This window comes from Paenibacillus apiarius, from assembly GCF_017052585.1.
Classification (GTDB): domain Bacteria; phylum Bacillota; class Bacilli; order Paenibacillales; family Paenibacillaceae; genus Paenibacillus_B; species Paenibacillus_B apiarius.
Window position 1 is genome coordinate 173,014 of sequence record NZ_JAFFHZ010000001.1, and the last position, 57,671, is coordinate 230,684.

50 protein-coding genes and 1 other annotated feature (2 of these 51 only partly in view) are annotated in these 57,671 nt (G+C 51.2%); of the genes, 19 read left to right on the top strand and 31 right to left on the bottom strand.

Annotation, left to right across the window (positions count from 1 at the left end):
* The 3 genes from JSQ80_RS00825 to JSQ80_RS00835 form a co-directional block, all read right to left on the bottom strand.
* Window positions 1-479, bottom strand: the 5' end (the start) of a protein-coding gene (locus JSQ80_RS00825; RefSeq protein ID WP_206097426.1) for an extracellular solute-binding protein. The gene continues 895 nt to the left of window position 1, outside the view; 479 of the gene's 1,374 nt are visible here — the first part of the coding sequence; it begins with the start codon at window positions 477-479; its stop codon lies off the left edge, out of view.
* Window positions 480-685: 206 nt separating this feature from the next.
* Window positions 686-2,383 (bottom strand): response regulator transcription factor, encoded by a 1,698-nt coding sequence (locus JSQ80_RS00830; RefSeq protein ID WP_206093984.1) that lies wholly within the window; start codon window positions 2,381-2,383, stop codon window positions 686-688.
* Window positions 2,361-4,199: a cache domain-containing sensor histidine kinase gene (locus JSQ80_RS00835; RefSeq protein ID WP_206093985.1), complete on the bottom strand. Its 1,839-nt coding sequence runs from the start codon at window positions 4,197-4,199 to the stop codon at window positions 2,361-2,363. The genes JSQ80_RS00830 and JSQ80_RS00835 overlap by 23 nt, the downstream gene beginning before the upstream one ends.
* A 153-nt stretch (window positions 4,200-4,352) precedes the next feature.
* Here JSQ80_RS00835 and JSQ80_RS00840 point away from each other — a divergent pair, with 153 nt between their 5' ends.
* The 4 genes from JSQ80_RS00840 to JSQ80_RS00855 all read left to right on the top strand — a co-directional run bounded on the left by JSQ80_RS00840 (window position 4,353) and on the right by JSQ80_RS00855 (window position 8,439).
* Window positions 4,353-4,994, top strand: a complete 642-nt coding sequence (locus JSQ80_RS00840) for a helix-turn-helix transcriptional regulator (protein WP_087433671.1) — start codon at window positions 4,353-4,355, stop codon at window positions 4,992-4,994.
* 45 nt (window positions 4,995-5,039) lie between these two features.
* Entirely contained in the window at window positions 5,040-6,182 is a 1,143-nt protein-coding gene (locus tag JSQ80_RS00845; RefSeq protein WP_206097427.1) for an alanine racemase, read from the top strand.
* A gap of 22 nt (window positions 6,183-6,204) precedes the next feature.
* A complete protein-coding gene (locus JSQ80_RS00850) occupies window positions 6,205-7,839 on the top strand; it encodes an N-acyl-D-amino-acid deacylase family protein (protein WP_206093986.1) in 1,635 nt (544 codons plus the stop codon).
* A 114-nt stretch (window positions 7,840-7,953) separates the two neighbouring features.
* On the top strand, window positions 7,954-8,439 hold the full coding sequence (locus JSQ80_RS00855) for a RidA family protein (protein WP_206093987.1): 486 nt from the start codon (window positions 7,954-7,956) through the stop codon (window positions 8,437-8,439).
* Between the two features lie 98 nt (window positions 8,440-8,537).
* Here JSQ80_RS00855 and JSQ80_RS00860 read toward each other — a convergent pair whose 3' ends face one another.
* A complete protein-coding gene (locus tag JSQ80_RS00860) occupies window positions 8,538-10,157 on the bottom strand; it encodes an extracellular solute-binding protein (protein WP_206097428.1) in 1,620 nt (539 codons plus the stop codon).
* A 97-nt stretch (window positions 10,158-10,254) separates the two neighbouring features.
* Entirely contained in the window at window positions 10,255-11,169 is a 915-nt protein-coding gene (locus tag JSQ80_RS00865) for an AraC family transcriptional regulator (RefSeq protein WP_336245694.1), read from the bottom strand.
* Window positions 11,170-11,516: 347 nt separating this feature from the next.
* On the opposite strand from JSQ80_RS00865, the gene nhaC (JSQ80_RS00870) reads away from it, so the two are divergent.
* The 3 genes from nhaC (JSQ80_RS00870) to JSQ80_RS00880 all read left to right on the top strand — a co-directional run bounded on the left by nhaC (JSQ80_RS00870) (window position 11,517) and on the right by JSQ80_RS00880 (window position 15,528).
* On the top strand, window positions 11,517-12,923 hold the full coding sequence (gene nhaC, locus JSQ80_RS00870) for a Na+/H+ antiporter NhaC (protein WP_206093988.1): 1,407 nt from the start codon (window positions 11,517-11,519) through the stop codon (window positions 12,921-12,923).
* Between the two features lie 62 nt (window positions 12,924-12,985).
* Window positions 12,986-13,182 (top strand) — a binding site (T-box leader).
* 62 nt (window positions 13,183-13,244) lie between these two features.
* Window positions 13,245-14,660, top strand: coding sequence for a Na+/H+ antiporter NhaC (gene nhaC / locus JSQ80_RS00875; RefSeq protein WP_206093989.1), 1,416 nt, complete (start codon window positions 13,245-13,247; stop codon window positions 14,658-14,660).
* Window position 14,661: 1 nt separating this feature from the next.
* Window positions 14,662-15,528, top strand: a complete 867-nt coding sequence (locus tag JSQ80_RS00880; RefSeq protein ID WP_206093990.1) for an MBL fold metallo-hydrolase — start codon at window positions 14,662-14,664, stop codon at window positions 15,526-15,528.
* Between the two features lie 103 nt (window positions 15,529-15,631).
* On the opposite strand, the gene JSQ80_RS00885 is transcribed toward JSQ80_RS00880, so the two are convergent.
* Window positions 15,632-17,086: an IS1182 family transposase gene (locus JSQ80_RS00885; RefSeq protein ID WP_418888885.1), complete on the bottom strand. Its 1,455-nt coding sequence runs from the start codon at window positions 17,084-17,086 to the stop codon at window positions 15,632-15,634.
* 557 nt (window positions 17,087-17,643) lie between these two features.
* Between JSQ80_RS00885 and JSQ80_RS00890 the strand changes: the two genes are divergently transcribed.
* From JSQ80_RS00890 to JSQ80_RS00915, 6 genes are all read left to right on the top strand, one after another.
* Complete coding sequence (locus JSQ80_RS00890) at window positions 17,644-18,000, top strand: hypothetical protein (protein WP_087433663.1); 357 nt, start codon at window positions 17,644-17,646, stop codon at window positions 17,998-18,000.
* Window positions 18,001-18,076: 76 nt separating this feature from the next.
* Window positions 18,077-18,244 carry a hypothetical protein gene (locus JSQ80_RS00895; RefSeq protein WP_176392822.1) on the top strand — a complete coding sequence of 56 codons (168 nt, stop codon included), beginning with the start codon at window positions 18,077-18,079 and terminating at the stop codon, window positions 18,242-18,244.
* A gap of 246 nt (window positions 18,245-18,490) precedes the next feature.
* Window positions 18,491-19,324, top strand: coding sequence for a 5-dehydro-4-deoxy-D-glucuronate isomerase (gene kduI / locus JSQ80_RS00900; RefSeq protein ID WP_206093991.1), 834 nt, complete (start codon window positions 18,491-18,493; stop codon window positions 19,322-19,324).
* Between the two features lies 1 nt (window position 19,325).
* Entirely contained in the window at window positions 19,326-20,078 is a 753-nt protein-coding gene (locus JSQ80_RS00905; protein WP_206093992.1) for a DeoR/GlpR family DNA-binding transcription regulator, read from the top strand.
* Between the two features lie 26 nt (window positions 20,079-20,104).
* Complete coding sequence (gene kduD, locus JSQ80_RS00910; protein ID WP_240463437.1) at window positions 20,105-20,863, top strand: 2-dehydro-3-deoxy-D-gluconate 5-dehydrogenase KduD; 759 nt, start codon at window positions 20,105-20,107, stop codon at window positions 20,861-20,863.
* Between the two features lie 30 nt (window positions 20,864-20,893).
* Window positions 20,894-22,027, top strand: coding sequence for a glycoside hydrolase family 88 protein (locus JSQ80_RS00915; protein WP_206093993.1), 1,134 nt, complete (start codon window positions 20,894-20,896; stop codon window positions 22,025-22,027).
* Between the two features lie 105 nt (window positions 22,028-22,132).
* On the opposite strand, the gene JSQ80_RS00920 is transcribed toward JSQ80_RS00915, so the two are convergent.
* Entirely contained in the window at window positions 22,133-23,005 is an 873-nt protein-coding gene (locus JSQ80_RS00920) for an AraC family transcriptional regulator (RefSeq protein ID WP_087433658.1), read from the bottom strand.
* Window positions 23,006-23,184: 179 nt separating this feature from the next.
* Between JSQ80_RS00920 and melA the strand changes: the two genes are divergently transcribed.
* Complete coding sequence (gene melA / locus JSQ80_RS00925) at window positions 23,185-24,483, top strand: alpha-glucosidase/alpha-galactosidase (RefSeq protein ID WP_206093994.1); 1,299 nt, start codon at window positions 23,185-23,187, stop codon at window positions 24,481-24,483.
* 252 nt (window positions 24,484-24,735) lie between these two features.
* Here the strand turns inward: melA and JSQ80_RS00930 are convergent, their stop codons facing one another.
* Window positions 24,736-25,458, bottom strand: coding sequence for a TerC family protein (locus tag JSQ80_RS00930; RefSeq protein WP_087433656.1), 723 nt, complete (start codon window positions 25,456-25,458; stop codon window positions 24,736-24,738).
* A gap of 371 nt (window positions 25,459-25,829) precedes the next feature.
* Between JSQ80_RS00930 and msrA the strand changes: the two genes are divergently transcribed.
* Window positions 25,830-26,804, top strand: a complete 975-nt coding sequence (msrA, locus tag JSQ80_RS00935; protein ID WP_206093995.1) for a peptide-methionine (S)-S-oxide reductase MsrA — start codon at window positions 25,830-25,832, stop codon at window positions 26,802-26,804.
* A 144-nt stretch (window positions 26,805-26,948) separates the two neighbouring features.
* Here msrA and JSQ80_RS00940 read toward each other — a convergent pair whose 3' ends face one another.
* The 3 genes from JSQ80_RS00940 to JSQ80_RS00950 form a co-directional block, all read right to left on the bottom strand.
* Entirely contained in the window at window positions 26,949-27,980 is a 1,032-nt protein-coding gene (locus JSQ80_RS00940) for an NADP-dependent oxidoreductase (RefSeq protein WP_206093996.1), read from the bottom strand.
* 133 nt (window positions 27,981-28,113) lie between these two features.
* Window positions 28,114-29,136 carry a Gfo/Idh/MocA family oxidoreductase gene (locus tag JSQ80_RS00945; RefSeq protein ID WP_206093997.1) on the bottom strand — a complete coding sequence of 341 codons (1,023 nt, stop codon included), beginning with the start codon at window positions 29,134-29,136 and terminating at the stop codon, window positions 28,114-28,116.
* A gap of 371 nt (window positions 29,137-29,507) precedes the next feature.
* Entirely contained in the window at window positions 29,508-30,071 is a 564-nt protein-coding gene (locus tag JSQ80_RS00950) for a hypothetical protein (protein ID WP_206093998.1), read from the bottom strand.
* Window positions 30,072-30,292: 221 nt separating this feature from the next.
* Between JSQ80_RS00950 and JSQ80_RS00955 the strand changes: the two genes are divergently transcribed.
* Complete coding sequence (locus JSQ80_RS00955; RefSeq protein WP_206093999.1) at window positions 30,293-31,141, top strand: DegV family protein; 849 nt, start codon at window positions 30,293-30,295, stop codon at window positions 31,139-31,141.
* A gap of 146 nt (window positions 31,142-31,287) precedes the next feature.
* On the opposite strand, the gene lepB is transcribed toward JSQ80_RS00955, so the two are convergent.
* The 8 genes from lepB to JSQ80_RS00995 all read right to left on the bottom strand — a co-directional run bounded on the left by lepB (window position 31,288) and on the right by JSQ80_RS00995 (window position 41,342).
* Window positions 31,288-31,791, bottom strand: a complete 504-nt coding sequence (lepB, locus tag JSQ80_RS00960; RefSeq protein WP_206094000.1) for a signal peptidase I — start codon at window positions 31,789-31,791, stop codon at window positions 31,288-31,290.
* Between the two features lie 55 nt (window positions 31,792-31,846).
* The gene (locus tag JSQ80_RS00965) at window positions 31,847-32,449 is read right to left on the bottom strand and encodes a hypothetical protein (protein ID WP_087433649.1); all 603 of its coding nucleotides are present in this window, start codon (window positions 32,447-32,449) and stop codon (window positions 31,847-31,849) included.
* Between the two features lie 72 nt (window positions 32,450-32,521).
* Window positions 32,522-34,276: a cache domain-containing sensor histidine kinase gene (locus tag JSQ80_RS00970; protein ID WP_206094001.1), complete on the bottom strand. Its 1,755-nt coding sequence runs from the start codon at window positions 34,274-34,276 to the stop codon at window positions 32,522-32,524.
* Between the two features lie 13 nt (window positions 34,277-34,289).
* A complete protein-coding gene (locus JSQ80_RS00975; protein WP_206094002.1) occupies window positions 34,290-35,873 on the bottom strand; it encodes a response regulator in 1,584 nt (527 codons plus the stop codon).
* Window positions 35,874-36,069: 196 nt separating this feature from the next.
* A complete protein-coding gene (locus JSQ80_RS00980; RefSeq protein WP_206094003.1) occupies window positions 36,070-37,743 on the bottom strand; it encodes an extracellular solute-binding protein in 1,674 nt (557 codons plus the stop codon).
* Between the two features lie 83 nt (window positions 37,744-37,826).
* A complete protein-coding gene (locus tag JSQ80_RS00985; RefSeq protein WP_206094004.1) occupies window positions 37,827-38,723 on the bottom strand; it encodes an ABC transporter permease subunit in 897 nt (298 codons plus the stop codon).
* 30 nt (window positions 38,724-38,753) lie between these two features.
* Window positions 38,754-39,731, bottom strand: a complete 978-nt coding sequence (locus tag JSQ80_RS00990) for an ABC transporter permease (protein ID WP_087433644.1) — start codon at window positions 39,729-39,731, stop codon at window positions 38,754-38,756.
* A 378-nt stretch (window positions 39,732-40,109) separates the two neighbouring features.
* Window positions 40,110-41,342, bottom strand: a complete 1,233-nt coding sequence (locus tag JSQ80_RS00995) for a metallophosphoesterase (RefSeq protein WP_206094005.1) — start codon at window positions 41,340-41,342, stop codon at window positions 40,110-40,112.
* A 197-nt stretch (window positions 41,343-41,539) separates the two neighbouring features.
* Between JSQ80_RS00995 and JSQ80_RS01000 the strand changes: the two genes are divergently transcribed.
* Window positions 41,540-42,352: a DeoR/GlpR family DNA-binding transcription regulator gene (locus JSQ80_RS01000; RefSeq protein ID WP_254912185.1), complete on the top strand. Its 813-nt coding sequence runs from the start codon at window positions 41,540-41,542 to the stop codon at window positions 42,350-42,352.
* Window positions 42,353-42,520: 168 nt separating this feature from the next.
* Here JSQ80_RS01000 and JSQ80_RS01005 read toward each other — a convergent pair whose 3' ends face one another.
* The 4 genes from JSQ80_RS01005 to JSQ80_RS01020 form a co-directional block, all read right to left on the bottom strand.
* Window positions 42,521-44,413 (bottom strand): FtsX-like permease family protein, encoded by a 1,893-nt coding sequence (locus JSQ80_RS01005; RefSeq protein ID WP_206094006.1) that lies wholly within the window; start codon window positions 44,411-44,413, stop codon window positions 42,521-42,523.
* A complete protein-coding gene (locus tag JSQ80_RS01010; RefSeq protein ID WP_087433640.1) occupies window positions 44,388-45,152 on the bottom strand; it encodes an ABC transporter ATP-binding protein in 765 nt (254 codons plus the stop codon). The genes JSQ80_RS01005 and JSQ80_RS01010 overlap by 26 nt, the downstream gene beginning before the upstream one ends.
* Before the next feature lie 220 nt (window positions 45,153-45,372).
* Window positions 45,373-45,720: a hypothetical protein gene (locus JSQ80_RS01015; protein WP_240463439.1), complete on the bottom strand. Its 348-nt coding sequence runs from the start codon at window positions 45,718-45,720 to the stop codon at window positions 45,373-45,375.
* Window positions 45,717-46,574: a VanW family protein gene (locus JSQ80_RS01020; protein ID WP_206094007.1), complete on the bottom strand. Its 858-nt coding sequence runs from the start codon at window positions 46,572-46,574 to the stop codon at window positions 45,717-45,719. The genes JSQ80_RS01015 and JSQ80_RS01020 overlap by 4 nt, the downstream gene beginning before the upstream one ends.
* Window positions 46,575-46,770: 196 nt before the next feature.
* On the opposite strand from JSQ80_RS01020, the gene JSQ80_RS01025 reads away from it, so the two are divergent.
* Entirely contained in the window at window positions 46,771-48,954 is a 2,184-nt protein-coding gene (locus JSQ80_RS01025; RefSeq protein ID WP_206094008.1) for a UvrD-helicase domain-containing protein, read from the top strand.
* 127 nt (window positions 48,955-49,081) lie between these two features.
* On the opposite strand, the gene JSQ80_RS01030 is transcribed toward JSQ80_RS01025, so the two are convergent.
* The 8 genes from JSQ80_RS01030 to JSQ80_RS01065 form a co-directional block, all read right to left on the bottom strand.
* On the bottom strand, window positions 49,082-49,741 hold the full coding sequence (locus tag JSQ80_RS01030; RefSeq protein WP_206094009.1) for a hypothetical protein: 660 nt from the start codon (window positions 49,739-49,741) through the stop codon (window positions 49,082-49,084).
* A 166-nt stretch (window positions 49,742-49,907) separates the two neighbouring features.
* Window positions 49,908-51,161 carry a sensor histidine kinase gene (locus tag JSQ80_RS01035; RefSeq protein ID WP_087433637.1) on the bottom strand — a complete coding sequence of 418 codons (1,254 nt, stop codon included), beginning with the start codon at window positions 51,159-51,161 and terminating at the stop codon, window positions 49,908-49,910.
* Between the two features lie 49 nt (window positions 51,162-51,210).
* Entirely contained in the window at window positions 51,211-52,857 is a 1,647-nt protein-coding gene (locus JSQ80_RS01040; RefSeq protein WP_206094010.1) for a hydroxysqualene dehydroxylase, read from the bottom strand.
* 271 nt (window positions 52,858-53,128) lie between these two features.
* Window positions 53,129-53,863 (bottom strand): ABC transporter permease, encoded by a 735-nt coding sequence (locus JSQ80_RS01045; protein WP_206094011.1) that lies wholly within the window; start codon window positions 53,861-53,863, stop codon window positions 53,129-53,131.
* Window positions 53,860-54,621, bottom strand: a complete 762-nt coding sequence (locus JSQ80_RS01050) for a fluoroquinolone export ABC transporter permease subunit (protein ID WP_206094012.1) — start codon at window positions 54,619-54,621, stop codon at window positions 53,860-53,862. The genes JSQ80_RS01045 and JSQ80_RS01050 overlap by 4 nt, the downstream gene beginning before the upstream one ends.
* Window positions 54,618-55,472 (bottom strand): ABC transporter ATP-binding protein, encoded by an 855-nt coding sequence (locus tag JSQ80_RS01055; protein WP_206094013.1) that lies wholly within the window; start codon window positions 55,470-55,472, stop codon window positions 54,618-54,620. The genes JSQ80_RS01050 and JSQ80_RS01055 overlap by 4 nt, the downstream gene beginning before the upstream one ends.
* The gene (locus tag JSQ80_RS01060) at window positions 55,469-56,095 is read right to left on the bottom strand and encodes a TetR/AcrR family transcriptional regulator (RefSeq protein ID WP_240463441.1); all 627 of its coding nucleotides are present in this window, start codon (window positions 56,093-56,095) and stop codon (window positions 55,469-55,471) included. Before JSQ80_RS01060 ends, JSQ80_RS01055 begins: the two co-directional genes overlap by 4 nt.
* Window positions 56,096-56,324: 229 nt before the next feature.
* Window positions 56,325-57,119: a lipid II flippase Amj family protein gene (locus tag JSQ80_RS01065; protein WP_087433631.1), complete on the bottom strand. Its 795-nt coding sequence runs from the start codon at window positions 57,117-57,119 to the stop codon at window positions 56,325-56,327.
* A gap of 164 nt (window positions 57,120-57,283) precedes the next feature.
* Between JSQ80_RS01065 and JSQ80_RS01070 the strand changes: the two genes are divergently transcribed.
* A protein-coding gene (locus JSQ80_RS01070; RefSeq protein WP_206094014.1) for a copper amine oxidase N-terminal domain-containing protein crosses the window boundary here: on the top strand, window positions 57,284-57,671 show its 5' portion. It continues 110 nt past the right edge of the window; only the first 388 of its 498 coding nucleotides appear in the window; the start codon lies at window positions 57,284-57,286; its stop codon lies beyond the right edge, outside the window.

A 57,671-nucleotide genomic window follows, 5' to 3' on the forward strand; every position in this document is an offset into this window, starting at 1 on the left:
AAATCATCAAACGATCCCGGGAGAAAACTGCTTTTCCAATCCGGCTTGCCGTCAAGCAGCTCATTGATCGGCTGAATCAGGCCGCCGCCGTGAAATTCTTTTGTCATCGTGCCCGGCCACATGAGGAATACGTCAGGCATCTCGTTGGCTGCCGCCACCGTCTTCAAGCGCGTCTTATAGCCATCCGGCGGGATCGCTTGAATGTCCAAAGCAACGTGCGGATGACTCTGCTTGAATTGTTCGATAATGTCGCGCATCGCCTGGGCGCGCAGATCGTCTCCCGTAAAGTTATGCCATAAAGACAGCTTTACGGACTCGCCGCTGTCCTTCCCTCCGCCTGGATTAGCCGGCGCATTCGCATCCGAGCCGCCCGCCGATCCATCCTTGCCTGACGCCGTGGTGCCCGTTCCGCCTGCACATGCGGTAAAAATAGAAGCGACAAGCAGGAACACGAGCACAGAAATCCACCGTTTGCGCATCATAACCCTCCTGATCATTCAGTTCATCTTCACCGGATCTGTTCCGCTGTCGTCAGCGCGGGTATCTCGTCATCTCGTTCCGGTGTATATATCCATTATAAGTAAGCGTTTTAATTAAGCGTTAGGGAAAAAATCAAGCTGCAATGGGGAATGTTTTCAGCTCAGACAGGTTGTTCTCACGGCTCCCTTTTGATTGCGCGCTTGTGTCACCATTTGTCCCGGTATTCGGATGGCGTGCAGCCGATATGCTTTTTAAACAGCTGTGAAAAGTATTTGAAATCCTCGTAACCGACTAGCTGAGCCACCGCCGACACTTTGACGGAGCCGTCTTGAAAGTAGCGGCAAGCTCGGGCCATACGGACTTGGGTCACATATTCAATGTAATTGATGCCCGTTTCCTGCTTGAACCTGTCGCTCAGATGGTTCGGATGGACCCCCACGACTTGCGCCACATGCTGCAGCGTCAGACTGCCGTCCGCTTTCTCGCGAATGTAATTCATCGCTCGCGTCACGACAGACGAAGAGGAGTCCGCAATGACATCGCGACAATATTGCATCGCTTCCTGCAGCGCAATGAACAGAGTGCGCTCCCACTGCTCCGGCAAAGCCGTACGCGGTGAAGCTAGAGCAGGCACGGGCAGGCACGTGGCCGCGCAGTCGGCTCCGGCGCTGGGGCCGGGCGTTAGCCGGAAGAGGCCGTCCTGCGCATGCATGGATGCGCTGCTTGACGCGCATTCCATCTCGCCCGCCTGTGCGCAGCGTCCGCTATCCGCCGCCTGCAAGCCGCCCCCACGGGCAGCCGCGGAAGCTTCGGCGCACCGCTCCAGCCAGCGCCGCGCCGCGATGAGCAGCGATTGGCCGTACGACTGAATCGAGTCCGGCGTCGAGTCCGGCTCGCCAATAAGCTGCCGGACCTGTTCATGCACGAAATGGCGCAGCTGTTCGGGCTGACCTGATTTCAAGCAGCGAATGAGCTCCGCTTCAGCCTGCGCCTGGCAAATGGAAGGACGTCCTGTCCGTGACGCGACCTCTTGCCAAGCGAGCATTCTTCTATTGCCTTTAAACCAATGACATGCATAGGCCTCCTTCGCGGTGCGGCATGATTCCCGCACCTCCTCCGGCCTTTCTGCCAAGCGGCCGATGCCGGCAAACAGCCTGCATTTCAGCTTGCGCTCGATTAACGCAAGCTCATAATCCCATGAGCCAGCGGCTTCCCCCCTCCCTTCCGCCAGACGCAGCACAAGCAGACGGGACTCCTCGCGCAGCGCAGCTCCCGCCACCATGTCCGCCAGCATATTGTCGACCGCAAACAGCAGCAGTTTCTCCTGTGCTTCGCCCCAGCCTTCCGCCTGAATGCAGGCTACATCGAAGGCGGCATTTCGTGCTGCCGATTGCGGTCTGTCCGCCAACAGCAGCGTATCCGTCAACGCGCGGCATTCCGCCGCGCTCAGCGGCTCATATAGCAGCTTGCGCAGCAGCTGTTCGCGATAGGAAGCTTCTCGCTTCGACATGCTCTTGCTGCGCTCCAGCTTCTCGAGTATCCGCTCCTTGGCGCGTATCGCCGCTTTCATAATATCGTCAGGGCGGCTCGTCTTCAGCAAGTAGTCGCATACTCCTTCCCGCAACGCCCGCTGCGCATAGCGAAAATCATCATAGCCTGTCAGCACGATCGTCTCCGTGTCCGGACTCGTCTCGCGGATGTGAGCGGCCAGCGTCAATCCGTCGGCGCCGGTCATGCGGATGTCGGTCAGCACCAGATGCGGCTTATCCGCCGCGATTGCCTCCATCGCCTCTTCCGCCGATGCGCACGGAGGCAGCACGTCAAACCCCAAATCATGCCACGGCAGCACCCGGGCAAGTCCAGTGCGGATAATGACTTCATCATCTACAATCAACAATTTCATCGGAAGGCTCCTTTCCTCGCTCGCATGCGCAGCCTGGCGCCGGAATCGAAAACGTAACAGCCGTGCCCTCTCCTTCCTTGCTGTCGATCCGCAAGGACGCGCCCTCGCCATAATGAAGCTGCAATCTGCGCTGCACATTGAATAGGCCGTAGCCGCTGCCGGCTCCGGCATCATCGCTTAGCGGCCTGCGTTCTCCCGTGCGCAGCTGCCGCCTGAGGCTCTCCGCCTCATCCGGACTCATGCCGACCCCATTGTCTCGAACAATGAAGCGAATTTCCCCCTCATCCGTCATCGCCATTTCCAAATGGAGACATCCATTAGTTCCGTGCGCCCCCGGCTTCAGAATGCCATGCAATAAAGCGTTTTCAATCAATGGCTGGAGCAGCAGCTTGAGCATTAACGCCTCTCCCAGCTCAACCGGCAGCACGACCTCGAACCTAAAACGTTCCGGATACCGTATCGATTGAATATGCATATAATTTTTCACATGCTCCACTTCTTGGCCGATCGTGCAATATTCGAGCCCCCGGTTCAGGCTGAAGCGCAAAAAGTCGCCCAGCGCCCCTACCATCTCGGCTATTTTCCCGTTCCCGTCCATCCATGCGAGCCACTGTACCGAAGAGAGCGTGTTATATAGAAAATGCGGATGAATCTGGGCCTGCAGCGCTTGCAGATCCGCTTCCTTTTTTTGCGCTTCATTCCGTTTCACCTGCTCGGTCAATTCGCGGATATTATCGCTCAGCCGATTGTAGCTGCGCACGACAAAGCCAATTTCGTCCTGCGACGTGAGCGGCAGCGGCCGGAACGGGGAATCTGGCTGCACCGTTCCGATCGAACGGGCCAGCCGGACAAGCGGCTTCGTGACCCGTCTGACGAAATAAGCCACCGCCGCCACGATTACGAGCAGGGCCACGCCTACCGTCATGGCGGTCAATTGCAGCACATAGCGGTTCTGCTCGCTGAACGTCTGGTACGGGATTATCGCGTACACATGCCATGGAGCCAATGGCACCTTCATGCCGACGATAACATGGCGTCCGTTCCCTTCCCCGACATCAAAAAACCGCGCTTCGTTTTCGTTGTCTGCAATCGCGCCGCCGAGCGGCGCAAGCTGCGGTTGCCAATCGGCCTCCGCCGCATCATCGGCGCCGGAAGCGACAATATTTCCTTCCTTGTCGGCCAGGATGAGGGTTCCTCCGCCTTCCACGAAGGCATTGCCCAGCCGCGCGGCCACCGCATCCCCGTCGATTCCGATGGACAGCATGCCAAGCGTGTCGAACGTATTCATATCGCGGATCGGCCTGACGAGCGACACCGTGCGTTTGCGGCCCAGACTCGTATCGATCGGGAGCGGAGGGGACCACCAAGCCGAATGCTCCTCCCAATATTCAGGCGAGGCCGGGATGTGCCGGAACAGCGAGGACGTCAAAATCGTCGTGTTGGACAGCTCTGGATTTCCGTTGAGCGGAATGATGCGAATGTCGGCGATATAGTCTTTGGAAAAAGCCAAATTCGTCAAAAATCCGATCATGCGCAAATAATCGTTGGCGCTGGACCGCTCCTTTTTCGCCAAATATTGCTGCACATCATGCTGTCCGATTAAAAAGACGGACATGTTCTCGGCGTCTTGAGCCATCGTTTCGAGAATGGCGCGAATCTGTCTCAGCGTGTTCAAGCTCGCCTGCTTCGTCTTCTCCTCGGTAATGGACCAAGCGGTGCGGTAAGAGATGTAGCCGAGCAGCATGACCGGCATTATGATGCAGGCCAGCAGCAGCAACAGCAATTTTCGGTGCAGCGAACGCGCAACCCATTTCATGTTCGGTCCTCCTTCCTATATCTTCCTCTACCATGAACATTATGCAGCATTAATTTTTGTTAGGTCAACAAACTTTTAGTTTGATAACTGGCAAAATTATGATACCATGAGGTGGAGAATACGTTATGAACAATCTCTTCAAGGGAGGAAACAATGGAATCCATACAAGAAGAACTTCCCTTTCTACAAGCGCTTGTCAAAGGGATTGCCGCCCAATTCGGCGATCAGTGCGAGGTTGTGCTCCACGATTTGACGCTGCCGTATGACCGCACGATCGTCGCGATTGAGAACGGTCATATCACAGGCCGCCATGTCGGAGACCCGGGCACGAATCTCGGTCTGGAGCTGCTGCGCGGCACACAGCAAGACGGCAACAAGCTCAACTATATTACGCAGACGAAGGATGGCCGCTTGCTCCGCTCCACTTCATTGTACATGCGCAATCGCGAAGGGCAGATCATCGGGTCGCTCTGCATCAATTACGACATTACCGACCTGACGATGGCGGAGAAAGCGCTGAAGTCGCTCACCATGACCGGGCTGCAGCCGGAAGTGAAGGAATCATTCGTGACCAATGTGAACGATCTATTGGATACCCTCATTCAAGAAGCCCAGGCGCAGATCGATAAACCGGTTGCGTTGATGACGAAGGAAGACAAGATGAAGCTGCTCATTCTGCTGGACGACAAAGGAGCCTTCCTCATCAAAAAAGCCGGGGAGAAAATTTGCGCGTACTTGGGGATATCGAAATATACGCTATATAGCTATTTGGAAGAAGCCAAGCAATCTACCTGACGGAGGTTGATTCTCATGACGACGAAGGATCTGCACATCGGACATATGGAGGGCGAGGATGCTCTGCCGCATCTATCCGTCCGGCATCCGCAGCTGGAAGCGGCGGAGACTCCATTTCTGCTAATCGACGCGGAACGGACTGAGCGCAATATATTAGCAATGGCTCAAGCCGCCGCCCGGAACGGCGTGCAGCTGCGTCCCCATCTGAAGACGCATAAGATGCCGCGCATCGCGCAGATGCAATTGCAGCACGGCGCTTCCGGAATTACCGCAGCGAAGGTGTCGGAAGCGGAGGTCATGGTGGAGAGCGGCATCCGCGATATCTTCATTGCCTACCCGCTCGTTGCGCCATCCAAAATACGCCGCGCAATCGCTTTGACTTCACGGGCCCGCATCATAATCGGGGTCGACAGCATCGCCGGGGCCAGAATGCTGGAACAGATTGCGCAGGAGAGCGGTGCCGTGCTGGAGGTGCGGCTCGAAATCGACACGGGCCTGAATCGCTCGGGCGCGCGCGCAGCCGATATTATGCCGGTCACGCGGTTCATCGCGCAGTGCCCGCACCTGCAGCTTGGCGGCATCTTCACCTTCCGCGGAGCGCTGCTGAACGGTCAGGGCACGCTGGACGTGCAAAGCGCGGGCCGCGATGAAGGCTTGACCATGGTGCGGATCGCAGACGTGCTGCGCGAGGCCGGTCATGACATCCGGGACGTCAGTGTCGGCTCGACTCCGACCGGCGTCTACGCGGCTGCGGTTCCCGGCGTGACAGAGATCCGCCCGGGCACATACGTGTTTCAGGACCGCATGCAGGTCGAATTCGGCGGCTGCAGCCTGCAAGACTGTGCCGCTTGCGTAGCCGTTACCGTTGTCAGCTGCCCGCAAGACGACATCATCATCGTCGACGGCGGCAGCAAAGCTTTCGCTACCGACGTGCAGCCGAACACGCCTCCGCTTCATTTGCAGGGCTTCGGCCATATTATGGAGGCTCCCGAAGCCCTGTTGGAGCGATTATCCGAGGAGCATGGCACGATTCGAATCGCAGCGGGCCATTCCTTCAAGGTTGGCGATCGGCTGCATATTGTTCCCAATCACGTCTGCAGCACTCTTAATTTATATAACAAGGCATGGCTCGTTCAATCGGACAGTGCGGCGCACGTTCCGATTGAAGCGCGCGGACACAGCTGGTAAACAGAACGAAGGAGGAAGGATCATGCTTGATGCAATCATTCGGAATACGCGCGTTGCCGACGGAACCGGCAACCCTTGGTTCTGGGGCGAAATCGGGGTTAAGGACGGACAGATTACCCACGTCGCCGCCCCCGGCTCCATTGATGTCGAGGCACGGGAGACGATTGATGCGCAAGGCCACATCGTCGCTCCGGGATTCATTGACGGTCACTGTCACTCCGACCTGATGATAATGGATTATCCCGACAGCAACATTAAAATGCAGCAAGGCGTAACGACCGAGATTGTCGGCAATTGCGGCTTGGCGCCTGCGCCGTTCGTGCCCGAACGCGGCGACTTGCTGCGGGAATACATCACGCCGGTCATCGGAACGACGAATAAGCCGTGGACGTGGCACAGCATCGGGGAATATATGGATGCCGTGCAGAACTGCTCCCCCGCCGAGCACCTTGCCACCTATGTAGCGCACGGCGCGCTTCGAATCGCCGTCATGGGCTTCGATCACCGCCCGCCTTCGCCTGCGGAGTTGAATGAAATGAAGGCGATTTTGCGCGAAGGAATGGAAGCTGGCGCTATCGGACTCTCCATCGGCTTGCTATATGCGCCAGGCAGTTACGCCGACAAGACCGAAATTGCGGAATTGTGCCGCGTCGTCGCCGAATACGGCGGGCTGCTGTCTACGCATATTCGCGGCGAAGGACGCCACCTGCTCGCTTCCATTGATGAAGTGATCTGGATTGCGGAGCAGTCCGGAGTGACTCTGCACATCAGCCATCTCAAAGCTGCAGGCAAGCGCAGCTGGGGCCAAGTGCTGGATGCGCTGGAGCGCATTGAAGCGGCGCGTGCGCGCGGAATGGACGTCACATGCGACGTATATCCGTACCATGCCGGCTCCACCACGCTCACGACGGTGCTGCCGCCTTGGATTCTGGAAGGCGGCTTGCCTGCCACGCTGGAAGCGCTGCAGCGACCGAATATCCGGCAGCGCCTGCATGAGGAGCTGGCAGAGGAGCAGGATACGTGGGACAATCTTGTCGCTTCCACCGGCTGGCACAGCGTTGTCATCTCTGCGCTGCAGACGGAGCGCAACAAAGAGCTGGAAGGACTGTCCATTGCGGACGTTGCCGCGAAACGCGGCATTCACCCCGTCGATGCCATGATTGAATTGCTGTTGGAAGAGCAGGGCAAGGTCACCATTGTCTATTACCATATGGCGGAGTCCGACGTCGAGCAGGTCATCGCTTATTCGCGCTCGCTCATCGCTTCTGACAGTCTGCACTGCGAGACCGGCAAGCCTCATCCGCGGCTCTATGGAACGTTCCCGCGCATCCTTGGCACGTATGTGCGCGAGCGCAAGCTGCTTACCCTGGAGGATGCGGTGCGCAAAATGAGCGCTTTTCCGGCAGCACGCTTCCGTCTGGGACGCCGCGGCCTGCTTGTTCCGGGATATGCCGCGGATCTCGTCGTCTTCAATCCGGATACGGTACAGGATACGGCCACCTTTGAAGAGCCGCGCCAGTTCCCTAACGGAATCTCGCATGTGTTCGTTAACGGTCGCCTTGCGCTGCGGCACGGTCAATTTCAGTCCGTGCATGCCGGCTCCATGCTGAAAGCCGAACGACGCCTTCAGCTTCATCATACTTGCGGCTGCTGCTGACCGCTGCCGCACATCTGAGAGTGAATGCAAGATTCGATGTCGAATAACTTCTTGGGTTGCTTCGTGATCACAAGAGGAATGATGGAACAAAACCAATAAAAAGGAGCAAATGTTATGGGTCAAATTGAACAACGTCTGCAACAATTGGGAATCGAGCTGCCGGCTGTAGGAGAACCGAAATTTTCTTATATTCCTTGCAATCGCACTGGCAACTTATTGTACACGTCCGGCATGGATTGCCGAATTGACGGCGTGCTCATGTACGAGGGCAAGGTCGGCGCGGATCTGACGATTGAAGAGGGCCAGCGCGCCGCGCGCCAAGTCATCATTAACGCACTCGCCGTCATCAAGCATGAGCTTGGCACCTTGGATAAAGTGGCCAAGGTCGTGAAGATGCTTGCGTTCGTCAACAGCGCGCCGGGATTTGCCGATCAGCCTTACGTCATTAACGGCGCTTCGGATCTGCTTATCGAAGTGTTCGGGGATGCGGGAAGACATGCGCGTTCAGCGATCGGCACAAGCGACTTGCCGTTCCATACGCCAGTCGAAATCGAAATCATCGTGGAAGTAAAGGAAGAAGCGCAAGTTCATACAAGTTAACCAAACACAGCGCCGCAGGCTGTACCAGAGGATGATGGCCCCTGGTACAGCCTGCGGCTTTTTACAACCTATATTTCATGCAACATCGGTTACTTCAGTTACTTCAGTTTTTCCACGTTTTCTTGCCACTTCTCTGTTTTATAAGCCAATAACTTCGCATACCCAACTTGCTGCGCCTTCGCCTCGGCCTCATCGAGCAGCCGCAGCACGTCACCGTCATTTTTGGCATTGAGGAGGAGCTTCGCCCTCGTCGCGGAATAAATATCCGCTATGCTCTGCGCGGCAATGCCTTCCTCCGTGTCTCCCGGCGGGTCCAAATTGACAAATTCCGTTCCATTGTATTGGGTCTTCCACGTTATTTCCGTTTGCCAGCGCGTTTCCCAATTCCGCTTTTCCTCCGGCAGCGTCTGTTCGAACTTGCTCTTGGAAGTATCGACGTACACCGTATTTCCGTTCCATTGGAAGTTGATGGTGGAGTCCATCAGCTTGTTGCGATTCTCAATGTCCGTCGTGAACTTCGCTGTAAATATCGGCGCGCCGTCCGCATCCGTCCCCTCCCAATACAGCCCCTCGGGCCCCCAGAAAATAATCCGCTGCCCTTCCGGTCCGGTCAGCCAATCCAGAAATGCGAATATCGCTTCGGGATTGTCCGCCGCTTTCGTAATCACGCTCACATTCCAGCCCAGCTGTTTGTAATCGCCCGGATATATTTTATTTTTATCCAAGCCTTCTTTGCGCAGCGGCCAAATCATCATATAGCCGTCATTCGGGTCCTCCGCTCTCAGCATATTGTCCCCTCTGGAGGCGAATTCGGTCGGACTGGAGCCGGCCAGCACCGCAACCCTGCCCGTAACGATTTTCTCAGCCAACTGATCCCTCGTTTGCGACATCGTATCCTGGGACATTAATCTTTCGCGGAACAGCCGGCTGGCAAAGAGCATCGACTCGCGGAAGACGGGATCCGTAAATATCGATGTCAGTTCTCCGCCCGCAGGCACCGCCTGCATGACGTTGAAGAGGGAAGGTCGGTTCTCCGCAAAGGCGGATGTCAGTATTTCCACTCCCTCGGCGCCTGCCCCCACCTCGAGCGGGATGACGTCCGGATAGTTCTGCTTCACCCTTTTTAAATAGTCGTATAAATCAGCGGTCGTTTCCAGCTTGGGAGAGCCGAGCTCTGTATATATTTTTTTGTTCACGACATAACCGGCATTCCCGTTAGGCTGCGTCGTGTACCAGTTCGGAAACTGATAGATTTTCCCGTCAGGGGAGCGCAGCATGTTGAGCGTCGATTCGCCCGCCCACTTTTTTAAATTCGGATATTTATCCAAATACTCGTCAAATGGCACCAGCAAGTCAGCGGCGCGCAAGCGCTCGACATCTGCCCCGCGATCCAGCCATATAACATCTGGCAATTCGTCGGAAGCAATCATCGTGTTTAGCTTCTGCTTGGCGTTCCCTCCGGAACTAATGGCGGTAACCTCCACTTTTTTGTTCGCTTTAATCCATTTCGTGGCTAAATCCTTCCCCCAAGGCGGCATTGTATACCAATCGTAGTTGCCATAGAAAGAAAAGGCTATCGTCTTCTCGCCAAACGATGCCGCTGTGTCTGGCTCTCCCTCCTGCTTGTTCCCGGCTGCCGATGGGCTGCATGCCGCCAGCAGCGGCATGAGCATTACCATGGCAAGGCTCAGCGCCAGCCATGTTCTCCCCTGCTTCATTTTCTCTGTCCCCTCTCCATCCATCAGATTTCTTAGTTGATTGTATATGGCGGCCAGTCCCGATTCTTCCTGTATTTCTCTGCCCAAGTATACAATGTTATCTTTTTGCAAATACCCCTGATCTCACCTCGCTCGGCGCATAGCCTGTACTGCTTTTGAAGAGCCGGTAAAAGTTCGACAGATTGCGAAAGCCGCATTCCAGCGCAATCTCAATAATTTGCATGTTTGAAGATTCGAGCAATCTCACGGCATGCTTAATGCGGATGGATATTAAGTACTCTACCGGCGAGACGCCGACTGTCTGCTTGAACACGGCACTGAACCGGGACGGGCTCAAATAGGCGAGTCTGGCAAGCTCCTTCAATGTCCACGGCCGGATGAATTCCCGCTCCATCACTTGAATGACGGAACAAATCTTCACGTCATGAACAGATTCGGCATGGCTAGCCGCGGCGTCTGGAAGCGGAGCTTCGCTGCGCAAATAACGATTCACGTATGCCAAGAACCGGATCAAATGCGAACGCACGATGGATACATGCAGCCGCCGGCACCGGTTGTATTCCTCCTGCATGTCGCTGAGGATGGATTGCAGCAGCTTGCTATGGTCCCGATTAAGCAAATGTGTGAAATGGACGCCCAGCTCTGTAAAAGGCGCAAGCAAATCTTGGTCATAACGCAAATCATGCATAAACCAAGAAGCGTCGAAAGACGTTACCTGCATGACAAGGTTTTCCTTTTCATAGGCCCGGTGCAAATCGTTGGAGTTAATCAGCAAAATATCCCCTTCTTGAAAATCAATCCGCCGCCCGTTAATGAGGTAATGACCCGACCCGGACTTAATCCAATTAATCTCCAGCACATCATGACGATGAAGCCGCTGATATTCCGGCGCTACGCCGATCGTATCGATAATGTGAATCGGGAATTGCCTCGAGAACGTCGAAGCCACTTCCTCGCAAGGAATAACCGCTTCCCGGCATGACATCGGCTCAGCACTTTCCTCCTGTATCACGCTTTTGTCTCCAGTTTGTTCGATGGTCGCGCTCACTTTCGTACTCACCAGCCTTATTGATATTTATAAATATTAAAATACCATTATAACATTTATAAATGCAATTATGTTTTTACAAACGCAAAAAAACGCGTTGCCAGCATGAACGAAATGCGCTTCAATAAAAATGGATATTGTTACCGTTGATCTTATGGTTATGTCACGATATGGTATACTAGGTTTGCTCATTTACTTTATCGCGGGTAAGCGTGTAAGCCAAAACGCGATTGTGCAATCAAGTAGAGTCATAAACTCATATCTAGCCAACTATGACTTTAATATGTATTAAGAATCAAGGAGATGACCCCATGCAAGCCCAACAGCAACACAATGAGACTCGTCCGCTCAGCTTCATGCAAAGCGTGACGATTTTCACCGGCATTATTGCCCTGCTCTTATTGACCATTCTCGGCTGGCAGGCAGAACCTCATGTTCCGCTCATCGCAGCCGCCGTCCTGACCGGGTGTCTGCTGCTCGCCTTCGGCAAGCCGTGGCAATCGGTTGAACAAGCGCTCATACGCGGCCTTCAGGCCTCCGTCATGCCGGCGATGCTGCTGGCTCTCATCGGCATTCTGATCGCCGTCTGGATGATGAGCGGCACGGTTCCGACCCTGCTTGTGTATGGAACCACTTGGTTCCAGCCGCAGTGGTTCACTATAAGCGCGATGCTGCTTACCGTCGTCGTATCGATGTTCGTCGGCAGCTCGCTTACGACGGTTGGCACATTCGGGGTCGCTCTAGTCGGCATGGCGGGCTCAATGGGAGTCCATCCGGCCATTGTGGCGGGCGCCGTCGTATCCGGAGCATGCTTCGGAGACAAGATGTCTCCGCTCTCCGACACGACCAACTTCGCTTCTGCCGTCGCTCGCGTGCAAATGCCCGATCATATCCGCAATATGACGAAAACGACCATACCGGCATTTATATTGACTTGCGCCGCATTTTTGTTATTTGGGTCATCGGCGCAGACGGACTTGTCGCAACTCGCAGCGATGCAGCGCGATATTAGCCAGTCGTTTCACATTCATCCACTGACCCTGCTCCCCCTGGCCGTCGTGCTTGCAGCAGCCTTTAAGCGGCTGCCCATCATCATTACGATGCTGCTTGGCATCGGCACCGGCCTGCTCATGACCGTGTTCATCCAAGGCGAATTCGATATCCCGAAGTGGATTGTCACGATGCACCATGGATTTCAAGGCTCCTTCCAATTGGACGAAGTTGCCCGCATCGTGAATCGCGGCGGTCTTCAATCCATGACCGGGGCCATTTCGCTTATTGCCATTGCGTTCGCCTTAGGCGGATTGCTGCAGCATACCGGCGTCATTCAGACCATGTTCAACCGACTCATCGTTCCGGTGAAGAGTAAAGAAGCGCTCGTCGTGACGAGCGGGCTCAGCTCCATTGGCGTCAACGTCATTACAGGTGAACAATATATGTCTATTTTGCTGCCGGGCCAGCTGTTCGAAGAAGAATACGAGAAACGCGGCATCCCGCGCCTCACCCTCTCGAGGACCTTGGAGGATTGCGGGACCTTGGTCAATCCGCTCATTCCGTGGGGCGTCAGCGGAGCGATGATGACGAGCGCATTGGGATTAACCGTGTTCGATTATGCCCCGTACGCCTTTTTCCTGTGGCTCTCGCCGCTGGTGACGTTTGCTTTTGCGCTTATTCCGGGCGTGAAGAGAGCAACCTTGGGGGAGACTCGGAACAGATAGATACTATTGACTTCCTGAGAGATATCACTATAATGTATTTTATTACACAAAAGCATAATTGCATAAAAGCGTTGAACTAATAAAGTAGCTGGCTGTTACGGAAATGCAGAGACTTAGTGGATGGTGCGAACTAGGCCGGGCATTCAGTGAATTACAATTAGGGAGCTGACTATTCCAGTCCGGCAATGCCGTTAATCAATCGAGTGAACAAAAGCAATTTTGTTAATCAGGGTGGTACCACGGAACTTCCGTCCCTATTTGGGGATGGAAGTTTTTTTGTTTTTTATATAAACGACTACGATGACAGGGAGTGAAATCTGCATGAGAAGACAAGTATCCATCGGTTTGGCGATACTGCCTATTCTGGCTTTGATATCTGCAGGAGCCGCCTCTATTTTTATTTGGAAGGCAGGGATGTTCATCCCTTTAGTTATAGGGATTATTGTGACCGTCCTCGTCGGAGTGGCAAGCGGCTATCGATGGGATGAACTGCAGCAAATGATGGTGAATGGCGTTGCGAAAGCATTGCCTGCGATATTTATACTGCTTGTGATTGGGATGATCGTTGGCACATGGATTTCGAGCGGCGTCATCCCCGCAATGATCTACTATGGTTTATCATTTATTCACCCTTCGTTTTTTGTTCCCGCTGTTGCGATCGTTACAGGTATCGTCGCAGTAACTCTAGGCAGTTCCTTCACCTCGATCGCAACGATTGGATTGGCGTTTATGGTCATTGGCGAAGGAATGGGATTTTCACCGGGACTTATCGCTGGGGCAGTGATGTCGGGAGCTTTTTTCGGGGACAAGCTGTCTCCTCTATCGGATACGACGAATATTGCGCCGGCGATGGCGGAAACGGATTTATTCAGCCATGTGCGCCATATGCTATGGGACACCATTCCGGCATTTATCATAACAGTGGTGTTATACAGTATATTCAGCAATGGCTCTAACCAGCATTTCGTGGAGACAGACACTATTAATGTGATACTGTCAGGTATTCAACAGACGTTTACCATCCATCCCCTGCTGCTGCTATTGCCCGTACTGACCATATTTCTTATGATTAGACGTTTGCCTGCTTTGCCGACGTTGCTGTTCGTTGGTTTGCTGGGCGGAATATTATCGATTCTCATACAAGGTGAATCTGTCACTTCAATGGTCAATACTATGACGAATGGATTCCATGCCGAATCAGGTGTCAAAGAAGTGGATTCCTTGTTAAATCGTGGCGGAATCGTATCCATGCTCAATACGATTGGCTTATTGACAATTGCCACAGCTTTGGGAGGGTTGTTGGAAGGCGCGAATATATTTCAAGCCTTAATACGGCCTATCGTCGATAAAATAAAGACACCCAGCTCGCTCATTGCGACAACGATCGTTTCCACATTGATCGTAGCTTTCGCAAGCGGCGCCCAATTTTTAGCCATTATCCTGCCAACAAGAACATTTGTTCAAACCTATAAAGATTTAAATATCGATACCAAAAATTTATCCAGATGTGTCGAGGCCGCAGGAACGGTTGGCATCACGCTTGTTCCTTGGGGTGTACCCGCTGTCTTTGCAGCGAATATGCTCGGTGTGAGTCCAGAGCAATTTATTCCATATCTTTTCTTTGCCTTCCTCGTTCCGCTCATCAATATCATTTACGGCATGACGGGATGGACCATCGTGAAAAAAGAATACCCGAATCATGGAGAACAAGTGACAACTTCAATGGGAGGGAAATGAAATGAGTGAAGTGATCGTGAATATTATCGGGACAGCACAAGATGCCGGTGTCCCCCATCCAAATTGCTTCTGCAACAACTGCATAAAAGCCATGGGAGATCGTAATATTCGTAGATTCGCTGCTTCCTTGGCTGTTATTTTACCAGAATTAAAAGCGTGGCACTTGATTGACGCAACACCAGATATGAGGGAACAAATGGCGCTGGTCCAAATGAAATATCAGCTTCAGGGACAACTGATGGACAGCATATGGCTGACCCATGCTCACATTGGCCATTATCCCGGATTGATGTTCCTGGGCAAGGAAGCGGTCGGGGCGCAAGCAACACCGGTATACTGCGGTGCTAAAATGAAACGGCTGTTAGAACATGACGCGCCTTGGAGACAACTTGTCGAACTCAAGAACGTGATTCCAAAAAAGATTACACACGCGCATCCGACAGAGCTTGCGCCGCTTGTTCGAATCACGCCTGTTGAGGTCCCCCATCGCAATGAGTTCTCGGAGACTTTCGGGTTCTGGATTGAAGGCCCTGCTCGCAAGCTGCTCTATATTCCTGATATTGATCGGTGGGACGAATGGGAACGCGATATTCATACAGTGGCGCGAGAAGCTGACATTTGCTTATTGGACGGTACGTTCCACTCCATCGAAGAAATCGAGCGGATGGGGCGGAATTACAAAGAAATTCCTCATCCCGTGATGACGGAAACGATGGATCGGCTGCAGGACTTGGTAGAGGAAACGGAGATTTATTTCACTCATTTTAATCATACCAATCCAGTCATTGATCAAGCGAATTCCTTTGTGAAGCATGTAAAGGACCGGGGCTTTCATATTGCGGATGACGGGATGGAACTAAGGTTGTAAATGAGATGGAAATGGTCAACCTGTTCGCAACTGTGTTATTCGGCTTGGAGAAGAGACGAGCAAAGCTGGCGAACTGCAAATGTCAGACTGTTGAAAAATCGGTTTAAGCGGCAGAATTTAGAGCTAAAGGTTTCGAAAAGTTCCTTAATTTGGTTAAAAGAACAGGTGGGGTCTTTTGCTTCTGCCCACGTCCGACCTTTTGGGCCAGGTACCTGGCAATCTTTTTTACATTCTGGGCTATTGCGGTCATGAAAGCTTGTTCCTGCGTTTTAGCTCTCCCGCGGAACTTGCAGCGACGATATCCATGAAGCTCTTTTGCATCTGCAAAGCTTCGTTCTATCGTTTGAGGACGCAACTTATAGGCCGCCTCTCCGGAATGGGTTTTCCGGTACTGAGCGACCTTCTCTTTACTCTCTTCCCATATATGTCGTTCGATCTTACGTTGGTGGTTGGCCGATTTCGTACACTGATTGAGCAGGGGGCAGTTTGCACACTCCTGGGCATTTGACGTGTATTCCCGATACCCTTGTCGATTGGTAGTCGTATACATTAGCATTTTTCCTGCAGGACACAGGTAGCCATTTTCTTCCGCATGGTAGATAAACTGTTTCTTCGGAAAAATATCAGGGGGCGTTGGAGCATTGCGTTCCGCGATAGCCGCAGCGATCTCTAGCTTTAGCGTCTGATCGCATATGTAAGGCGTCATGTACCCCGAATCCAGCGCCACGGCTTCCAGCGTTGATTGAAATGCAAAGGTTTGGATTTGTCGTTTGAGGCGTTCCACGTAGACGGCAGCGTCATTAACATGGCCAGGTGTCACATGGACATCGGTGATAATGTTATATTTATGGTCGACGGTGCGATGGTCGAGATAACAGAATGCCTCCGGTTTACCGCTTCGTTTCATCAGTCCGCACTCGGGATCGGTTTGACTTACTTTACGTGGTTTTTCCTCCCCGGAAGGCTTCCGGGGAGGAAGGGGCTTTTTTCCGTGGCTCTCTCGATCCTCGTTGATGGCCTTCTCTAATTCTTTTAGATAGTCATGAGGGGTCTCTTCGAGAACCTGCATCGTGTAGCGATTATTGTTAGCGTTGGCTCGAATATGAGTCGAATCGGTCACCAAGAGACGACCATCCACCATCTTATGGTTGATCGCTAGATGTACCATTTCATCAAAAATCTCTTGAAAGAGATTCGTATCTTTAAACCGATTATTCCGGTTCCAACTGATCGTCGAGTGATCGGGGACGCGATCGGAGAAACGCAGGCCAAGGAACCAGCGATAAGCAGCATTCGGAATGATTTCTTGCTCCAATTGACGTTCAGAGCGTATGCCGTACAAATATCCGATGAGCATCATTTTAAATAAGACAACGGGGTCTAAGGCCGGTCGTCCCTTGGTTTCGCTATAGTAAGGCCGAACTTTCTCCCTGATAAAAGAGAAATCCACATGTTTGTCGATAAGGCGTAGCAGGTGATCTTGAGGTACCAATAAATCCATACAAATAAGTTCCATTTCATTATGAGCTTTGTTTTCGGACTGCTTGCTATTCAACAAGATCACCACACGCCTCTCATCAAATTAATTACTGATATTGTATCATATTGATGCATTATGCACCGAAAAACACGGCTTTTTTCAACAGTCTGAAATGTGCAGTTGTTTTTGCGAAATACCGCCCTTTTTGGCATTTGAAATGCAAATGTGCAGTTCAAAACGAGGGAATTCCCATTATTTATGCGATGATATGAAAATGAACTGCACGATTGCAGTACAGCTTAACGGAAGAAGCAAAAGAGGAACTCTCAAATGTATATTTGCAGTTGAAAGTTCCCTCCCCCTATCTCATCCCCCCTTGACCACACCTTAGAGCACTTGGGCGCTGCGGGACTACCTGATACTGACTGAAGGGGAGGTTGATTGGAAAGGCCGAACGGAGAGAGTAACATCTTCCCAATATCCTGAGATAAGTAACGAAGCTGTATCGACCGGGTATATGGATCCGCAGCACGCGAAAACGATAGGGATTGTACCCCTTCTCTAGTTGTGATAGGCTCTAAGTATCTGTGTGCACGAAGACGTGCATGCCATTCGGGATGAAAGGGAGGAACGCGATGCTCACACATACGAACGGCCGCTTGCCCCGCTGCGCCGTCATCATCATTTGCGCGCTCATGCTGCTCTGTTCCTCCCTCCTGCCGGCGCTGTCGGCAGATCCGATCGGACAACCAAGCGCGGAGGCGGCATACGCCCATGCGCTGCATTACGAGACAGTGGTCGCGATTCCGCATCACTATATCGTGAAAATTCATACGTTCATGCAATGGGCTGTTCTATTCTTTATTTACCTGTATATTCTCCTAATCCGGAATATCGTTCCCAAATATTTATTCGATGTGCCTTTCCGCCTTCTGCTTCGCAGCATCTTTCTCATGCCCTTGAAGTTTACCTCCAAGTACGTCGTTCGCTAATCGGGATGTATACCGTCTCACTGTCTCACTGTTGCGGCAGTAAACAACGATAGTTACGAGGAGGAAGCATTTCCATATGAACCAGATCAATGAACAGGAACAGCATGAACTTACGAAGAAGCAGGGCAAGCATTCTTCGGGATTGAAGACGGATATGAAGGTCATTAATCGGGACATGATGAACATCGTTATGTTCATCGTGCTGTCAGCGGCAGTAATAGCTGCCCTGTACTTCCTATTGTAGAGGAACTCTCATCCCCTGTCCTGCTTGGCTTTTTGCTGAGCGAGATAGGGGTTTTTTAACATATCCAATGTCCATTTCACGCATATTTCGGTGTCTATTCCCGTGCATACTAATGTTCAATTCCACCTATTTTGCAACTAAAACAAACCTATATAAACATTTAATTGAACTTAAATGAACATTGAGCTATAATAGAGTCCATCAGGCAAGATTACCCAATCATTCATTCATAGGAGGAATCATACCATGGAAATGCGTCACGCAAGTCATCCGGAAAGCGCGAAAGGCTATGATACGGAGCGTCTGAGAAAAGAGTTCCTCATTGAGAAGCTGTTCGTGGAGAACGAGGTTCAGATGGTGTACAGCCACGTCGATCGTTATATAATTGGCGGCGCGCTGCCGACGTCAGCCACGCTGAATTTGGAAGCGGATTCACGGGAAATCGGCGCCGATTATGTGCTGGAACGCCGCGAAATCGGCATCATCAACGTCGGCGCAGCCGGCATCGTCACCGTTGACGGAACGGAATATGCCGTGGAGCCGCGCGATTGCCTATACATCGGCATGGGAAGCCGCGATGTAACATTCGCTAGCCGGGATGCCGCGAATCCGGCACGCTTCTACTTCATCTCCACACCGGCCCACAAGACCTATCCGACCGTGCTGCTGCCGATTGCCGAAGCCACGCCGCAGCATCTCGGCAGCTTGTCTTCGTCTAACGAGCGCACCATTTATAAATATATCCACAAGGGCGGCATCCAAAGCTGCCAGCTCATGCTCGGCATGACGCTGCTGAAGCCGAGCAACATGTGGAACACAATGCCTTGCCATACTCACGACCGCCGCTCCGAAGTCTATTTCTATTTCGATATGCCGGAAGACGGACTTGTCTTCCACTTCATGGGAGAGCCGCAAGAGACGCGGCATCTGGTCGTCCGCAACGAGCAGGTCGCCATCTCCCCGAGTTGGTCGATTCATAGCGGCGTAGGCACGGGCAATTATACGTTTATATGGGCCATGGCCGGCGAGAATCAGACCTTTGAAGATATGGATATGGTAGCCATGAAGGATCTGATGTAGCATGTCGAACGTAAAACGCCATCAACAGATCATGGAACTTCTCATTCAACAAGGCGAAGTCAAAGTAAACGAGCTCAGCGAGCAGCTGCAGGTTACCGGCAAGACGATACGCGCTGACCTTGAGCTGCTGGAAGAGCAAGGCTTGCTTACCCGGGTTCACGGCGGAGCCGTGTTGAAACATATGTCCGACCTCGGACTGCTGCCGGTGCAAGCGCCGAATCGGCAGCATCTGGACGAAAAAGCAGAAATTGCCGAGAAAGCCGTACGCCTCATAGAGCCGGATGACATCATTGCGCTTGATGGCGGAAGCACGACCTTGGAAATGGCGAAGCGATTGGACAATGCGCCGATTACCGTCATAACGAACGATTTATTTATTATCGCCGAGTTGACGCGCAAGCCCGATATCCGGCTTGTCGTGCCCGGCGGATACCGCAATCGGAATCTGCTCGTCAGCAGCGAAGCAGTCCAGTTAATACGCAAATTGAATATTCAGAAAGCTTTTATTTCCGCTACTGGCATTCATATCGAAAATGGTTTGACGATCTATACAAGCGAGCTGTATGAATTGAAGCGCGCATGGATTGACACGGCGAAGCGGACATATGGGGTTGCGGATTATACAAAGTTCGATAAGTCGGCTCTGCTCACCTTCGCTGCGCTGCAAGAAATGACGGCCATCATTTCCGATCATCAGCTGCCGCCGGACGTTCAACAGAAATACGCGGCGGCAGGCGCATCGATAATGCTGTAGATTGTCATGCACAAGGAGGAAGGATCATGCAATTGTTCGATTTGCACGGCCGCACTGCGGTAGTTACGGGAGGAGCGGTCGGCTTGGGTTTCGGCATCGCTTACGGGCTTGCGCAAGCCGGGGCGGATCTGGTTCTGATTACGAGCAACGGGCCGCGCGGGGAAGCGGCCGAGAAGCTGCAATCCCTTGGCCGGAAGGTTACTTTTATTCAGGCCGATCTAATGGATTTGGACGGAATCAACGACGTCGTGAACTCATGCGTGGCCGCAGCCAATGGCAGCGCGGATATTCTGGTCAACAATGCGGGCATTATCCGCCGCACCCCTGCAGCCGAGCATTCGCTGCAGGATTGGCATGACGTGCTGCAGTTGAATCTGAATTCCGTGTTCTACTTATGCCAGGCCTTCGGCAATCATATGATTCAAAAAGGCTCTGGAAAAATGATCAACATTGCTTCCATGCTCTCCTTCCAAGGAGGGATTAACGTTCCTGGCTATACGGCGGCAAAGCACGGGATTGCCGGCATCACGAAAGCGCTGGCCAATGAATGGGCAAGCAAAGGCGTCAACGTCAATGCTATCGCTCCCGGCTACATGGCTACCGACAACACGCAGCAGCTACGCGATGATCCGAAGCGCAGCGCCGATATATTGGGCAGAATTCCCGCAGGCCGCTGGGGCACGCCTGAAGATTTGGCCGGTGCGGCCGTCTTCTTGGCCTCTGCTGCCTCTAACTATGTGCATGGACATATTTTATGCGTTGATGGCGGTTGGATGAATCGTTAATCAACGGCTACCTTTGGGGAGGAACGAGAAATGGACAATGTATGGTCAGCCGCAATTCATGACGCTGTGCAAAAAACGAAAGCGAATATCGAACGTTTTGGGGATCGCTTTCCTCATGTAAGCGAGAACGGAACCTACCTGCTGAATGATAATACCGACTGGACTGACGGATTTTGGAGCGGCATGTTGTGGCTGTGCTATGAATATACGCAAGACGGAACGTTCGCTGAAGCAGCCCGCAACACCGTCCAAAGCTTCAAGCAGCGCTTGGATCGCGACGTGGCGCTAGACCATCACGATATCGGCTTTCTCTATTCCTTGTCAGCCAAAGCCCAGTGGATCATTGAGGGGGATGAAGAGGCGAAGCAGTTGACGCTCCGAGCCGCGGATAAGCTGATGAACCGCTGGCGGGAACAAGGACAATACATCCAAGCTTGGGGGCCGAAGGGGGATCCTAAGAATGGCGGGCGCATCATTATCGATTGTCTCATGAACCTCCCGCTTTTGTATTGGGCTTCCAATGCCACCGGCAATCCGCGTTATGCGGAAGCCGCGCGCATTCACGCCGAACGGAGCCGCCGATATTTAGTCCGTGGAGACGATTCCTCCTACCATACCTTTCACTTCGATCCGGATACGGGAGTTCCGATTGGGGGCTCGACACACCAAGGCTACCATAACGGCTCTACCTGGACACGGGGACAGGCGTGGGGCGTCTACGGGTTTGCGTTGTCGTATCGCTATACACAGGAACCGCAATATTTGGAAACGTCCCGCCGCATGGCACGTTACTTCTTAAGCGAGCTGCCCGAGGACGATGTAGCCTACTGGGATTTCAATGCCGCGATAGACGAACACACGGAACGGGACAGCTCCGCGTCGGCGATCGTAGCGGCGGGTCTGCTGGAGCTGCTGGAGCATCTGCCCCAGGATGATCCGGACAGGGGCTTCTTCGAGGAGGGCCTTGACCGTTCGCTGCGCTCGCTTGTCGCGAACTATTCCACGATGAATCAACCGGAAGCGGAAGGCCTCATCGAGCATGGCTCTTATGCGGTTCTGCTCGGTCACAGTCCTGACGACTTCACGATTTGGGGCGATTATTACTACCTGGAAGCGTTGGTGCGGCTTGATAAGGGAATTAAAGGTTATTGGTATGAGCGCTAACTGTAATTGTCTATGTCTATATGCTTCACTCTTGTAATTCGAAGCCCCCTGTATTGCCGGATTCAGATGACGTTCGGCGATAAGGGGGCTATTTGAGGTTGCGTGTCAACGATACGAGCAATCGGTCATTTGCTGGGACTGCAGTTCGATGCGATGAGCGGAAGGAGCACGGTTGTACCACTTTTTATACAGCTTGGAAAAATAGAGCGCATCTTCGTAGCCCACTGAAGCAGCGATCTGTTCGATCGTCAGCTGAGTCGTCATCAGCAGCGTTCTCGCACGCTCCATCCGCACCCGCAGCAAAAATTGCATCGGCGACTCTCCCATCTGCTTGCGGAACATCTTCGACAAGTATGTCCGATGATAACCTAACCTATGTGCCAGCTCATCAATGGATATCGCTTTGTCATGCTGCAGCGTAAGCCAACGCGCCGCTTGTTCCACCTGACGTTCGATATCAGTCCGCAGGTCGCCTTTGGAGCCGCCTTTCCCGGTGCTTGCCACGCGCGCATATTCGGCCAGCGCCACGCGGAAGTAGCCTTCGGCTTCCATGTCGCTTGCTTCCCCTCCCCGATGCAGCGCTTTCATTGCATTGCGGAAAAGAGCCTCCACACGGTGCTTTCGATAGCCTCTCAGGACGGGAACATGCGGGCCAATGCCCATATTGGCAAGCATCTGCTCCGCATAATTGCCGCGAAAGCCAATCCAGCGATATTCCCACGGATGCTGACCACTTGACTCATAATAAACCAATTCGCCCGGGAAGATAAAGAAGCTATCTCCTTCGCCTACTTCAAACTCCTGTCCCCGTATCGCAAACTTCCCCTTGCCTGACAATACGCAATGGACGATCCCATAGTCGTGCACCGTCGGACCGATTCGATGCCCCGGTTCCGTATTCGATTGGCCACTGAATAAGACGGTCAGTTCACCGCGAGACGGAGCTTCATTGATGGCGATACTCGCTCGTTCAGCCACAGCGTCCCCTCCCTCTATTGGCTACAATGTTCCATACTCAAAATCATTTTGCCCATACACAGTTTCACCAATTTCAGCTACATTGATTGTACAGCATTTTATTCCATGTTGCATCAGACCATATGAATATTCAACAAAATTTGGTTGAGCATTTCCACTGCAGAGAGGATGAAGGAAGCATGGGCAAAATTACTTTTCTAGGTGCGGGCAGTACCGTTTTCGCCAAAAACGTGCTCGGCGATTGCATGTTGACTCCCGCATTGCAACAATTCGAGCTCGCCCTGTTCGATATCGATCATGAACGGCTGCGCGACTCGGAGCAGATGCTGAACAATCTGCTCGCTATGTCCGGCAGCACGTGCCGCGTCGTCGCTTATCACGATCGCAAAGAAGCGTTGCGCGGAGCCAAATATGTCGTCAATGCCATCCAAGTCGGAGGCTACGATCCATGTACGATTACCGACTTCGAAATTCCGAAGAAGTATGGACTGCGCCAAACGATCGGAGACACGTTGGGCATCGGCGGCATTTTCCGCAATCTGCGCACCATTCCGGTCATGCTTGACTTTGCGCAGGACATTCAAGAAGTATGTCCCGATGCTTGGTTCCTCAACTATACGAATCCGATGGCGGTTCTGACGAACGTCATGAATACATATGGCGGCGTTCGCACGGTCGGTCTCTGCCACAGCGTGCAAGCATGTGTGCCCCATCTCTTCCGCAGCTTGGAGATGGATACGGAAGGCGTGCAAGCGAAAATCGCCGGCATTAACCATATGGCTTGGCTTCTGGAAGTGACCAAGGACGGCGAGGATTTATATCCGGAATTAAAACGCCGCGCCGAGGAGAAACAGAAGGTGAAGCATCATGACATGGTGCGCTTCGAATTGATGTTCAAATTCGGCTATTACGTAACGGAGTCTTCCGAGCACAATGCGGAATATCATCCTTATTTCATTAAAAAGCAGTACCCTGAACTCATTGAGCAGTTCAATATCCCGCTGGATGAATATCCGCGCCGCTGCGTTAATCAGATCGAGCAATGGAAGGACATGCGCGAGCAGCTCGTGAACAATCAGCAGCTGGAGCATGCGCGTTCGCATGAATATGCTTCGTATATGGTCGAAGCGATGGAGACGGGCGCACCGTTCAAGATCGGCGGCAACGTCATGAATACAGGGTTAATTACGAACCTGCCGAAGGAAGCGTGCGTGGAAGTGCCGTGCTTCGTCGACCGCAGCGGAATCACGCCTGCTTACGTCGGTGATCTGCCGCCACAGCTCGCTGCGTTGAATCGCACCAATATCAATACGCAGCTGCTTACGATCGAAGCGGCACTGACAGGCAAAAAGGAGCATATCTATCACGCAGCCATGCTTGATCCGCACACGTCGGCAGAGCTAAGCCTCGACGAGATCGTCTCCTTGTGCGACGATCTGATTGAGGCACATGGCAATTGGCTGCCAACATTTAAATAAGAATAAAGGAATTACAAATCCCGGGTTAACCCGCAGCCCGAGCGCCCGTAAGGGGCGCTCTTCACATTGTCAGCAATGGATTGTCCAGCGGGGGAGCTTGTCCTCCATTCAATATGGTTGCAAAAACAGTAACTTGTGTGTCATATACGGCATATACATAAATAAATGAGCCACTAGAACGACTTCTAGGGCTCATTGCAGTTTGCGCTGCACGGGTGTGCATGCTCTGCTTTCTTTGCTATGCTTGCTTGTTTATTGCGCCCGTTGACGCATGTCGTCGGAATTGTCCGGCAACTGCTGCTTCTGCTTGCGGTTGCGCTTGATAATTAGCCCGGCAGCAACGACCAGGACGACGACGAGAAGCTCGAATCCGTATTTGATGAACGGATTCTCAAAGTAAGGGGCAATCGACGGGAATTTTTGGAATTCCCCAACGAACATTTTGGAAGATGTCCAAGCAAGAACCGCAGATCCGATGACAATAATAACCGGATAGCGCTCAATGAACTTCAATACGATCGTGCTTCCCCATACGACGATTGGCACAGAGATCGCTAGCCCCAAGACGACAAGCCCGCCGTGTCCGCCCGCCGCTCCGGCAACGGCCAATACGTTGTCCAGACCCATCGCCGCATCGGCGATAATAATCGTCCGGACGGCGGCCCAAAAGCTTGAACCGGCCTGCACGTTATGCTCCTTCTCTTCCACCATAAGCTTGATGGCAATCCAGATAAGAACGGCGCCTCCAACTACGAGCAGGAACGGTATTTTCAGGAGCCACACGACCCCTAAGGTCGCCAACGCGCGAATGATTACGGCGCCGACTGTCCCCCAAATAATTACTTTTTTCTGGTCTTGCTTCGGTAAATTCCGAGCCGCCAGACCGATGACAATTGCGTTATCGCCAGCAAGCACCAAATCGATAACAACAATGGACAGCAACGCCGTCCAGAACTCTAATGAGAATAATTCCATCAGCCACATCCCCCTTGTCATTAGTATGTATTACAGACGCGAAAAACATGAAGCGCCGTTACCACGAGGTAACGGCGCTCAGATCAAAAGAGACCTTCACCAACGTTACAATCGTGGCAAAGGTCTCGCAAACAACGCTATACGTTGCCAGTACAGCCGAGGACCGCTAAGGAAACGGATCCCGTAATGACGACTTGTACTGTGCTAGCTACTCCCCTTTGGAGTATTCATTTTCGGTGAACTAATAATAACATCGAATAAAAAATTGTTCAACCCTTATTTTCACCCATCTTTTCATGGCGCGGTTGAGCCGTTGTTCAATCGGGCACAATTGGTTATGATTAATTTATTGAAAAGGAGGTAGCCTATATATGAGTATTCATGATGAACATGCCCCGTTGGAGCAAGCGACTTTTGCCGGCGGCTGCTTCTGGTGTATGGTAACACCGTTCGAAGAGCTTCCTGGCATCCACTCCATCATTTCAGGCTATACAGGCGGCCATACCGACTGTCCTACATACGAAGAAGTATGCACCGATAAGACCGGACATGCGGAAGCCGTGCAAATAACGTTTGAACCGAAGCTGTTCCCCTATGAGAAGCTGCTTGAAATCTTTTGGCAACAAATCGACCCTACCGATGAGGGCGGGCAGTTCCATGATCGCGGTTCATCGTATCGGACGGCGATATTCTACCATACGGAGGAGCAGCGCCAAAAGGCGGAGCAATCCAAGCGTGAATTGGAACAGAGCGGCCGCTTCGACAAGCCGATTGCCACTGAAATTGCGCCTGCTGGAACATTCTATCCTGCCGAAGAGCATCATCAAGACTATCATACGAAAAACCCTGCTCATTACAAGCGCTACCGCAAAGGGTCCGGGCGAGATGCATTTATCTCTTCCCATTGGGGAGTCCAAGCGAAAGACAAGTTCCGACTGAAAGATACATTGAATTCGATGCAATATCACGTCACGCAAAACAGCGGAACAGAGCCGCCTTTTCAAAATGAATTTTGGGACCATAAAGCCGAAGGCATCTATGTAGATATCGTATCCGGCGAACCTTTGTTCAGTTCGAAGGAAAAATTCGATTCAGGCTGCGGCTGGCCAAGCTTTACGAAGCCGCTTCGTTCGCATCATGTCGAGGAACAGCTTGACCTGTCGCACGGGATGGTCCGAAGGGAGGTCCGCAGCCGTTACGGCGACTCCCATCTCGGCCACGTCTTTGACGACGGGCCCGGTCCGAATGGATTGCGTTATTGTATTAACTCAGCCGCCCTCCGCTTCATTCGCAAAGAAGATCTGGAACAAGAAGGCTACGGAGAATTTCTGGCTCTGTTCGAATAATCCGCCAATCACCTCATGTATATGGTAAAAGGCTCTGCAAGATGTACCCCGCAGGGGGGGTCATCAGCGGAGCCTTTCTTTTGTGTGAGGCGGTCCTCCTATGGGGCTAGACCATTGTCTTGTCAACGCCTAAGATCGGGTTTTTTACCTATCCCGATTTGATGGATCGCTTACTTTCACAAGTTGCTTACCCAGATTTTTGCCTGTAAACAAATTAAGAAAAGCTTGCGGCACGTTTTCAAAGCCGTCTGTAATAGTTTCTTCGTATTGGAGTTTACCTTGAGATAACCAGTCAGCGAGTTCTTGATGCCCTTCATCAAAACGTTCTCTATAATCACTGACAATGAAACCTTTTATTAGAGAGCGTGTCTTTAACAGTTTTGGCTGCATTCGAGGGCCGAGATCTTCATTTCCCTTCGAATTATAGGATGAAATTGCGCCGCATAACGGGATACGGGCAAAATCATTTAGTAAACTTAGCACCGCATCGGAAATTTTGCCGCCAACATTATCGAAATAGATATCGACCCCATCGGGACATGCTTCTTCAAGCGCTTTTTGTAAATCAGTTGTTGTTTTATAATTAATCCCCTTATCAAAACCAAGATCATTTTCCAAATATGCGATCTTTTCATCTGTACCTGCAATGCCGACGACTCTGGCTCCTTTGATTTTGGCGATTTGACCAACGATGGAACCTACAGCCCCTGCAGCTGCTGAAACAACGACCGTTTCTCCTTCTTTCGGTTGGCCTATATCAAGCAAGCCAAAATAAGCAGTTAATCCCGTCATGCCTAATACACTCAAATAAGCAGACAATGGAACATTCGTATTTTCCAGCTTACGAACGGCTGAGGCGTTAACGCCATTGTAAAGCTGCCAATATAAAAAGCCTTGCACCTTATCCCCAACCTTCAATTCTTTCGAACGGGATTCAACGATTTCGCCAATTATAGCTCCTGAAATAGGTTCATTTACAGCGTAGGGTTCAACATAAGACTTTCCAGCATTCATCCGCCCTCTCATGTATGGATCAACGGATAAGTAGAGGGTTTTTACGAGTACCTGTTCTTCTTCCAGTTCGTTAATGGGAGTGTCGCGAAATTCAAATATATCTTCTGTTGGTACATCTTCCGGACGTCTCGCTAACAGGATTTGTTGATTATGATCACTCATTCTTCGTACCTCCATTTCATCATTTCGTCCAAATGCTCATTCGCTTGCAGGCTCGCGCGCACCAAGCAATTCCAACAGACGGGTATGTTCAGGTTGGGAGCGGCGGAAACCGATGGCTATGCCACAGGCCTCATCAACTCAATCCCTGCGCCAACAGCGTCGGAATATGCACCTTCTTGCCTAGCTTGGCGCTCTCGATCGCTCCGAACACCATCGCGATGCTTTTCAAATTATCTTCCGCATTCGTCTCCGCCGGCCGCCCTTCCTCCAGCGCGAGGAACATGTCATCCAAACACCCGAAATGACCCTCCTGCCCGTTCCAATCGTGCTTTCCTTGCGTTCTGCTCGCCTGACCGTCCTTGTCCAAAGATTCGGCTTCTATCCGATCGCCGTCCCATATCGCGGTCCCTTGGCTTCCTGCCACGCGCCACGATGCTTCCCAAGAGGTTGGAAATCCTTCTGCGCACCACGACCCGCGATAGTTGAACACAGAGCCGTCATTCATCTCGAACGTGCATATCGCTGCAGCATTGCCGCGGTACCAAGAGCCGGGCGGGTTCCACTCATGGCAAGTGACGGTAACAGGATCCGCTCCTGTAATGAATCTGGCTTGGTCGAACGTGTGTATCGACATGTCCAATATAAGCGGGCTCGCCATTTCTTCCCGGAAGCCGCCAAAACGGGGAGCAAGGAAGAAGTCGGCGCCAACGAACCCGACCGTACCTATCTTCCCTGTGCGAATCAGTTCACGGTAGGCTCGAATGGAGCGAAGATAGCGCCGGTTCTGCATAATGGCCAACGAGCGCTGTGTCTGCCGGGCGAGCTTCGATAATTGCAAGGCTTCGGACATATGGGCCGCGATCGGCTTCTCCGCCATGACGTGGCAGCCCATTTCCAGCGCCGTTCCAGAAGTGCTGCGATGCGCATTGGGCGTCGTAATATCGAACACCAAGTTCGCTCCGCTGCGCCGGATTGCTTCCTTCAAATCGGAATACAGCCCGCAGCTCAAGCCGTGTCTATCGGCCATCGAGAGCGACGCTTCGGCCTGCACATCCACCAAACCGACAATAGCTGCGTCAGAGCGTGACTGCACATATTCAATCCATGTGTTGGCCATTTGTCCGCAGCCGGCAACGACAATATTCCATTGTGCCACTTTTGTGCACTCTCCTTTGTAAGCGTAATAATCGTCTACTGTTCGGTTTCGTCATGACGCCAGCATTTCCTGCTTCCCATTGGAGAAATATAGTAAAATCGGCGGTTCAAACGGGTAAATGGCATTGAGACCGTACCTTGTCCAGCGGATTTTACTGTAATTCAGCGATTGCGCAATAAGTGTCAAAGCATTGCATAAAATCCACCGAAACCTGTCATTAAGAGATATATGCTGCTGAGCCACTGTATATAATCCAATGCGGATAAGACAATGGGGATTCGTCCTTGTTGAGAAGGCCATCCAGATCATGCGCAGACAAACATAGCCTAACTAAAAAAAGACCCGAAACGGGTCTTTTCCAGAGGGTGAAGCTATGCTTGCTTTGACGCAAGCTTGGCCGCTTGCCCGAATAATCCCATCAGCATGAAAACGACAATGATGTACAGCAGGAACATCGGCGCGGACATCGCCGAAAATACCATGGGAGATGCCAAGGCAAAGCCGATCATGCTCATGGAACATGCTAATGCAACCGCGAAATATAACGACCGTCTGCGGGCCGTATGGGCAAAGGAGGCCTGTCCCCTCTCCAACGCAATTTCTCTTAATCCGCTGCACATCAGCGTCACCAGCGCAATATTTAATCCGGTCTCGACAATGCTGCGAATAACGCCGAACCAGGCACGGAACAGTGAAGGCGTTCCGGCGATAAAGAATGGCTGCAGCACTTCGATTACCGCCAGCACGAGCAGCGGAATACATACGTTCTTCGCTTGCCGGTACCGAACGGATTCAGCAGACAGCTCGTTCAAGCCGCTCCATATCAATGCCAGGCCGACCACATCGGGTAAAAGGTCAAATCCGCCCGGAGCATAATCTATAAAAAACAAAAAACCCCATTGAATGCGTCTCATTGCTTTTGCTTCTGTAATCATCTTCGCTGCTCTTTATCCTTTCCCTCGTTATATGGATTCAAATATGTAACACAAATTCTGTTCCAGTATACCGTGACGGGGTATCACACGCAACTGACAACAGGGTTTGGAACATTTTTCTACAGCTCCCGACGGGGCTGGCGCATGTAAGTTTTTTCATTTTGAAGTATAATGGTTAGATGTCTGATGGAAAGGTTACATATCATTCGGGAGGAAGCATCATGAACAACGTCAAACTATTTTCGGACAGCACTTGCGATCTGCCGAAAGAACTGCTTGAACAATACGATATCGGCATCGTTCCGTTATACGTCACTTTCAACGATACGGCCTACCGGGACGGCGTAGACATCACGACGCCTGAATTATATCAGCGCGTGAAGGAATGCGGCAAGCTGCCGAAGACATCGGCTCCGTCTCCCGCAGATTTCATGAAGGCGTTCGAACCATATGTCCATGAAGGACACACAATATTATATATTGGACTGTCCTCCCAATTGTCTTCCACGATCCAAAATGCGACCATCGCAGGCGACATGCTCGGAGAAGGTACGGTGAAGGTCATCGATTCGCTGAATCTATCTACCGGAATCGGAATCCAGGTGCTGAAAGCGGCGCGAGCGCTGGAAGCGGGAAAATCATTGGATGAGGCCGTACAGTTGGTAGAGTCGGTCCGGGGCAAGGTTGAAACGGAATTTATCATCGACACGCTGGACTATTTATATAAAGGAGGCCGCTGCAGCGGACTGCAAAATCTGATTGGCAGCCTGTTGAAGATACGTCCGGTCATCAAAGTCATTGAAGGTAAAATGACGCCTGCCAACAAGATTCGCGGCAAACGCGAGAAAGCGCTGGAGCAGTTGAAAAATAATGCGCTGTCCCTTCAAGGCAGCATGGACTTGGATACGATATTCGTCACTCATTCACTCTCATACGATGATGCCGCCATGCTGCAGTCGGAGCTGAAGCAGCGCACTGGCGCCAAGCATGTCTACACATCGGATTGCGGCTGTGTCATCTCCAGCCATTGCGGTCCGAATACGCTCGGAATCGTGTTCACGTTGCAATGATCAAAGAAAGCGGTGAATCCATGCACTTGCCTGGACATGCACCGCTTTCCTGTTTGTCCGTCTGCCTCGACCCGCCCTTGCCTTCGTGCGCACTGCGTTACCGTGCAGCCGTCTTTCCCCTCATGCAAGCATGGGACCGCCTCGGTTTACCACCAAGGCCATATCTTCCATTCCACTTTGCCTTCTATTTTCGTTAATGGGACCGGTCCGAACTCGCGGCTGTCTTCGCTAATCTCGCGATTATCTCCCAGGACGAATACGTGTCCGTCGGGAACGACACAAGGAAATTCGACTTTCCTCGGCCACGTCTTTCCTTCCGTGTACGGCTCGTCAATCACGTTGTCATTGACGATCAGATAACCGTCACGCAGGTCCAATGTATCCCCTCCAACGCCAACAACGCGTTTGATGAAGCGTTTTCCGTCGAAGGTCGGATCAATAATGACTACGTCCCCATGTTCCGGCTCGAACAAATGATATACCCACTTGTTCTCGATGAGCCGATCTCCCGGATGATATGTATTTTGCATCGAATGCTGCTGCACGATAACCTGAGCATACGCAACCTTCTGCACGAGAAAGCTGAGGCTGAAAGCTAATATAATCGGAATAACGTAGCCTCTTATAATCAATTTCCATCTCTTATCCATCATCATTCCTCCCCTTACCCGAGCACGCTCCATTCAGACATGACAGCTGCCTTCCTCAAAGCTGCGCCGTATTGGAGCGCGTAATAAACCGCGTGATTCCGCCAGCGCCTATGGTCAGGCAAAAGCCAAGCAGAAGCTTCACGATAATTTGCAGAAAGCTTGCGTTGAACTCCCGCTGCATCTGATCCGGATACATCCCCGTATCCACATAAGACAGCGTCACAATCATATGTATGAACTCGGGAATACTCAGCACCAGCAAAATAATTCCGGATATGCCGAGCGCTATCTGAAGCAACGGCTTCGTAAGCGGAGCTAGCGCATGGGTCTTCGTGCGAAGCGGCAGCGGCTGATCTTCCCGCTCTTCCTCCCGCGCCACGAAGGCGGCCTCCTTCATCCCCGAGGGGGAGAGCGCGCCTGAAATACGATAGGCCGAACACCATAAGATGCAAGCGGCGAGCAGCGTGACGACGGCTGGAAGCAGCATCGTCACGAAGAGCACTACATTCTGGTCCATACTGCGATTCAATGCTTCTTTATTGTATAAGAGCGGTGGCAGGCTAACTTGCGCCACATTCGATAATTGAACGATGGAAGTAATGAAGAAGTACAGCGCCAGCAATCGAACAGCCACATAGGCCAATGATCTCGAATTCAATCCCTTTCCCTCCATTCCAGAACAGATTGCATATTTGTCTATTATACAGGATGTCTGGTACTTCGTGGGAAATTAATTGCGCTTCGCCGGAATTCGAATCGTTACCGAAGTGCCGATGCCCGGGCGGCTATACATGCTGACCCCGTACTCCACACCATAATGCAGCTTAATTCGTTGGTCAACATTGCGGATCCCGTAGCCCGCATTGACATGATCACGCATATCGAAAATTTGTCGAATTCGTTCTGACGTGGTTCCTACCCCATCGTCGATGATGCGAAATACAATCTCGCTTCCTTCCTTTTTGCCGATGACCCGGATATGGATCCGATCCCCGCACCACCCATGCTCCAGCACATTCTCGATAAACGGTTGCAGCACGAGCTTAACCGTGCGGTATGACAAGATGTCGGGTTCAATATCGAACTGCACTTCCATCCGATCCCCGTATTTAATTTTTTGGATGTCGATATATGCCTTGGCCTGCTCCAGCTCTTTATGTACCGAAATAATCATTTGCCCGTCATTCAATGCCAAACGATAAAATTTCGCCAAATCCATCACCATACGGTGCAGCTTATCCGTCTCGCCGAACTTGGCCAGGCGGCTGATAGACGAGAGCGTGTTATATAAAAAATGCGGATTGATCTGCGCTTGCAGCGATTCCAGCTCCGCTTCCTTTTTCTCAATTTGCGTCATATATACTTCTTGAATCAGATCGCCGATGTTTTGCCCCATCTCGTTGAGCGCCACCGCGATCTGCGAAAATTCATCCTTGCCCTTGTAGGTCATGCGCTTGTGCAGATCCCCTTCACGGAAAGCGTTGAGGACGGATACGATTTTCGTCATCCGAATCGAAAAATATCTGGAAATAAAAATACCTGCAAACGTAAATACGATACCGCACAACAGGCAAATTCCGATGATGAACATGCGGACCCTCATTGAATCCCGTTCCATAATGGTCGTGGGCACGTAGGCAACCAATTCCCAGGCAGGCTGCTTCATCGTTTCCTTAATCGTTAAGTAATGGCTGTCCGGAATGTTCTCCGGGGTGAGGCCGTTCGGCAAAGTGCCCGATTGGTACAAAATGTTCCCGCGCTCATCCTTGACGGCCAGAACGCTGCCTTCATCGATCTTCAGGTAATCGACGCTTTGGAACAGCTCCTGTATGCGGACGCTCAGGCGGATAAATCCGATTTCCTTCAAGCGAAGCGGCACGTTGCTGTCTACCAGCCGGCGCAGCAAAGAAATGCGGCCGAAGTCCCCGTCCCGCTCCACCTGCTGCCAACGCATCGTCTGTCCATATTGCTCGATCGGATAGTTTTTGTACCACGATTTATCCGTAATTCGTTTTAGATGATAGAGATTATAATTTCGCTCCAGCTTTTCCGGATTTTCGTCCGTGAATGAACCATGATAGATTTCAGGCAATGTATCGTTAGCCAGGAACAAGTACATCGCCAAGTCCAAGCCAGTCGCATTCAGCGCAATATTGAATTTAGGCATCATAATATTCGTCGTCCGCTCATAGCTCTCCCAGCCCTCCCCATAGCTGCGCAGGTGCGTAACGAGCGAGTAGTCAAAATAGAGCATGGACGACACGCGCTGCACGTCCTCCATTTTATACTGAATATTGTCCCGGATTTGCAGCAGGGTGCTCTGAATGTTCGTCCTTGTCTGCTTGCGGATGGAATCCTGATACATCGAATGCGAGAAATATCCAATCGCAATGACCGGGATAATAATAAACACCATGTAGGTGAGCATCAGCTTATAACCGAACGGCAAATATTTCGCTTTTTTCGCTTGCGCAGGCATTGACATGATTCGTCCTCCGTCACGACTCTCGTTTGCGGAATTCCATAGGCGTCATGCCGAAGGTTTCCTTGAACTGTCTGCTAAAATACGGGATATACCGATATCCCACCTGATCGGCAACTTCGTAAATTTTGAGCGTCGGATCCTTGAGCAGCTCGCACGCCCGCTCCATTCTGATTTGGATAAGCATCTCGCTAAAGGTTTTGCCCACCTCTTCCTTGAACAAATGCCCCAAATAGTTTGGCGAAAACGAAAATTGATGCGAAATATCTTTCAGCGTGATGTTCTCATGCAAACGCTCCTTGACGGTTTTCAAGATTTCCCGGATGAGCTTGCTGTTCTTGGAGCTGTCTTTCTCGTGCAGCAGCTCGGAAATCTCGAATACTTTGCGGATGAGCCATGAACGAATATCCCCCACCGTCTCGAATTGCAGCAAAATATCAAGATTATGCAGATCCATCCCCAGCATGTCGAACAAATTCTCATCGGTGGAATCCAAATATTGATCCAGCTTCCACACGATATACATCGCTAAATTATGAACCGTAAATTTCGAACGCAGCGAGCACACCGACTGGAACAGATTCTCGATCTCGTCGTGAATGCTGACCAGCTCATATTGAGACATCGCCTTGAACAAGGCGTCCAAACGGATATCTAGCGTTCTGGCGTCCTTCAGCTCCGGCGCGCGCCTGACGTCTTCATAGTCAATGAGATTGCCTCTGCCGAGAAACATTTTGCCGTCCAGCGCTTCAAGCGCCTGTTTATATGAAATATGCACTTGGTCCAAGCTGGGGATCGGTTTGCCTAATCCGATCGTCATGGACAGTGATAATTTGGATTTTATCGAATTATACATCTCGGCGATACAATCCCGAGCGCCTTCATCATCCATCAAGATGGCCAGACGCTGCCGCGACAGCTTGCAGCAATGGGGCATGCCGTGCCGGAGACTAATCTCGCGAATTTCATACAGAAAGGCGGCGCGCATATCCTGAAGCGCCGCTTCACTGCTGCCGGGCTGCAGCCACACCGCGTCGTCCAGTTCCATCACGGCCACGCGAACCGGCCACTTCACCGCTTCCAATCCGTAAGATGACGCCAGCCTCATGGAGCCTCCAGATCGATACCACGTCAGATCGCCCTCAAAAATACGGATTAGAAGGTCGTTCTTCGCCATCGGAATCATATACTGATAGTCTTCTTCCGCCTCCCGCCGGCGCTGCTCTTCCTCAAGTTCTTGGATGACTTTATGGAGCGAAGCGATCAGTTCATCGTCATCCATTGGCTTCAGCACATAGCTGCATGCTTTCAGGGAAAGCGCTTGCTTAACGTAATGGAAATCTTGGTAACCGCTTACAAATATAATCCGGACATCTGATTTCTTATCGATGGCCCGCTGGGCAAGTTCCAGGCCGGACATATTCGGCATGTTCACATCCGTCACCAAAATATCGACGGACTGCTGCTCCATGACTTCACAGGCCGAAAAGCCATTGTTAACCGCACCCACCACTTCGAGACCGAGCTCAGACCACGGAATGAACTGCTTCATCCCTTCCAGGTCCAGCATCTCATCATCCGCCAGCAGTACTTTGTACATGTATGCAGACTCCTCCTGTGACAATTCTCACGACCCGCTGATGTCGAATATTTACAACTATATTGCAAGTATACCCTCTACTGCATCCTCTTGGAAAGTTAAATCGGTTATACGACGGCAGGTTTGGCGTCCGGCACACAAACGAGGGGGCTCCCCGTAAGATGGGTCCCCCTCGCCGTACTGCTTTCCGTTATAATTAACCGTTAATGATCTTTAAGTTTTCCTGCCATCTCTTCGCGTAGAAATCAAGCACCTTCTGGAAACCTGCCGACATGGAATCTTCATGCGCCTTATCCAGAATGTCCAAAGCCTCCTGATCCGACTTCGCGTATAATGATTGCGCCCGCGCCTTCATCCATGTATCTTTGACACGCTGATGAATAATGCCCTCTTCCGTCTCCGGCAGCGGATTCAAGTTGATGAACTCAGTTGAATCGCCTTGGGTCTTCCATGTAATCTCATATTGCCAGTAAGTGGACCAATTTCGTTCGTTCTCTGGAAGCGCAGATTCGAATTTTCCCTTAATGTCGTCCACGTAAACCGTATTGCCCACCCACATGAGCGGGTCCATTTTGGCCTGATACTTAGCGAGTCCTTCCTTGTCTGTCGTGTACTTTTCCGTAAACTTCGGTGTAACTCCATCTTCCTCCAGGCCTTGCCAGTACTCGCCTTCCAGTCCCCACATCTGGAGTGTCATGCCTTCGGAACCCGTATACCAGTCGAGGAATGCGAAGATCGCTTCTGGATTTTTAGCGCTTGTCGTAATAACGGCAGCGTTCCAGCCAAGCTTATTGTACGTGCCTGGATAGATCTTGTTTTTGTCCAGACCTTCTTTATGAATCGGCCACACCATGAAATAGCCGGCATCCGGGTCTTTCTTCGTCAATTCGGAATGCGCCTGCATGCCATTGACCGTCGGGTTGGAAGATGCGTATACCGCAACGCGCCCGTTCATCAATTTTTCCTTGACTTGGTCTTGAGTTTGCGTCATCGCGTCTTGCGTAATCAATTTCTCGCGGAACAGCTTCGCCGCGAAGACGACCGATTCACGGAACCCTTCATCCTTGTAAATCGACTTCATCGTGTCGCCGTCCGGCACCGCGAAATAGCGCGTAAAGCTCAGGTTGTTCTCCCTGAAGGCAGAATACAGTTGATCGAGACCGTGACCGTCTTTTGCCAAGTCCGTCTCAAACGGGATTACATCCGGATACTTCTCTTTTACTTGTTTCAGATAGTTGTACAAATCGTCGGTCGTTTCCAATTTCGGCGATCCAAGCTCCGTATAGATTTTTTTGTTTACGACCCAGCCAGCATTTCCGTTTGGCCGATTCGTATACCAGTTCGGGAATTGATAGAGCTTGCCGTCTGGAGAGCGCAGCATGTTCAGCGCCTTCGAATCGAGCCACTTTTTCAAGTTCGGATATTTATCTACGTAATCATCCAACGCCACAAGCATGCCCGCTTCGCGCAGCCGTTCCACATCGGCGCCACGTTCGCCCCAGATGACATCCGGCAGCTCGCCGGAAGCGATCATCGTATTCAGCTTCTGCACGTTATTGCCGCCGTTCGGAATCTCTTTGATGGTTACTTTCTTGTTCTCTTGAATCCAAGCGGTCGTCGCGTCTTTGCCCCACTTCGGCATCGTGTACCAATCGTAGTTTCCGAAAATCGTAAACTCGAGCGGCTCTTTGCCCAGCTCATACAACCCAGATCCGCTTGCTTCCCCCGGTTTCTCTTCGCTCTGCCCGGTATTCGCCTCCTGCTTGGGTGCTTCCGCATTGGTGCCGCTATTGCCGGTGCATCCGACCAGCAAAGATAGAACCATCAACACGGACATGACACTTAAGAACAGCTTTCTCCTATTCTTCATCTCGCTGTTTTCCCCTTTCAACACATAATTTTATGTTTAAAGCAAATGTGCTCTAAACGCGTTAACGGGCCAACCAGGTTCGTCTACTCCTTCAAGGAACCGACGAGCACCCCTTTAACGAAATACTTCTGAACGAAAGGATACACCAGTACGATAGGAATTGTCGCTACCATCATCGTCGCCATCGAGAGCGACTTGCTCGTGACGGTCTTCGCCTGCTGCATGCGTGCCAGAGCCGCCGAATCCATGCCGGCTGTCTGCTCGGATACGATATTTGAAGCGAGAATTTGCTTCAGAATGGTCTGAATTGGGAGCAATTCTTCCTTCGAAATGTAAATGCTCGCCGTAAACCATTCGTTCCAATGCGCAACCGCGGTGAATAACGATAGAGTCGCGACCACGGGTCCCGATAGCGGCAGCACGATCCGGAACAGCGTTCCCCAGTTGCCGCAGCCGTCTATCTTGGCCGATTCTTCCAACCCTGCGGGGAGCCCGCGGAAAAAGGTCCGGAATATAATCATGTTCCACACGCCGATAAGCGACGGAATGATGAAGACCCAGAACGAGTTCATCAATCCGAGACTGCGAATAAGCAGGAACGACGGAATGAGTCCGCCGGAGAAATACATGGTAAAGACGCACATAATCATATAGTATTTGCGCCCCATAAGCTCTCTCTTTGACATGCCGTATGAGAAAATGGCCGTCGCCAAGATGGCCGATACGGTACCGATAATCGTACGCAGAACGGAGATGACAAAGCCATTCATCAAGCGTTCATCCTTGAATACAATGGAATAGTTCTCCAATGTGAACTCACGCGGCCAAAAGGTAACTCCGCCCCTGGTCGTATCCATGCCTTCGTTAAATGAGATGACGATGGCATTCCAGAACGGATAGAAGGTTGAAAAAGCAAGAATTGTAAGAAACGCATAAATAAAAACGGTTAAACACCGATCGCCAAAGCTTTCACGCACCACCGACATGCACCCCCTCTAATTGTGTCCTTACTACCACAGGCTGTTACCGGATCTTCTAGCTACATAGTTGGCAATCGTCAGCAAGCCAACGCTGATGATGGCTTTGAACAAGCCGACGGCGGTTGCATAGGAATACCGGTAATTGTTAATGCCGACTCGTATGACATACGTATCAATTACGTCGGACACATCCCTCAAGGCCGGGTTCGAGGCGAGAATGAGAATGTCCTCGAAGCCTGCGCTGAGCAGGTTGCCTATCGCTAAAATAAGGAAGATGGTAACGACCGGCATGATGCTCGGAAGCGTTATCAAATAGATTTGCTTGAAACGGTTCGCCCCGTCCATGGAAGCGGCTTCATACATATGCGGATCGATGCCCGCAATGGCTGCCAAGTATACGATGGAGCCGAATCCGATTTCTTTCCAGACGTTGGTCGTAACCAGAATGCTCCAAAAATATTCGGACATGGATAAAAAATTAATCGGTTCGTCGATAGCCCTCAGCTTCTCGAGCAGCATGTTGATGCTGCCGTTATCCGTCGCAAGCATGGTGCTTACCATCCCGCCGACAATGACCCATGACATGAAGTGCGGTAAATACGTAATCGTTTGCACGATTCGCTTGAAAAAGATTTTGCGGACTTCGTTCAACATGAGCGCCAGTATAATCGGCGCGGGAAATCCAATAACGAGCTTCAAAAGGCTGATGACAATCGTATTGCGCATGACGATATTGAAGTCAGGTGAATCGAAGAAAGCTTGGAAGTGCTTCAGCCCGACCCAGGGGCTGCTCAGGAAGCTGCTGCTGCCGATTTTGTAGTCCTGAAATGCGATCAGAACACCGTACATCGGAATATAGCTGAACACAAATATAAGCACTAAAGCGGGTATAACCATCAACTGCAAATCGATTTGTCCGAAAAAGCGGGCAATGGTGCTCTTCTTTTTCTTCGGATTATCAAGGCTCAACCCGCTCTCTGCATCAGGGCTGACTGTTAATCGCGCCATCAGTTGACCCTCCTTATCTGTAAATGTAGATGTGATTGGTTAGTTCCAAGTGATTGTTACACCGAATCAGTACCGTAATCCTTATAATAACGGCAACCTGTTTTCATTGGATATTTTTCTGTTTCTTCTCTCTCTATACATGGCGCTCCTTCCTCTCCTTCCATATGTCTATCTATCTCTTCGCGTACCTTCATTGTAAGATTAAAGCGATTCAACCGATATATGAACAATCAACGAAAAATGATACTTTTCCATGGAGTTTCATGTGAGTGAAAAAAAGGAGCGGAAGGCTGGAGTTCGCCAAGCAAAATGAAATGCGGCTCGCACCCCTCGGCCAAAGGGGCGCAAGCCGCATTTCATTGAGATAAAGCCGCCGTCCTAGACGGAGGTTGGAACTGCCGTCGTCCGGCAGGCTGCTTTCAAGCTGTGATCGCTAACATTTTGGAATGCGTCGATGGCATGTATTTCGAGCTCGTACGCTTGATTCGGCTGCAAATCGGGCAGCGTCACACACACTTTGTCCACGAGCGGATAGTTGTAATATTCGGAATAAGCCAAATGCTGCACCGCTTCATTTCCATCTGCGCGCTTCACTTCAATTCGATAGGAATGAACCAGCTCGTCATCCACCGCTTGATCGAACGATATGCGTACAGAATTCGGCGTCGTATGCTCCTCATCGACAATGATACCCGCGTGTTGCGGGAAAGAAGGCTTTACTGTATCTCGCTCACTTGTATAAATAAATGATGCTCTAGCTGCTGGAACCTTAACCGACCAAGACTCTCCGATTTCCCGTGCATTCCAGAAATCCAAGCGCGCAATGACGACCCGGTCCTCATATACCTCAACCAGACAGCCTTGGCTGAATTCCCGGTGGCCGGGCGGAAGATTCCCCTGCAGCTTCCCTCTCTCCACTTCCATATAGCTTAGGGAGGCGGTTCCAATTGAAGTGAAATGCTCTTGGTGAATGCTGCGGGGATCGTTCAATGGATAATGCGAATGCCCCGAGAATGTAATGACTTGCGGATAAGGCTTCAACGCGTTCATCAGCGCTTCGATGTTATCTTGAATCCCCCATTCCTCGCTGCCGTATACCGTATCCTTCAAGTGCTGGTGCAGGAACACGAAGATCGGCTGCGCCGGAGCATCGGCAGCCGCTTCTGCCAGCTGCTTGCTCAGCCATTCAATTTGTTGGAGCGAGAAGTATCCATGGGTCATCGTATCTTCCGTAGCCAAGACGATAAAATGATGCCCCTGAATGATGCGATGATAATATATCGACTCCATGCCCGTCATGTCAAGAAAGCGAGCTTGGGCTTGTGCGGGCGGCAATCCGTTCCAATAATCATGGTTGCCGATCGCAATGAGCGCCTCTGCTTCCGGCAGCTTGTGCTGGCGGAAAATCTTCATGTGGCGTTCATACTCTTCTACCATTCCGTTATTGGTCAGGTCCCCTACAATGACGAAGGCATCCTGCTTCGGCGCGCGCGCATTCAATTGCTGGAGCGCGCGTTCGAACTTATGAATGCACTCTTCTCCTGTCGGCGCGATATGCACATCGCTAATTACCGGAAAGACAAGGCGGGGTTTTGCTTGCATCGAAGACATGGAAAACATCCACTCCTTAGTTCATTGCAGTATGAATGCGATTTCATAATGAATTCCACCTCAGTCTACTCCTTTCCGTCTGATTTGAAAAGATAATTCAATAAAAAATGTTCATGATATAATCTCGTGAAATCGCCAAAATTTTCCGATATAATAGAGGTCACCACGAACAAGCATTAACGAAACAATAAGGATGTGTGATTGCGTTGTTAGCGATTGAACGCCGGAAAGGCATCATGCAGCACTTGCACCGTGATGGCAGAGTGTTGGTTGCCGAACTAAGCAGGCATTTCCGCGTATCTGAAGAAACCATACGCAGAGACTTGGACCGCCTGGAAAGAGAAGGGCTGCTGCAGCGGACGCACGGCGGCGCTTTTCTGGAGGATGATCTTATTACCGACCTTCCGATATGGGTGCGGGAAGACTTCTATTTGGCGGAAAAAAAGTGGATTGGTTCCAAATGCGCACGGCTCGTCAAAAACGGAGACACGATAATGCTCGATTCCAGTACGACCTCGCTTCATATCGCCAGGTCAGTGAAAACACTTAAGCATCTGACCGTCATTACGAACTCGCTCAAAGTGCTTACCGAGCTCTCCGATGCCGATCATATCAAATTGATATGTACCGGCGGCACTTTGCGGCATCATTCCTTGTCTTATTCGGGCCATGCGGCCGCCAAAGCGATATCCTTGTATTTGGCTGACAAGGCGTTCATCTCCTGCTCTGGCATGGATATGCGGCACGGGGTGACAGATACGAATGAGAATGAAGCGGAAATACGCAAAATGATGATCCAAAATGCCAAATACAGCTTCCTCGTAGCGGATCAGTCCAAATGCGACAAGAATGGCCTTGCCAAAATTGCTGGCTATGCCGCCTTTCACAAGCTCATCACGAATGCCCCGTTGAACGCCGAGTGGCGGGAGCATCTAGGCAAATATGCCATCGACATCGATGATCAGCCAGCTCCCCGAACTGACGAAAGAGCGCATTCCGGGAAAATTTAAACGGAAGATATGCGCAGATCGGTTTTGCATGACACCCAGCCCGCCCCTGCGATGGCAGCATCCTTCGACCCGTCCATCAAGATATCGCCGAACGCTACCAGTGAACAAGCAAATAAGGAGCAAGCCGGTATCCGGCTTGCTCCTTACGCTTGAATACTATGCAAATCCCTACATTACGCTTTTCAGCTTCTTCACATAGTTCGCGCGAATGAATACGAAATAGATGATCTGAATGACCAAGAAAGAACCCAGGACGAGCGAAGATTCCACCACCAGATTTTGATTGAACGTGTTCTGGAGCGTGTTCAAGGCGACCGCGCCGTGGATGACGGCAACGATGATCGGCACGAAGAACAGCAGCCCGATTTGGGTGGATGCGATCTTGGACAATTCGCCTTCCGTCAACCCGAGCTTGCTGATGGCCCGGTATTGTATGCGGTCGTTATCCAGGTCGGCATACAGCCGGAAGTACAGGAAGCTTCCCGCGGCGACGAAGAACACTGCGCCGATGAACAGGCCCGTCAACAGGATTTGTCCGAATCCTTGATTGATGTCGTTCAATTCATACGCTCGCGATGAAAAGCGGTAGTGCTCTCCGTTCCCTTTCAATTCCTTCATCAATTTCTTCGAAACGCCCAGCGTCTGCTTCCAATCTGCAACGTCGTACACGTACATGGCAGAATCGGATTCAGATTTCGGCAGCGCTTGGAACACATCGTCGGATACAACCGCGATATTAGAGCCTCCCACGCTCTGCATCAGCGAAGACGGCATCACCGTGTTTTCCGTGACCGTAAGCTTCCGGTCCATGAGCGTCAGCTTTTTCTCCTGCCCCTTGCTGCCTCTGTCGTAGCCCATGTTCAGGTCATCCGCATAGAATAAGCGCGCTTCATCCTTGCCTATCGCGACATCTCCCTTGATGATGCGATTATAATCAGACGCGGCAATGAAGGAATAATCCTTGTCTGTTTCGGCATCGGCGGCACTTTTCTTTTTGATGACCATGGACTCGAAGGCAATGTTTTCTTGCCCCAGCATTTGTTCGATGAGCGCGGTATGCTCTCCAGCCTGCTTATTCTCAACATATGATACATATTTCAAAGGCGGCGTCGACGCCGACATCATGTTGGTGAACATCGACTTTATTCCCACCAGCGTGCCGATGGCCGTAAAGGCGACGGTAGAGATGATCGCCACCAGGAAGAACATGCGGGCGTTGTCTTTCATGCGGTACGCCAAATCAGACAGCGTAATCATGTTCGTGTTGCTGCGGTACAGCTTTTTGTTGTTTTTCAGCTTATGAATGATATAGACGCTCAATTGCGTAAATAAGAAATACGTTCCCACGCTGACGATAACCGCCACGGGCAACAGCGCGAATATAACGAGAATCCCCTTGACGACAAATGCGATGGCGTAGCCAATGATGAGCAGCACAGCAGCCAATATGGCAAGCACGCGCGAAGCTTTCGGCTCCGGCTTTGGCTTGGCCGTTCCTTTCAGCAGATCGATTAGCGAGCTGCTGCGCAAAATCGTGGCAGTAAACAACGAAATAAATAAAAATAACAGCGTGAACGCGGCAAAGGAGAGCCAAATCGCCTTCACCGGCATGTAAAAGGCCAGCGATTTCTCCAGCGACAACACCGAGGAGCCCAGCATGAGCATCCCCTTGGACAGTACAAGGCCAATTGCAATCCCAGATACAGTCGCCGCGAGTCCGATAATGATATTCTCCAGGAAGACGAGCCGTCTCAGCTGCATATCGGACATCCCCTGCATAATGCATATGCCGAATTCCTTTTTACGTGACTTCAGAAAGACGCTCATGGAATACAGAATAAAGAAAAACGTAAACACATAAATAATATATTGCGCCACATCCATTCCCGTCTGCGCGCCTTTGCCGTAAGTGCCTTGACCTTGAAAGCTTAATTCAGGATGAAACGCCAGCATCGAATAGACGAAGAAAATCATGACCGAGAAGGCGCAGCTGAAGAAATAGCCAGCATACAGCCGTTTATTGCGAAATACGTTTTTAAACGCGAACTGCCGAAAATTCATCTTCCGTTCCCCCTATTGCCGACAATACATTCATGATTTCTTGGAAGAACACGTCCCGGCCATTCGCCCGGTGAAGCTCCCGGTACAACGAGCCGTCCTTGATGAAGATGACGCGATCGCAGTAGCTGGCCGCCTGAGCGTCATGCGTAACCATCATCATCGTGGCTTCTTCTTCCTTGTTCAGCCTTTGCAGAGTCTCAAGCACGTCCTTTGCCGATTTCGAATCAAGGTTGCCGGTCGGCTCATCCGCCAATATCAGCTTCGGATCATGGATGATGGCCCGTGCGATGGCTGTGCGTTGGCATTGTCCGCCCGATATTTCGTAAGTGCGCTTGTTCAGTATGTGGGTGATGCCGAGCTTATCGGCAATCCGGTTTACCCGTTCATCCTGCTCTTTGATGCTCACATTTTCCAGTGTGAGCGGAAAGATGATATTCTCTTTTACCGTCAGTGTCTGCAGCAGATTAAAATCTTGAAAGACAAAGCCGAGCTCTTGGCGGCGAAACAACGCCAACTGGCGCTTGCTCAATTTATGGATTTGCTGACCGCCGATGAATACCTCGCCTGATGAGGGCTTGTCAATGGTAGAGACGACATTGAGCAAGGTCGTCTTCCCGCTGCCGGACGGTCCCATAACGCCGACGAATTCCCCTTTCTGAACGGTCAAATTCAAATTCGCCAGCGCTTTATAAGCTACTTTGCCTTCATATACTTTCGATACGTTCCGGACTTCTAACATCGGTAATAAGCACGCTCCTTCGGAGTAATCTTTATATCAACACTGTAATCCTTAATGGTAACCGAAGCCATTGGTATACCTTACGGCAACCTTTCGTTTTTGTAATATTTAGTGAAATCATGCTGTCCTGTTGCAACATCGCCGCTAAAAAAAAAGAGCCCGCATCCATCGATGCGAAGCCCCGCTCCCGGTCCCTTATTATCATTGCACGATTGCACGCCTAATCGTCGCGCCGTTTCCTGCGGCTAAGCGAAAACCCGCCGAAGCCGCCCAATATGGCCAAGTAAAATCCAAGATCGTACCACCAGCCCGTATTGTTCACCTCATACACGCGAATGTCCCCGTTGAAAACGCCGATGATGAGCGAAATCGGGGCGATCCAGCCATGCCAGATGCCCCAGAAAAATCCCGCCGGATCCGCTTGCGTGTAAGAGCCGTCTCCCGGCACACAGCCGCTCAGCAGGCCCATCATTAGTGCCAGTGCGGCACACAGCCCGGCATAGCGGGCCCAATGGCTTTTCTTCGTTTTTTTCTGTTCCGCCTTCGCTTCCTGACCATGCTCTCTCATTTACATTCCTCCTGGCTGCATGATTGCGCCGAGACATCTGCCTCGAGCAAGGGCGCATACATCATAAGAGCGTGATTTTCAGTCACATATTCGTCTGCGCAGCAATCTCCATCAGCATTGAATGCTTTGCGATACAATATATTATGCCTCACATACCCTCCCCAATGCTCTTGCCGAATGGCGTGATCACGCTCATACACTTCGTATCTATAGCGCGCCGGATTCGTCGAACGCCAAGCCCCGGCAAGCGCATCGCCGGTCAGCGTAAGCTCCAACTGAAACGGATTTCCGGTCGGATTGAAAAGCATCAGATCCAAATCATTATACGAGCATGTGGCTCCGCTGCCGAAGGGCTGCGTACGGCCGCTGTCCGGGAAGACATCATAAGAGTGACGGTGCCGTTCCACGACTTGAAGCGGAGTATGCAGCGCCATCCAGTAGATCAGATTGGAAAGTTGGCACAGCCCTCCGCCCACTCCGATGCGCATGCGCCCGCAGAAGAGGATCATCCCGTCGACGTAACCTTTGCGGCGAGTGGGCTTGCCGATGAGCCGCCAATAGGAGAATGTCTCGCCCGGCATTATCGTCACCTGATCCAAACGTTCTACGGCCAAAGATAGATTATGTGCTTTATTATGTTGAAGCTGCACGTCTACATCCCTAAGCTTGCGGAAGAGCGGCGTCGTATGACGGACAATAACGTGGGGAAGCTGCGTAACGGTGCGTTGCCGTGCCAACTGATTGCGCATTCGGAACCACTTCCATCTTCGCAGCATCGTGAAGGCCAATCGACCGCAGACGAGGCGAAGCTTGGAACGCGGCTTTGGCTGCAGGGTCTTGCGCACTGGCTGCATACGGTCACCTCTTTGTTCATTGCTATTTCTGGCAGGTTATGATATAGTTATCATTCCTTTTTCCATTTTTGCACAGAAGTGAGGAAAGTCAAGAGACAACTTTTTTTCCGTCGTTTCATTGGATTGTTTAGCTGGATATTTTGAATCTGGCAGTATGGTTGGATCGTTAATTATGATTCTTAGGAGGTAACTGAAAGTGAGCGATGCGTTTCAAAGTGCCTATCAAGAAGAGGAGCTCCGGCTGCGGGATACGATGGAAGAAATCGATCGTCAATACCGACGGCTCGTGGAGATTCCTGTATATACGGGGCATGATTTCACCGAGCAAGTGATGGAAGATACACGCGAACTGCGACGACAGCGGCTGAAGCGGGCTTTGAAGGAGCCTTACTTCGGCCGCCTTGATTTTGAAGAGATGGGCAAACCGGCTCCTTCCGCTCTATATATCGGCAAGCATGGCGTAGACCGCGAGGTCGAACCGGGCCGTTCCGCTGCCTATCCGCTCGTCATCGATTGGCGGGCGCCGATTGCGAGCCTGTTCTACTCCTTCTCCGGCGGAATCGAGCCGGTAACGTTCGAAGCGCCCGAAGGCTCTGTCGAGGGCCACGTCCATTTGAAGCGCAACCTTGTCATCCGGGGTCAGGCCTTGCAGCGGGTCGTGGATACGTACAACCGGTCCGAAGGCGAGAGCCACGTGACGGATGAGTTCCTCGTCTATCGCTTGGGCGAGAACAAAGATAACCGGCTGCGCGATATCGTCTCGACCATTCAGGCAGAGCAGGATCGGATTATCCGCGCTCCGAAAAATATGGCGCTGTTCATTCAAGGGGTAGCAGGGAGCGGCAAGACGACCGTTGCGCTGCACCGGCTTGCCTTCTTGTTGTATCAGTACCAAGAGCAAATACGCGCGGAAAAAATGATGATTTTCGCACCGAACCGCATGTTCCTCGACTATATATCCGATGTTCTTCCCGAGCTCGGCGTCGGAAATATCCAGCAGCGCACGTTCCCGGAATGGGCGTTGGAAGTGACCGGCTTAGAGGATATGGTGCAGCTGGCTTCGCCGATGGAACAGATCGAGTTGTGGTACGGATCATTGAACAACCGTCCAATGCTTGATGATCAAGCATCAGGCCGCTTCAAAGGCTCGCTTGCCTTCAAAACTCACATGGACGAGCAATTGACCCGCATGGAGCGGCAAGCCGTACCTGAGGCAGATTTCAGTCCATGGGACGGCGCGTTGCTCAGCTTCGCAACTATTGCCGTCTGGTACCATGAGGAGTATCGTTCCTACGAGCTTGCGAAACGCAAAGAACGCGTTAGGGCGCGGATTCAGCGCTGGATTGAGATGGAGCTGAAGCAGGAGCGCTCCAAGGAGCAGCATAAGGCGAAGAAGAAATCATCTGCCCAGCGGATGAAGGCTTATATGAAGAAATGGGCGGCCTTCGATGCGCTGGCATTGTACAAGACGTTATTCGATCCGAAGGGCAACGCCGCCGCAGGCGATGATCGAATGGTCATTCCAGCCAAGATCTGCAAAGAAACGGCAGCTTATTTGAAAAAGAACACCGTCAGAAACGAAGATTTGGCAGCGCTGCTCTATTTGCATGTCCGCCTGCACGGAATACCGGGCGATTACCGTTACGATCATATCGTCATCGATGAAGCCCAGGATTTCTCACCGCTCCAGATAGCCGTGCTCGACGCTTTTGCCAGAAATCATTCGTTCACGATATTGGGCGATTTGTCTCAGGGCATCCATGCGTATGCCGGCATACACGATTGGTCGGAAATGCGCGGCCTGTTCGAGCCTGAAGCGACCGATTATTTTGCGTTGACGCGCAGCTACCGCTCCACGATGGAAATTATCCATTTCGCGAATGTCGTGCTTGAGCGTGGCGTCCGCACCGACATGCTGGCGATTCCGGTATTCCGCAGCGGACAGAAAGTCCGGCTCGTCGCTGAACCTTCCGGTCAGCAGTCCGAGCTGCTCACACAGGCTCTCGCTCAATTCGGAAGCAGCGGCTATAATACAATAGCGCTGCTCACTCGCACAGCGGAAGAGGCGCGAGCCCTGCATGCGAGATTGAGCTTGCACAGCCCGGATAAGAAAATCCATCTTATCGACGGCAATGAGCAGCAATACGAGGGCGGCATATCGGTGCTCCCGATTTATCTCTCCAAAGGCCTGGAGTTCGACGCGGTACTCTTGATGGATGCAGACGCCGACCACTACCCTTCCGATCCGCTTGATGCCAAGCTGCTCTATGTCGGCTGCACGCGCGCTCTGCATGAGCTGTGGGTGCTGCATGATGCGGATCAGCCGCTGTCGCCGCTGATTAGCGCAGACGATGAAGAAACGGTTGTGCACGGGCTATAGTTTATTATCAAAAAAGGACGTTCCGGTGCTCAGCAGCCCGGGAATGTCCTTTTTCTTCCGTCGTCAGCGGCAGTTTTACCGGTTTAGCCATCCTATCCCCTCAACTTCTGTGGTTCATCCTTCGTACTCAAGTGCCGGAAATCCAGAACCAATGTTTGCCGAGTTCCTTCTGCTTTACTATTTTGGCCCCGAGCATTTCTCCATCCGGCTTCCCTTCTGACACATACACAAGTCCTGAAAAATTATCCAACATCCCGCGTATCGTAAAAAACAGCACTTGAAGCGATTCTCCGTTCCGTACAACCACAATTTCTCCTCCCCCGCGGGAGAGATGACGGAGATCTTCCGGCAGCTGCATGATCTGATCATGTTCGGAGCCGCCTGTGTCCCAGCCGCCTTGCGTCAAGCGCTCGATGACCCGCTGCCGCTGCTCGCGATACATCCAATCGTCCAGGGCCGCACGGGTCTGATGCAATGGAAGCTCCAGGGCGATATAGACGGCGGCTAGCTGCGCAGCGATCGGTATGAGTATGAGCGCCCAATAACCAAACGATCTTCGTTTTACGATAGAAACGATGATGTCGATGATCGCCCATACGACAGACACGACAAAGAAAAGCGCAAACAAAGCGAAAAGGCTGGCCGTACCCCACAATCCGATATCCATGCTGAAAAAGAACAACAACATCCATGCCGCTGCCATAACGGCCGAAAATCCGAAGATGAACCGCTTGCGCGTTCGTTCGATATGGTTTGAAATTGGCTGCTCCGTTTCGATTGAATTCATTGCATTAACTCCTATTCATCCTTGAACTTTCTATCACACGCTTGATTTGGCCCCTGATTTCTTAATCTCCATTTCCATGACCAGCTAGGATTCCGCATTATACCATATTCTACAATAAAAAAACCCAGCCATAAGTTGCAATTATTCATGGCTGGGCTGTATCGTATTACACGATGATCTGTTTGAACTTCAACACGCAGGTCGTTCCTTCATCCTGACGGCTGTAATACGCGATAGTCCCGTTCATCGCCTTCACGAGACTGATGACGACCATCAAGCCAAGTCCGGTCCCTTTCTCCTTCGTCGTATAAAAAGGCATACCGATGCGCTTAATCTGATAATCGCTCATTCCGACTCCGGTATCCTTAATGTGGATATGAACGCCTTCATTGTCCGACCAGGTCGTCACTGTCAGCACGCCGCCGTCCGGCATCGATTCCACCGCATTTTTCATGATGTTGAGCAAGCATTGTTGGAATTTCTTCGCTTCGCCCATCACATGAATCGGCTGCTTCGATAAATGCTTGATGACCACTTCAATCTTGGATATGACGCAAAGCGGCGACATCATCGGAATAATGCCGTCGATCTCTTCTTGGACATGAATCGGACGTGCCAACTCCACTGCCGGCTTCGCGTAATTCAAGTAATCGGTAATGATGGAGTTCGCCTGTTCGATGCCTGACACGGCATAACTCCGATACGTTTCCAGTTGCGCCGGAGTCAGGTTATCCCGGTTCATCAGCTGCAGAAAGCCTTGTGCTGTCGTCAGCGGATTGCGAATCTCATGAGAAATGGATGCCGCCAATTGGCCGATGACTTGATACTTCTCCGCAAGGAAGAGCTCTTCCCGCATTTTCTCTTGATTTTTGACATGATTATAAATATAACTCACGTACATGGAAGACAAGTAGGAACCGATAACGGCAACTCCAACCTCGGTACCGCTTACTGTATCCCAATTGTCGAATACGGATAAAAATCCGAGCAAATATACCGTGATGAGCGTCATCGAAATGAGGCAAATTTGCCAATACGTGCTGCGCAGCACCTGCTTGTAATGAAAGATAAGTCCCAAAATGAGCAGCAGCGTAGAGCCGATAACCGTCGGCAAAAAATCATCCATCATGACGATGGTGCAAACATTAAACGCGGCCCAAGTAAAAATTCCCGGCAAAAAGCCTTCGAATAACGCCGCTAATGCCAGCGACACCGGTGTAAGATGAATACCGTATACGAGCGGATCGATATCTTCATATTGCGTGTAAAAAAACGTAAGCACAAACAAAATGAGAATAAATAAAATTTTGCGGCGATAATTGGCGAACATGAATTGAGGGGTAATGATAAGGAACATGAGACATGCGCTCATAATGTAGAGCAATCCCTTGAATTCATACGCTATGATGGACTGAATCAACGTTGACCGTTCCTTTCCTGGTAAGATACGGCACGCGGAAATGAAGGCGTCAACCGATTATTTTCCCGTTCCATGGCAGTCCTTTCTGGAAGCGGGAACGATCATTGGAACGCCAAGCCGATAACAATGGATAATCGTACATGTCCCATATTTTGCAAGGAGACACATCCATATCGGACAGTTCGATAATGCAATTGACCGCCCGTCTTGCCGCCTCATTCGCCCCTTCCATCGTTGCCAAGTCCGTGTTCGTCCGCACATAATCCGAAGCGAGGAACAAGTTAGGTATCGCCGTATACGCATTAGGCCGCAGGTTCCATGTATTCACGTGATTCACGAGCAATGGCTCCATATTAATCGCTTCATGCGGATTGGGAAATTGAATATCTTCATCCAAATACCACGTCACCACCATATCGTCAGCCAACACCGTCTTCCCTTGGTTCAGACTCCGCTTCAACTGTTCCCACACTTCGTTCCGAATTTCTTCTCTGGAGCATTCCATGGCCGGCTTCCCATATAGGATGCCGGGAGTTCTCCAGTCTGACACATCGATGGAGATGATTCCCTTCACCTCGCCATTCCCGTATTGGCTCAAATCAAAGTGCGGCCAAAATTGCGCCTGCGACACCGATGTCAGCGCCCATGGGCTATCCATATAAATGACATGGCCATGGATAATCGGCACATCTTCCCGCAAATAAAACTGGATGCCATTCATCCATTCTACGTTCTCTGCCAGCTCCGTCAACCCGCATAGCAGAGGATCCGCCTCGACCAAATCTTCATTCAACAAGCCCGCCATGACTTCGACCGGAAGCGCGGCGATATAATAATCTCCCGTCACCATCCTGGTGCGGCCGTTCTCTGTAACGGTCACTCCCTGAATGCGCCCTTGCCGGCAATGTATGTATTCGACCTTCGCCCCGAGGCGGTAATCGACTCCTCCCGAACGCAGATGGTCAAGCCACGGATTGAGCCAGACATCGTTGGTCGGACCGTTCAATAAACGGTCTGCGCTTCCCCCCGGAAGCACCATATCGAGCATGATGGTCGCCCCGACCGTTCCGACCGTGCAGGCGTTCGCCTCCTGCGCTCTGGCGGCTACGAGAATACGTGTCAAGCCCGTAAATATTTTGCGGAATTGCGCCGACTGCTTCTCCGCTTGCAGAAAATCCCACCAAGCGGTGCGTTGGTAATCCAATAGACGCCTCTCATCGCAACTCGTCAGCACTTGCCATAAGCAGGACACGTATTGTTCAATATCTTGCTCGCCAAGTTCCAGATTGTTGTCGAACAGGGATTTGAGCAACGTCCTCCAGCCGCTGATCGATTGTGGAAATTCAGTCAGGAAGGGCTGCATCGGCCGATCGAAAAATGCCAGTCCCAGATTCGTCCCTTCAATGAGGTTGTGGTGCACGCTATGTCTATGACCTTTATACGGTATGCGTTTCATCGTATCGGTTATATGTTTGTAAAATTTCGGGAAGAAGCGAAAGCCATGCTCTCCCGGCAAATCGTGGCGTCCATCCTTTCCCGAATTCGGAACAGGCATGCTGCGCGCTTTACCTCCTGGAATCTGTCTCCACTCATATACGGAAACCTGAAACCCCCGTTCCATTAACTCATGGGCAGCGCTCATGCCAGCGATTCCGCCGCCAAGCACTACCACTTTTGGCTGAACTGTCCCTGTCATAAAGGTTGGTGCACTCCTATTCCACGAGATACTTGGAAAAAATCAACTATTTTCATATTACTATACAACTATCAAATTACAACAGATTTCAACATATTTTTGCAGGAAAACTCTGCTCATGACGGCATAAAAAGGCCGCTCGTTTCTCGACAGAAAACGGAGCGGCAGTACGATGACAGTGACGTGGCGGTCGACAGTGACGGCACGGGCCGTCATTCCGTTGATTCGGGAGAGAAGAGAAAGTACCATCTTCCGAGATCATAACAACGCTTTAAGCTATCGTGCTTGCATACTTCCGGTACAGAACCGTAATAAATATAAGGTGAACCCCCAGTCCGATGCCGCCGACGAGTAGAAGCTCCGGCTCATTCCATTGCGCGATCCGGTTATGGACAAATAGTTCAATAACCCAAAAGGTCGGTGTCACTGCCGCGCCCCAGCGCCATGGCTCCGGCAGCAGGCAGGCGAGCACCGGAATGAAGATCAACAGTCCGCCCAGCTTGGACCATGCCAGCCCTTCCACTTTGTTGGAGGCGAACGAGGTCAACAAAAGGGCCATCATCGGACCTTCCAACAGCAGCATTGCAAAGGCAAACCCATATTGGCCGGCGCTCCAAGCCGAGAAATCCGCCATGACAAACGCCAGTAAAATATAGATGCCGGATAATAGCGTCGGCAGAGTCAGCCGATGAATGAAATACCCTTTTTGCGAGAGCGGGGTAATCGCATAGTAGGCAATTAACTGCTCATCTCTTTCGTCGAGCATGAGCAGACCTGCCATCACGCCGATAACGAGAGGAATGAGCAAGACGGATGTGCCGAACATTACTCCGTAATGGACGGTTAGATCAAATCGCGCCTGTGCGGCGAACTGCGCCGAGACGAGCGGCACCCCGTATTTCAACGCCAGCACCAGCAATAAGGGGGCAACCGCAATAAAAATAAGCATCGGGTCGCGTTTGACCTGCTTCATATCACTAAGCAGCAGCTGTGCAGCACGATTCATGCGTGCGTCCCCCTTTTTGGATGACCGAATAAAAAAGATTGCATGGAACTATGCGCCCAATAGAATGCAATGCCAATCCAGATGAGTAAGCAAGCTATCGCGTAACTCGTGTCTGCGCCTGATATGGGCTTGAAAACCGATGTCAGCAGCAGCAGCGATCCGGTAGCGGGAAAGAGCAGAAAGAGCTTGCTTGAATAGACCTGCATTGTTTCTAGCACAGGCAGCACGAGAATAGTAGAATACAAGACAGATGAGAAGAAAAACCCGTTAACCGTATGGCAGCGAACGGCAACCCCCAATCCGACCAAAGTAAAAAAGACGGCAGTGAGCGCAACGCCAGCAATAAACACGCCGATGCGCTGGTGGATGCCGAAGGTGCTCATATGGATGAATAAGCTGCTTATAAGCGACAGACATGTCAGCGAGAGCGTCTTCGACCAGATATAGGATGCCGGCGAATAAGGTGTAACGAACAGGTTGTCATGAATATGCTGTCCTTTTTCAAGCAAGATGAGTCCGCCGATGAAGAAGAACCCGAGCATGCTCGGATCAGAAAACGTCAGCAGCACATTCAAATCGGCTTGATAGGTATCAGGCAGCATCCGCAGAAGAATGATGTAAGCGATACTGATTAGCAAATAGGCGCTATAAAAGTGATGACGGAACTGGAGCTTCATATCTTGTCTCCATGAGCCGAAGAAACGGCGCACACTCGAATAAGGCAGCCGAGAGCGCAGAGCAATAGCTTTATTATTCATGTCAACGTTCTCCCTGTCACTTGGATAAACAGCTGATCCAACGAAGCCTCTTGCGTGTGTATCGTCTCAACCGAACCGCTCCGGAGCAGCCGGAGGAACGATTCGTTGGCGCCGATTCCCTCTAATTGATAGTCGGCCCGTCTCAGTGCTGCGCCTTCTCTGTACTCGACGCATACCGCTTTTTTCCCCGCCCGGACTTTGAGCGTGCGCGGCGCATCAATCAAGCGGATTTCCCCGTCTACGATAAAAGCGACTCTATCGCAAATTGCCTCGGCGACATTCATGTTATGAGTCGTAATGATGATCGTTTTCCCTAACGATTTCAGCTGCAAAATGATATCTTTCACGGTCTTCGCATTTACGGGATCAAGCCCGGAGGTCGGTTCGTCCAGAAACAGTATCTCCGGCCGATGCATCAGCGCCCGGCATAGATTGAGGCGCATCTTCATTCCTTTGGAGAAATCGGACACTTTCGTATGGCCGTACTCCTCAAGCGACAATTGAGCGAGCAGCTGCTTCGGTTCCTCAGTCTTCACATCGTACAGTGAACGGAAAAGATCCAAATTTTCCAACGCCGTAAATCGGCTGTAAAAGTTCGGAAATTCGAACGCCACACCGATAGCATTATAATAATCGCGACCCTGATCTTTCAGTTCCTTCCCCATGATGCGCACGCTGCCCTCGTAGTGCTTCAGCATGCCGATAAGGATTTTCTGCGTCGTGCTCTTTCCCGCTCCGGACGGCCCGAGAAATCCGAAAATTTCGCCTTGCGGAATGTGAAAATCAAGCCCTTTCAGCGTGTAATGCCGATGTCCGGGATATTTGAATCGCAGCTGCTTCACTTCCATCATGCCTGTTCCACCTCGTTCGGTTCGATAATTAACCCATCCGCGATCAGATCAACAAATAACCTCATCGTATCGCCGTATCGCTCCTCGCCGATAAGGTGCTTCTGCAAAGCCAGCAGAATGAGCGAACGGATCAGGCTGACGATGGTCTCCGGCTGCTGAGGCTTCATCCACCCTTGCTGCTGTCCGAGCGCGATAACCGGCAGCAGATCATCCGCATCTCTGGCAAAGTGACGCTCCAACTTGTCAGGCGGAAGCTTGCGGAATAAGGCTTCCATCATTTCTTCATCGTATAGCTGCCGCAAAAACGGATTGTTCTCCATCGTGGCAAGCGCTTCGTGCAAAAAGCGCTTGAAGGTCTCCCGGCTCACGGGAGACCCGCTTTGAAAATAGGCGCCGGTAAGCCGCTCCCGAATGGTCTCCTCCTCCTGCTCAAGCAGCTCGAAATACAGCTCTTCCTTGGACGGATAGAACAAATAAAACGTCCCTTGGGCAATGCCCACCGCTTTGGTTAAATCGGCGACGCTCGTCTTCTTCAGCCCGTACAAAGCAAACAACTGCTTTCCTTTCCGTTGCAGCTCCCGCCGAATGTTTTCTTTCTCCTGTTCACTAAATCGCGGCATCATGCACACCCCTTATGATTTTATGAATAATTTTATTTTATATTCATAATTAAAGTGCATTGCATTCATTTTGTCAATGATAACCAACAAAAAACCGCCGCTCCCTTTGCTAAGAAGTGCCGGTTTTTGCAGGAAATATAGACGAAATCATTCTTGTTTATGATAATATTGAAATTAATACCATGTTCATTTAGGTTGATTTGGGTTAATGTGTAAATATCATCATTTTCTATTAAAGGTATTGCACAATCCATGAAATCCATAGCGCAGCCGGATAGAAAAACAGCTGGGCCAACACGGTTCCTAACGCACGCGACATGATGAGCAGCGCGAATATTTTGCCCAATCGCTGCCGCGCAGCAGTATCTGCAATTGCCCGGTCCGTTAGCATAGCCATTTGCGGGTCGACGAATATGGTCAATAGAACGGTCGCCACTCCGTTGATGAAGCCTGATGATTGAGACGCGGCAGTGCTGAATTCAGCAGTAAGGACAGAAGCGTACAGGGCAGACATCACTCCGATCGTATAAATCCCTGTCACGCAGCTATTCAGAAGAAGCAGACGTTTCGGTATACCCATAATCCGCAAGGATGCGAGCATCTTCCACGTAGGCTTGCGGATATGATGCTTGACATGCTTCAACTGATCAAGCGATACCGAAGTAATCATTTTGGGAATCGATCCCGACACTTCTAAGTGGCGTATTACGCGGGTAGCCAACAGCACGGCGGTAGGAAACAATAGTAATGCAAGCAGCGTTCCAATCGTCGAGGAACCGATAATGATGCGAATATTGGATTCCAGGTCGAATTCCGGGCGTTCCCTTGCATAGTCGATCACTTTGCCCGTCATAGGCGCTTGTATCAGATTGGAGGTGCGGGAGACAAGCACGATAATACCGGTCAGAGACAGTGAGACCGCTAACCGGCCGACTCGAACTCCGGCATAGCGGACGGCATACGACAAGGTTTCAAACATGTGAATACATAGCGTAAACAGAGCGATGACGATTATTTTATCTGTCAAGCGTAATCCTCCCCGTATCGCGAAAGATTTCCATGATATGTCATTGACGAAATTAAACTTATTGTCTCACGACTTTTTATTGCTTGTCCAGAAAAAAGATTTTCTTCATTGCAACTTTTTTACTCGCCAAACGTTATAACTGGTAAAGGAGGTTTCCGGTTTCTATGCATTTTTCATTCCGCAAATATAGTATACATGTGTTGCTCGGGTGTCTGTTATTGTCATTAAGCATGCCGCTTGCTGCAGCTGCGGCCGACACCGCAGAGCAACCTAATCAGTCCGTAGAAGCTGCTCAGCCCTTAGTGCAAATATTGAACAAAGATGGCGAACCAATTGCGGCGGATAGTCTCATCCTCCACGATATGACTTATTTGCCAATTAAAGATATCAGTCCCAACCTGGATCTGAAGGTGCGTTGGGAAGCAAGCAGCCGTACGGTGTACATCGAGGGAGATGTAGCCGATATTACATGGAACTCATTGACGAACAAGATGAAGGTGAACAGCAAAGATACGATACTTACAACCATGCCGGAAATTGTAAACAGCAAAA

Excerpts from the sequence above, each read along its gene's own strand:
- JSQ80_RS01010 (WP_087433640.1), bottom strand. The coding sequence starts at position 45,152 with ATGTTAGAAGTCCGGAACGTATCGAAAGTATATGAAGGCAAAGTAGCT.
- JSQ80_RS00990 (WP_087433644.1), bottom strand. The coding sequence starts at position 39,731 with ATGGCGCGATTAACAGTCAGCCCTGATGCAGAGAGCGGGTTGAGCCTT.
- JSQ80_RS00850 (WP_206093986.1), top strand. The coding sequence starts at position 6,205 with ATGCTTGATGCAATCATTCGGAATACGCGCGTTGCCGACGGAACCGGC.
- JSQ80_RS00940 (WP_206093996.1), bottom strand. The coding sequence starts at position 27,980 with ATGAGTGATCATAATCAACAAATCCTGTTAGCGAGACGTCCGGAAGAT.
- JSQ80_RS01015 (WP_240463439.1), bottom strand. The coding sequence starts at position 45,720 with ATGAGAGAGCATGGTCAGGAAGCGAAGGCGGAACAGAAAAAAACGAAG.
- msrA (WP_206093995.1), top strand. The coding sequence starts at position 25,830 with ATGAGTATTCATGATGAACATGCCCCGTTGGAGCAAGCGACTTTTGCC.
- kduD (WP_240463437.1), top strand. The coding sequence starts at position 20,105 with ATGCAATTGTTCGATTTGCACGGCCGCACTGCGGTAGTTACGGGAGGA.
- JSQ80_RS00860 (WP_206097428.1), bottom strand. The coding sequence starts at position 10,157 with ATGAAGCAGGGGAGAACATGGCTGGCGCTGAGCCTTGCCATGGTAATG.
- JSQ80_RS00905 (WP_206093992.1), top strand. The coding sequence starts at position 19,326 with ATGTCGAACGTAAAACGCCATCAACAGATCATGGAACTTCTCATTCAA.
- lepB (WP_206094000.1), bottom strand. The coding sequence starts at position 31,791 with ATGGATAAGAGATGGAAATTGATTATAAGAGGCTACGTTATTCCGATT.
- JSQ80_RS01040 (WP_206094010.1), bottom strand. The coding sequence starts at position 52,857 with ATGACAGGGACAGTTCAGCCAAAAGTGGTAGTGCTTGGCGGCGGAATC.
- kduI (WP_206093991.1), top strand. The coding sequence starts at position 18,491 with ATGGAAATGCGTCACGCAAGTCATCCGGAAAGCGCGAAAGGCTATGAT.
- JSQ80_RS00930 (WP_087433656.1), bottom strand. The coding sequence starts at position 25,458 with ATGGAATTATTCTCATTAGAGTTCTGGACGGCGTTGCTGTCCATTGTT.
- JSQ80_RS00970 (WP_206094001.1), bottom strand. The coding sequence starts at position 34,276 with ATGTCAATGCCTGCGCAAGCGAAAAAAGCGAAATATTTGCCGTTCGGT.
- JSQ80_RS00975 (WP_206094002.1), bottom strand. The coding sequence starts at position 35,873 with ATGTACAAAGTACTGCTGGCGGATGATGAGATGCTGGACCTGGAAGGG.
- JSQ80_RS00950 (WP_206093998.1), bottom strand. The coding sequence starts at position 30,071 with ATGATTACAGAAGCAAAAGCAATGAGACGCATTCAATGGGGTTTTTTG.
- JSQ80_RS00840 (WP_087433671.1), top strand. The coding sequence starts at position 4,353 with ATGGAATCCATACAAGAAGAACTTCCCTTTCTACAAGCGCTTGTCAAA.
- JSQ80_RS00890 (WP_087433663.1), top strand. The coding sequence starts at position 17,644 with ATGCTCACACATACGAACGGCCGCTTGCCCCGCTGCGCCGTCATCATC.
- JSQ80_RS00830 (WP_206093984.1), bottom strand. The coding sequence starts at position 2,383 with ATGAAATTGTTGATTGTAGATGATGAAGTCATTATCCGCACTGGACTT.
- JSQ80_RS01030 (WP_206094009.1), bottom strand. The coding sequence starts at position 49,741 with ATGAATTCAATCGAAACGGAGCAGCCAATTTCAAACCATATCGAACGA.
- nhaC (WP_206093989.1), top strand. The coding sequence starts at position 13,245 with ATGAGAAGACAAGTATCCATCGGTTTGGCGATACTGCCTATTCTGGCT.
- JSQ80_RS01045 (WP_206094011.1), bottom strand. The coding sequence starts at position 53,863 with ATGAATCGTGCTGCACAGCTGCTGCTTAGTGATATGAAGCAGGTCAAA.
- JSQ80_RS01060 (WP_240463441.1), bottom strand. The coding sequence starts at position 56,095 with ATGATGCCGCGATTTAGTGAACAGGAGAAAGAAAACATTCGGCGGGAG.
- JSQ80_RS00880 (WP_206093990.1), top strand. The coding sequence starts at position 14,662 with ATGAGTGAAGTGATCGTGAATATTATCGGGACAGCACAAGATGCCGGT.
- JSQ80_RS01020 (WP_206094007.1), bottom strand. The coding sequence starts at position 46,574 with ATGCAGCCAGTGCGCAAGACCCTGCAGCCAAAGCCGCGTTCCAAGCTT.
- JSQ80_RS01050 (WP_206094012.1), bottom strand. The coding sequence starts at position 54,621 with ATGAATAATAAAGCTATTGCTCTGCGCTCTCGGCTGCCTTATTCGAGT.
- JSQ80_RS01005 (WP_206094006.1), bottom strand. The coding sequence starts at position 44,413 with ATGAATTTTCGGCAGTTCGCGTTTAAAAACGTATTTCGCAATAAACGG.
- nhaC (WP_206093988.1), top strand. The coding sequence starts at position 11,517 with ATGCAAGCCCAACAGCAACACAATGAGACTCGTCCGCTCAGCTTCATG.
- JSQ80_RS01055 (WP_206094013.1), bottom strand. The coding sequence starts at position 55,472 with ATGATGGAAGTGAAGCAGCTGCGATTCAAATATCCCGGACATCGGCAT.
- JSQ80_RS00835 (WP_206093985.1), bottom strand. The coding sequence starts at position 4,199 with ATGAAATGGGTTGCGCGTTCGCTGCACCGAAAATTGCTGTTGCTGCTG.
- melA (WP_206093994.1), top strand. The coding sequence starts at position 23,185 with ATGGGCAAAATTACTTTTCTAGGTGCGGGCAGTACCGTTTTCGCCAAA.
- JSQ80_RS00955 (WP_206093999.1), top strand. The coding sequence starts at position 30,293 with ATGAACAACGTCAAACTATTTTCGGACAGCACTTGCGATCTGCCGAAA.
- JSQ80_RS00915 (WP_206093993.1), top strand. The coding sequence starts at position 20,894 with ATGGACAATGTATGGTCAGCCGCAATTCATGACGCTGTGCAAAAAACG.
- JSQ80_RS00995 (WP_206094005.1), bottom strand. The coding sequence starts at position 41,342 with ATGTCTTCGATGCAAGCAAAACCCCGCCTTGTCTTTCCGGTAATTAGC.
- JSQ80_RS00895 (WP_176392822.1), top strand. The coding sequence starts at position 18,077 with ATGAACCAGATCAATGAACAGGAACAGCATGAACTTACGAAGAAGCAG.
- JSQ80_RS00845 (WP_206097427.1), top strand. The coding sequence starts at position 5,040 with ATGGAGGGCGAGGATGCTCTGCCGCATCTATCCGTCCGGCATCCGCAG.
- JSQ80_RS00980 (WP_206094003.1), bottom strand. The coding sequence starts at position 37,743 with ATGAAGAATAGGAGAAAGCTGTTCTTAAGTGTCATGTCCGTGTTGATG.
- JSQ80_RS00855 (WP_206093987.1), top strand. The coding sequence starts at position 7,954 with ATGGGTCAAATTGAACAACGTCTGCAACAATTGGGAATCGAGCTGCCG.